This is a genomic window from Pseudomonas sp. TWI923 (assembly GCF_039673365.1).
GTDB lineage: Bacteria > Pseudomonadota > Gammaproteobacteria > Pseudomonadales > Pseudomonadaceae > Aquipseudomonas > Aquipseudomonas sichuanensis.
In genome coordinates, this window is sequence record NZ_JBDJLM010000004.1 from 1 (window position 1) to 55,932 (window position 55,932).

General features: G+C 64.6%; 50 protein-coding genes (1 of these 50 only partly in view). 28 read left to right on the top strand and 22 right to left on the bottom strand.

The window, feature by feature from the left end:
- Positions 1-123: 123 nt before the first annotated feature.
- Both ABE459_RS02845 and ABE459_RS02850 read right to left on the bottom strand, forming a co-directional pair.
- The gene (locus ABE459_RS02845) at positions 124-609 is read right to left on the bottom strand and encodes a twin-arginine translocation pathway signal protein (RefSeq protein ID WP_322359595.1); all 486 of its coding nucleotides are present in this window, start codon (positions 607-609) and stop codon (positions 124-126) included.
- Positions 610-625: 16 nt separating this feature from the next.
- Complete coding sequence (locus tag ABE459_RS02850; protein ID WP_323830797.1) at positions 626-2,056, bottom strand: coniferyl aldehyde dehydrogenase; 1,431 nt, start codon at positions 2,054-2,056, stop codon at positions 626-628.
- A 170-nt stretch (positions 2,057-2,226) separates the two neighbouring features.
- Here ABE459_RS02850 and ABE459_RS02855 point away from each other — a divergent pair, with 170 nt between their 5' ends.
- A complete protein-coding gene (locus ABE459_RS02855) occupies positions 2,227-2,892 on the top strand; it encodes a TetR/AcrR family transcriptional regulator (protein ID WP_110996027.1) in 666 nt (221 codons plus the stop codon).
- Between the two features lie 35 nt (positions 2,893-2,927).
- Positions 2,928-3,782 (top strand): sulfurtransferase, encoded by an 855-nt coding sequence (locus ABE459_RS02860; protein ID WP_323830796.1) that lies wholly within the window; start codon positions 2,928-2,930, stop codon positions 3,780-3,782.
- Between the two features lie 95 nt (positions 3,783-3,877).
- On the opposite strand, the gene ABE459_RS02865 is transcribed toward ABE459_RS02860, so the two are convergent.
- From ABE459_RS02865 to ABE459_RS02885, 5 genes are all read right to left on the bottom strand, one after another.
- Positions 3,878-4,870, bottom strand: coding sequence for a hydrolase (locus ABE459_RS02865; RefSeq protein WP_323830795.1), 993 nt, complete (start codon positions 4,868-4,870; stop codon positions 3,878-3,880).
- A 60-nt stretch (positions 4,871-4,930) separates the two neighbouring features.
- Positions 4,931-7,651, bottom strand: coding sequence for a pitrilysin family protein (locus tag ABE459_RS02870; RefSeq protein ID WP_346647911.1), 2,721 nt, complete (start codon positions 7,649-7,651; stop codon positions 4,931-4,933).
- A 69-nt stretch (positions 7,652-7,720) separates the two neighbouring features.
- Positions 7,721-8,329, bottom strand: coding sequence for a 16S rRNA (guanine(966)-N(2))-methyltransferase RsmD (rsmD, locus tag ABE459_RS02875; RefSeq protein ID WP_323830793.1), 609 nt, complete (start codon positions 8,327-8,329; stop codon positions 7,721-7,723).
- Complete coding sequence (locus ABE459_RS02880) at positions 8,329-9,822, bottom strand: pitrilysin family protein (RefSeq protein ID WP_323830792.1); 1,494 nt, start codon at positions 9,820-9,822, stop codon at positions 8,329-8,331. Before ABE459_RS02880 ends, rsmD begins: the two co-directional genes overlap by 1 nt.
- Positions 9,815-11,170 carry a pitrilysin family protein gene (locus tag ABE459_RS02885; protein ID WP_346647912.1) on the bottom strand — a complete coding sequence of 452 codons (1,356 nt, stop codon included), beginning with the start codon at positions 11,168-11,170 and terminating at the stop codon, positions 9,815-9,817. Before ABE459_RS02885 ends, ABE459_RS02880 begins: the two co-directional genes overlap by 8 nt.
- 234 nt (positions 11,171-11,404) lie before the next feature.
- Between ABE459_RS02885 and ftsY the strand changes: the two genes are divergently transcribed.
- The 4 genes from ftsY (at position 11,405) to rpoH (ending at position 15,576) form a co-directional block, all read left to right on the top strand.
- The gene (gene ftsY, locus ABE459_RS02890; protein ID WP_323830790.1) at positions 11,405-12,919 is read left to right on the top strand and encodes a signal recognition particle-docking protein FtsY; all 1,515 of its coding nucleotides are present in this window, start codon (positions 11,405-11,407) and stop codon (positions 12,917-12,919) included.
- The gene (gene ftsE, locus ABE459_RS02895; protein ID WP_011531723.1) at positions 12,916-13,587 is read left to right on the top strand and encodes a cell division ATP-binding protein FtsE; all 672 of its coding nucleotides are present in this window, start codon (positions 12,916-12,918) and stop codon (positions 13,585-13,587) included. The genes ftsY and ftsE overlap by 4 nt, the downstream gene beginning before the upstream one ends.
- Entirely contained in the window at positions 13,584-14,612 is a 1,029-nt protein-coding gene (gene ftsX / locus ABE459_RS02900; RefSeq protein WP_125465933.1) for a permease-like cell division protein FtsX, read from the top strand. The genes ftsE and ftsX overlap by 4 nt, the downstream gene beginning before the upstream one ends.
- A gap of 109 nt (positions 14,613-14,721) precedes the next feature.
- Positions 14,722-15,576: an RNA polymerase sigma factor RpoH gene (gene rpoH, locus ABE459_RS02905; RefSeq protein ID WP_125465932.1), complete on the top strand. Its 855-nt coding sequence runs from the start codon at positions 14,722-14,724 to the stop codon at positions 15,574-15,576.
- Between the two features lie 191 nt (positions 15,577-15,767).
- Here the strand turns inward: rpoH and mtgA are convergent, their stop codons facing one another.
- Positions 15,768-16,478 (bottom strand): monofunctional biosynthetic peptidoglycan transglycosylase, encoded by a 711-nt coding sequence (gene mtgA / locus ABE459_RS02910; RefSeq protein WP_323830789.1) that lies wholly within the window; start codon positions 16,476-16,478, stop codon positions 15,768-15,770.
- Positions 16,479-16,542: 64 nt separating this feature from the next.
- On the opposite strand from mtgA, the gene ABE459_RS02915 reads away from it, so the two are divergent.
- The 6 genes from ABE459_RS02915 to ABE459_RS02940 all read left to right on the top strand — a co-directional run bounded on the left by ABE459_RS02915 (position 16,543) and on the right by ABE459_RS02940 (position 21,226).
- Positions 16,543-16,914, top strand: coding sequence for a DUF423 domain-containing protein (locus ABE459_RS02915; RefSeq protein ID WP_125465930.1), 372 nt, complete (start codon positions 16,543-16,545; stop codon positions 16,912-16,914).
- Between the two features lie 102 nt (positions 16,915-17,016).
- Positions 17,017-17,217, top strand: a complete 201-nt coding sequence (gene thiS / locus ABE459_RS02920) for a sulfur carrier protein ThiS (RefSeq protein ID WP_110996034.1) — start codon at positions 17,017-17,019, stop codon at positions 17,215-17,217.
- Positions 17,218-17,269: 52 nt separating this feature from the next.
- Positions 17,270-18,082 (top strand): thiazole synthase, encoded by an 813-nt coding sequence (locus ABE459_RS02925; protein WP_110996015.1) that lies wholly within the window; start codon positions 17,270-17,272, stop codon positions 18,080-18,082.
- 9 nt (positions 18,083-18,091) lie between these two features.
- Complete coding sequence (gene trmB, locus ABE459_RS02930; protein ID WP_110996014.1) at positions 18,092-18,814, top strand: tRNA (guanosine(46)-N7)-methyltransferase TrmB; 723 nt, start codon at positions 18,092-18,094, stop codon at positions 18,812-18,814.
- Positions 18,815-18,880: 66 nt separating this feature from the next.
- Positions 18,881-19,681, top strand: a complete 801-nt coding sequence (locus ABE459_RS02935) for a hypothetical protein (RefSeq protein WP_323830788.1) — start codon at positions 18,881-18,883, stop codon at positions 19,679-19,681.
- A 153-nt stretch (positions 19,682-19,834) separates the two neighbouring features.
- Positions 19,835-21,226: a hypothetical protein gene (locus ABE459_RS02940; protein ID WP_323830787.1), complete on the top strand. Its 1,392-nt coding sequence runs from the start codon at positions 19,835-19,837 to the stop codon at positions 21,224-21,226.
- 54 nt (positions 21,227-21,280) lie between these two features.
- Here the strand turns inward: ABE459_RS02940 and ABE459_RS02945 are convergent, their stop codons facing one another.
- The 9 genes from ABE459_RS02945 to ABE459_RS02985 form a co-directional block, all read right to left on the bottom strand.
- On the bottom strand, positions 21,281-21,607 hold the full coding sequence (locus ABE459_RS02945; protein ID WP_011531731.1) for a DUF3392 family protein: 327 nt from the start codon (positions 21,605-21,607) through the stop codon (positions 21,281-21,283).
- Between the two features lie 9 nt (positions 21,608-21,616).
- Positions 21,617-22,786: a radical SAM family heme chaperone HemW gene (gene hemW / locus ABE459_RS02950; RefSeq protein ID WP_323830786.1), complete on the bottom strand. Its 1,170-nt coding sequence runs from the start codon at positions 22,784-22,786 to the stop codon at positions 21,617-21,619.
- A complete protein-coding gene (gene rdgB, locus ABE459_RS02955) occupies positions 22,783-23,379 on the bottom strand; it encodes an RdgB/HAM1 family non-canonical purine NTP pyrophosphatase (RefSeq protein ID WP_110996011.1) in 597 nt (198 codons plus the stop codon). The genes hemW and rdgB overlap by 4 nt, the downstream gene beginning before the upstream one ends.
- On the bottom strand, positions 23,376-23,810 hold the full coding sequence (locus ABE459_RS02960; RefSeq protein ID WP_323830785.1) for a DUF4426 domain-containing protein: 435 nt from the start codon (positions 23,808-23,810) through the stop codon (positions 23,376-23,378). Before ABE459_RS02960 ends, rdgB begins: the two co-directional genes overlap by 4 nt.
- Before the next feature lie 25 nt (positions 23,811-23,835).
- Positions 23,836-24,456 (bottom strand): methionine biosynthesis protein MetW, encoded by a 621-nt coding sequence (gene metW / locus ABE459_RS02965; RefSeq protein WP_125465924.1) that lies wholly within the window; start codon positions 24,454-24,456, stop codon positions 23,836-23,838.
- 7 nt (positions 24,457-24,463) lie between these two features.
- Entirely contained in the window at positions 24,464-25,603 is a 1,140-nt protein-coding gene (locus ABE459_RS02970; RefSeq protein ID WP_110996008.1) for a homoserine O-acetyltransferase, read from the bottom strand.
- An 88-nt stretch (positions 25,604-25,691) separates the two neighbouring features.
- Positions 25,692-26,282, bottom strand: coding sequence for a YggT family protein (locus ABE459_RS02975; protein ID WP_110996007.1), 591 nt, complete (start codon positions 26,280-26,282; stop codon positions 25,692-25,694).
- Between the two features lie 13 nt (positions 26,283-26,295).
- The gene (gene proC, locus ABE459_RS02980; protein WP_125465923.1) at positions 26,296-27,114 is read right to left on the bottom strand and encodes a pyrroline-5-carboxylate reductase; all 819 of its coding nucleotides are present in this window, start codon (positions 27,112-27,114) and stop codon (positions 26,296-26,298) included.
- A gap of 39 nt (positions 27,115-27,153) precedes the next feature.
- Positions 27,154-27,840, bottom strand: a complete 687-nt coding sequence (locus ABE459_RS02985) for a YggS family pyridoxal phosphate-dependent enzyme (protein WP_125860892.1) — start codon at positions 27,838-27,840, stop codon at positions 27,154-27,156.
- Positions 27,841-27,905: 65 nt separating this feature from the next.
- On the opposite strand from ABE459_RS02985, the gene ABE459_RS02990 reads away from it, so the two are divergent.
- Entirely contained in the window at positions 27,906-28,898 is a 993-nt protein-coding gene (locus ABE459_RS02990; protein WP_323830784.1) for a PilT/PilU family type 4a pilus ATPase, read from the top strand.
- 244 nt (positions 28,899-29,142) lie between these two features.
- Here the strand turns inward: ABE459_RS02990 and ABE459_RS02995 are convergent, their stop codons facing one another.
- Positions 29,143-29,784 carry an NlpC/P60 family protein gene (locus ABE459_RS02995; protein WP_322359583.1) on the bottom strand — a complete coding sequence of 214 codons (642 nt, stop codon included), beginning with the start codon at positions 29,782-29,784 and terminating at the stop codon, positions 29,143-29,145.
- Positions 29,785-29,942: 158 nt separating this feature from the next.
- Between ABE459_RS02995 and ABE459_RS03000 the strand changes: the two genes are divergently transcribed.
- Positions 29,943-30,368 carry a TM2 domain-containing protein gene (locus ABE459_RS03000; RefSeq protein ID WP_258705290.1) on the top strand — a complete coding sequence of 142 codons (426 nt, stop codon included), beginning with the start codon at positions 29,943-29,945 and terminating at the stop codon, positions 30,366-30,368.
- A gap of 39 nt (positions 30,369-30,407) precedes the next feature.
- Here the strand turns inward: ABE459_RS03000 and ABE459_RS03005 are convergent, their stop codons facing one another.
- The 3 genes from ABE459_RS03005 to ABE459_RS03015 form a co-directional block, all read right to left on the bottom strand.
- The gene (locus ABE459_RS03005) at positions 30,408-31,103 is read right to left on the bottom strand and encodes an SPOR domain-containing protein (RefSeq protein WP_125465918.1); all 696 of its coding nucleotides are present in this window, start codon (positions 31,101-31,103) and stop codon (positions 30,408-30,410) included.
- A 1-nt stretch (position 31,104) separates the two neighbouring features.
- Entirely contained in the window at positions 31,105-32,841 is a 1,737-nt protein-coding gene (gene argS, locus ABE459_RS03010; RefSeq protein ID WP_323830783.1) for an arginine--tRNA ligase, read from the bottom strand.
- A 192-nt stretch (positions 32,842-33,033) separates the two neighbouring features.
- A complete protein-coding gene (locus ABE459_RS03015; protein WP_323830782.1) occupies positions 33,034-35,253 on the bottom strand; it encodes a primosomal protein N' in 2,220 nt (739 codons plus the stop codon).
- 169 nt (positions 35,254-35,422) lie between these two features.
- Between ABE459_RS03015 and rpmE the strand changes: the two genes are divergently transcribed.
- The 3 genes from rpmE to ABE459_RS03030 all read left to right on the top strand — a co-directional run bounded on the left by rpmE (position 35,423) and on the right by ABE459_RS03030 (position 37,909).
- Positions 35,423-35,638: a 50S ribosomal protein L31 gene (gene rpmE / locus ABE459_RS03020; RefSeq protein ID WP_125465915.1), complete on the top strand. Its 216-nt coding sequence runs from the start codon at positions 35,423-35,425 to the stop codon at positions 35,636-35,638.
- A 1-nt stretch (position 35,639) separates the two neighbouring features.
- Entirely contained in the window at positions 35,640-36,461 is an 822-nt protein-coding gene (locus ABE459_RS03025; RefSeq protein WP_323830781.1) for a thermonuclease family protein, read from the top strand.
- Between the two features lie 179 nt (positions 36,462-36,640).
- On the top strand, positions 36,641-37,909 hold the full coding sequence (locus ABE459_RS03030; RefSeq protein ID WP_110996568.1) for a malic enzyme-like NAD(P)-binding protein: 1,269 nt from the start codon (positions 36,641-36,643) through the stop codon (positions 37,907-37,909).
- A gap of 386 nt (positions 37,910-38,295) precedes the next feature.
- Here ABE459_RS03030 and ABE459_RS03035 read toward each other — a convergent pair whose 3' ends face one another.
- Entirely contained in the window at positions 38,296-40,749 is a 2,454-nt protein-coding gene (locus tag ABE459_RS03035; RefSeq protein WP_323830780.1) for a penicillin-binding protein 1A, read from the bottom strand.
- Between the two features lie 165 nt (positions 40,750-40,914).
- On the opposite strand from ABE459_RS03035, the gene pilM reads away from it, so the two are divergent.
- From pilM to ABE459_RS03090, 11 genes are all read left to right on the top strand, one after another.
- Positions 40,915-41,805, top strand: coding sequence for a pilus assembly protein PilM (gene pilM, locus ABE459_RS03040; RefSeq protein WP_323830779.1), 891 nt, complete (start codon positions 40,915-40,917; stop codon positions 41,803-41,805).
- Positions 41,806-41,822: 17 nt separating this feature from the next.
- A complete protein-coding gene (locus tag ABE459_RS03045; RefSeq protein ID WP_323830800.1) occupies positions 41,823-42,341 on the top strand; it encodes a PilN domain-containing protein in 519 nt (172 codons plus the stop codon).
- Entirely contained in the window at positions 42,338-43,348 is a 1,011-nt protein-coding gene (locus ABE459_RS03050; protein ID WP_323830778.1) for a pilus assembly protein PilP, read from the top strand. Before ABE459_RS03045 ends, ABE459_RS03050 begins: the two co-directional genes overlap by 4 nt.
- Entirely contained in the window at positions 43,278-44,546 is a 1,269-nt protein-coding gene (locus tag ABE459_RS03055) for a secretin N-terminal domain-containing protein (RefSeq protein WP_323830799.1), read from the top strand. Before ABE459_RS03050 ends, ABE459_RS03055 begins: the two co-directional genes overlap by 71 nt.
- Positions 44,547-44,550: 4 nt before the next feature.
- Entirely contained in the window at positions 44,551-45,069 is a 519-nt protein-coding gene (gene aroK / locus ABE459_RS03060) for a shikimate kinase AroK (protein WP_110996384.1), read from the top strand.
- A gap of 98 nt (positions 45,070-45,167) precedes the next feature.
- Positions 45,168-46,265 carry a 3-dehydroquinate synthase gene (aroB, locus tag ABE459_RS03065; RefSeq protein ID WP_323830777.1) on the top strand — a complete coding sequence of 366 codons (1,098 nt, stop codon included), beginning with the start codon at positions 45,168-45,170 and terminating at the stop codon, positions 46,263-46,265.
- 15 nt (positions 46,266-46,280) lie between these two features.
- A complete protein-coding gene (locus ABE459_RS03070) occupies positions 46,281-47,885 on the top strand; it encodes an AAA family ATPase (protein WP_125465908.1) in 1,605 nt (534 codons plus the stop codon).
- Positions 47,886-48,261: 376 nt separating this feature from the next.
- On the top strand, positions 48,262-52,707 hold the full coding sequence (gltB, locus tag ABE459_RS03075) for a glutamate synthase large subunit (RefSeq protein ID WP_125465907.1): 4,446 nt from the start codon (positions 48,262-48,264) through the stop codon (positions 52,705-52,707).
- A 123-nt stretch (positions 52,708-52,830) separates the two neighbouring features.
- Entirely contained in the window at positions 52,831-54,249 is a 1,419-nt protein-coding gene (locus tag ABE459_RS03080) for an FAD-dependent oxidoreductase (protein ID WP_125465906.1), read from the top strand.
- A gap of 179 nt (positions 54,250-54,428) precedes the next feature.
- On the top strand, positions 54,429-55,493 hold the full coding sequence (hemE, locus tag ABE459_RS03085) for a uroporphyrinogen decarboxylase (RefSeq protein WP_110996390.1): 1,065 nt from the start codon (positions 54,429-54,431) through the stop codon (positions 55,491-55,493).
- A 112-nt stretch (positions 55,494-55,605) separates the two neighbouring features.
- Positions 55,606-55,932, top strand: the 5' portion of a protein-coding gene (locus ABE459_RS03090; RefSeq protein WP_125465905.1) for a NirD/YgiW/YdeI family stress tolerance protein. 21 nt of this gene lie beyond the right edge of the window; the window shows 327 of its 348 coding nt (coding positions 1-327); the start codon lies at positions 55,606-55,608; its stop codon lies beyond the right edge, outside the window.

Sequence of the window (55,932 nt, forward strand, 5' to 3'; positions counted from 1 at the left end):
TTTGCGGCCATCACGCCACACACGGCCGCTACTACTGTTTACCGCGTCATTAAGGTCGGCGCGCACTTGGGTCGCGATAGGGCTGCGCAGCAGCCCCGGCAGCCTTGAAAGTATCCCTAAGGTTCAAATCTTCGGTGGCCCCGGATAGCCACACGCGGCCCAGGCTTCCGGCCGCTCATACCAAGCCATCGACAACAGTTGCAGCAACGACGCATGCCCCTGGCGCAGCAGGTTCAGCGAACTACCGCCCCAGCGTGCGAGAAAGGCCTCCACAGCAGTGTTGCTGGCCTCGTTCCAACTGCCCCAGATGCCGGTCAGCGGCCCGCGGGTCAGCGGCAGGCTGAGCACGTCGAACAACTGCCGGGTGAGCTTGAGCATGGCCGGCGACAGCGCCGCCAGCTTGCCGTCGAGGCTGTGCAGCACCAGCGCTTCAGTGGCCTGGGTGCCGGCCAGCACCACGGGGATCAGGGCCCGCAACAGCGGCAGGTCATCATCGCGCAGCACCTGGTAATCCGCTGAAGGCGCTTGTTTCGAGCAGCCGATCAGGCTGGCGGTGCCGAGGAACACGCTGGCGCCCAGGCTGAACCTGAGCAGGTCGCGACGGTGCATGCGCAGCCTTCCTCGCTCAACGGATGAACAGTTTGTAGACCAGGCGCTGCAAGGCCTTGCCATAGGGCGGGTAAATCAACCGGGCAGCGTTCAGGCGCTGCTTGGCCAGCACCCCTTTGGCTTTGCTGAACGTCTGGAAGCCTTCATGGCCGTGGTAGTGCCCCATGCCGGAGGGGCCGACACCGCCGAATGGCAGGTCGTCCTGGGCCACGTGCAGCAGGGTGTCGTTGAGGCACACGCCGCCGGAATGGGTGTCGCGCAGCACCCGGGCTTGCTGGCCACGGTCGTAACCGAAGTAGTACAGCGCCAACGGGCGCGGGCGCTGGTTGATGTAGGCCAACGCCTGGTCCAGGTGGTCGTAAGGCACCAGCGGTAGCAAGGGCCCGAAGATCTCGTCCTGCATCACCTGCATGCTGTCGTTCACCTCCAGCACCAGGTGCGGCGGCAGGCGGCGGCCCTGGCGCGGTTCGTCGGGGTAGAGGTCGCGCACTTGCGCGCCTTGCGCGCGGGCATCGGCCAGCAGGCGCTCCAGACGGTCTAGCTGGCGCGGGTTGATGATCGCGCTGTAGTCGGGGTTGTCGGCGATGCGCGGGTAGAGCCTGTGCACCGCGCGCTGGTAGGCATCGGCAAAGGCATCCAGGCGTTCGCGTGGCACCAGCACGTAGTCGGGGGCGACACAGGTTTGCCCGGCGTTGAGGGTCTTGCCGAAGGCGATGCGCTCGGCGGCGGTATCCAGCGGTACATCCGCCGAGACGATGGCGGGCGATTTACCGCCCAGTTCGAGGGTGACCGGGGTGAGGTTGTGCGCTGCCGCCAGCATCACCTGCCGGCCGATGCTGGTGGCGCCGGTGAACAGCAGGTGGTCGAAGGGCAGGCGGGCGAAGGCCTGGCCGACTTCCACCTCGCCCAGCACCACGCTGACCAGGTCGCTGGGGAACACCCGTTCCAGCAGCGCCTTGAGTAGCAACCCTGTGGCCGGCGTGGCTTCGCTGAGCTTGAGCATCACCCGGTTGCCGGCCGCCAGCGCGCAGGTCAGGGGCCCGATGGCAAGGAACAGCGGGTAGTTCCACGGCACGATGATCCCCACCACGCCCAGCGGCTGGTACTGCACTTTGGCGCTGGCGGGCTGGAAGGCCAGGCCGACGCGCCGGCGCGACGGGCGCATCCAGCGTTGCAGGTGGCGTTCGGCATGGCGCAGGCCTTGCACCGAGGGCATCAGCTCGGCGAGCAGGGTCTCGTCGCGGCTGCGCCCGGCAAAGTCGCTGTCGATGGCCGCGATCAAGGCCTCCTGTTCACGTAGCAGTGCTTCGCGCAGGCTTTTCAGCCACTGCTGGCGCTGTGCCGCCGGTGGCATGGGGTTGCCGGCGAATGCCTGGCGCTGGTCGGCGAACATCGCCTCGAGCGTGCTGTCGCAAGTAACAGGGGGTGAGGTGATGATCGAGGTCATGGCGCAGGCACCCGTGGGAAAGAGTGAGTAGAGCCTATACTCTAATTCCTGCCAGGGTGAGTGATTTATCTGCCAGATCAGCGGACATTTGCGCTGCTGTGCCCTGACGCCACGGGGCGATAGCCCGTAAGATGCCCCATCATTTGAACGCACGGAGACTGGAGCTGAGCATGGCCCCGCGCATGAAGACCCGAGAACGCATCGTGCAGAACAGCCTGGAGCTGTTCAACCAGCAGGGCGAGCGCAGCGTCAGCACCAACCACATTGCCGCGCACATGGAAATATCGCCCGGCAACCTGTATTACCACTTCCCCAACAAGCAGGCGATCATCGCCGTGCTGTTCAGCCAGTACGAAGAGCTGGTCGACAGTTTCCTGCGCCCGCCCCAGGGCCGCGTCGCCACGGTTGAGGACAAACGCTTCTACCTCAAGGCACTGCTGGCGGCGATGTGGAACTACCGCTTCCTGCATCGTGACCTTGAACACCTGCTCGAAAGCGACCCGGAGCTGGCCGCCCGCTACCGGCGCTTTTCGCAGCGCTGCCTGCAGCAGGGCCAGGCGATCTACCGTGGCTTCGTCGAGGCCGGCATCCTGGCCATGGATGCCGCGCAGATCGAATCGCTGACCATCAATGCCTGGATCGTGTTGACCTCGTGGGTGCGTTTTCTCAGCACCACCCGCGAACATTCCGCGCACTTGGGTGAAGAAGCCTTCAAGCGCGGCGTCTATCAGGTGCTGGTGCTGGAGTTGGGCTTCGTCACGCCCGGCTCGCGCGCCGTTGTGGACACCTTGTGCGACGAATTCCATGTACCGTTCAACCAGGCCCTGGAGCACTGAACCAGCGCCTTCGAGCCCTTCATCAGGAGACTGTCATGCCCCTTGCGCAACTGATCACCCCGCAGCAGCTGGCCGAGCAACTGGACGCGCCCGGCCTGGTGATCCTTGACTGCCGCTTTGCCCTGGAAGATGTCGATTACGGCCAACGCAGCTATGCCCAGGGGCATATCGCCGGGGCGCATTTCGCCGACCTTGAGCGTGACCTGAGCGGGCCGGTGGTCAAGGGCCGCACCGGCCGCCACCCGTTGCCGGATCCGCAGCGGCTGGTCGAGCGCCTGCGTGAGTGGGGCGTGGACGATGACAGCCGGGTGGTGCTGTACGACGACGGCCCTGGTGCGTTCGCAGCCCGCGCCTGGTGGTTGCTGGCCTGGCTCGGCAAGCGCGAATCGGTGTACCTGCTCGATGGCGGCCTCAAGGCCTGGCACGCGGCGCATCTGCCGCTGAGCCTGGATCCGCCAGTCAAGCGTGAAGGCCAGTTCAGCGGCGAGCCGGACATGAAGCTGCTGATCGATGCCGGGCATCTGCTCAAGCGTCTGGGCGAGCCTGCGCTCACGCTGATCGATGCGCGCGCCTTGCCGCGTTTTCGCGGCGAAGTGGAGCCGATCGACCCGGTGGCCGGGCATATTCCGGGCGCCCAGTGCGCGGCGTTCACCGACAACCTTGGAGCGGATGGGCGCTTCCTGCCGGCCGAGCAGCTCAAGCAGCGGTTTGCCGAGAAGCTGGATGGGCGCTCGCCGGAGCAACTGGTGGCGTATTGCGGGTCTGGGGTGACGGCCTGCCACAACCTGTTCGCCCTGGCCCTGGCCGGGTACCCGCTGGGGCGCTTGTATGCCGGGTCGTGGAGCGAGTGGATCAATGATCCGCAGCGTGGGGTCGCGACTGGTGATTGATTGACGCAATCATCGCGGGGCAAGCCCGCTCCCACGCCGTTTGGTGCTGGCGTGGGAGCGGCGGTGCGCCGCTGCGACTTGCCCCGCGATGAGGTCTACCTCCCGTCTACCAGCCACTGCGGAATCCGCCGCTCCAGGTAGTACCCCGGGTTGCGCAGGCTGCCGTCGACGAACCCCACATGCCCACCGCGGCTGTGCAGCTCGAAATGCGTCTGCGGCGCCAGCTCGCTGGCGCTCGGTAAGCTGTGGTCGAACACGAACGGGTCGTCGCTGGAGTGGATGATCAGCGTCGGCGTGCGGTTTTCGCCCAGGTAGTAGCGGCTGGAGGCGCGCCGGTAATAGTCGTGGGCATCGTTGAAACCGTTGAGTGGCGCGGTCACCTTGCCGTCGAAATCCCAGAAGGTACGCAGGTTGCGCAGCGAGCCCAGGCGTTCGATCTCGGCCAGGCCTTGATGGTGCCCCTTGTCGCGAAAGTGCCGCTGCTTGTCCTGCACGTAAGCGAGCATCTCGCGCATGAAGTGTGCCTGGTAGACCTTGGAGAACCCCAGGCCGATGCGATCGGCGCACTGGTCCAGGCGAAACGGCACCGATACCGCCACCGCCGCCTCCAGCTGGCTGGCCGAACCGCTTTCTCCCAGATACTTGAGCAGCACATTGCCCCCCAGCGAGTAACCGACCGCATACAGCGGTGCCAGCGGCCTGCGGGCACGCAGGTGGCGGATGGTTTCGGCGAGGTCTTCGCTGGCGCCGGAATGGTAGCTGCGCGCCAGCAGGTTGGGTTCCCCCGAGCAGCCGCGCCAGTTGAGCGCCACGCTGGCCCAGCCGCGCGCTTGCAGCGCCTGCTGCAGGCCCTTGACGTAAGGCGAGTTGGAAGAGCCGGTCAGCCCATGCAGCACCAGTACCAGCGGCGCGCCGGCCTGGTGCGGGCCGTGCCAGTCCAGGTCGAGGAAGTCGCCGTCGGCCAGCCACAGGCGCTCGCGTTCACGGGGGAGTTCGGGGAGCTTGCGCCACAGCGGGCCCCACAGGGTTTGCAGGTGCGGATTGGCCAGGCCGGTGGCCGGGCGGAACGTGGCGGTGAGGCTGGGCATGCTGGGCGACTCGTGATGTGCCCGACTAGAGTGCCATGAAACACCGCCACTGTAATTGCGCTATTGGTCGATTGCGGTCAAGGCTGGCAGGGCTTTCTGCCCGGTGCGTGGGCCGATGCTGAGGCACACGCAGCGCTCGATGGCCAGCAAGCGCCTGGCCGCAGCCTGCACGGCTGCTGGGGTCAGTTGGGCAAGCTGTCGCAGGTAGACGGCATGGTGGTCTGCGGTAACCGTATCGGCGCCAAGGTCGGCCAGTTCCTTTGCCAGCGCCTTGTTGTCGGAAAATGAGCGGAGCAGGCCGCCTCCCAGTTGATTGATGGCAAGTTCCAGCTCGTCCTGACTCGGCCCGTGCTCGATGAAGCACTGGATGACCTGCTTCACCAGCTCCACAGAGGCATCAAGGTAGGCGGGGTCGATGTCCCAACTGATATACAGGAAGGTGGCCGCCCGGTAAGTGCGCAGATGGCTGTCGACACTGTAGGTCAGGTTGCGGCGCTCACGCAGTTCGGCAACCAGGCGCGACTCGTAGCCGGCGCCGAGTAGCTCGTGGGTCACGACCATGGCCGTGTACTCGGCGTCAGAGCGCTTCACGTCGAGGGGCAGGGCCAGGGTCACCTCGCAATTGCTGCCTGTTTGCTCCAGGTGGACGGCGATGGCCTCGTCCAGTGGGATTGCGGGTTGCGGTGGCGGGAGCGCGGGGTGGTTGCCTGGCAGTGCCTGGGTCAGCGTGTCGAGCATTTGCCTGGCCTCTGTGAGGCTCAGGTCTCCCACCAGTGTGATTTCCAGATTTGCGGCGGTATAGGCGCGTTGATGGAATGCCCTGACCTTGTCCACGTCGATACCGGCGACGCTGACGCTGGTGCCTGAGTAGTCGCGGCCATAGGCATGCTGCGGGAACAGGCAGCTGAGCATCTCCACGTCGATGCGTTGCGCGGGGCTGCTTTCGCGCCGCTGCAGGTACCGCAGCGCACGTGCCTGGATGCCGGAATATGCGGCTGCTTCCAGGGCTGGCCGGGCAACCATCGCGGTGAACAGTTCGAGCGCCGCTTCGCGCAACGGCGCCGCGCAGTGAGCGCTCAGGCCAATTCGCGCATGGTCGTGGCTGATGTCTCGTTGCACGCTTGCGCCGATGCCGCTGAGCCTTGCTGCAAAGCCCTGGGCATCCAGGCTTTCGATGCCTTGATCGAGCGCATACAGCGTAAGCGCCGCAAGGCCCGGGGTGTCGCCGTCCTGGCAAGCGCCAGCGTTGAAGCGCAGGCGCAGTTCGAACAGTGGTGAGCCCTGCCTGGCGATGAAGGCCACGCGGCTGCCATTGGCAGTGTTCCAGGTTTGGACTGACTGGGCCGGAGCAAGCAGGTGGCGGGTGTCGATGCTGGCAGCCGACTGCAGCGTGGAGAAATCAGCCGCTGCAAGACGGCCGGCAAGATCCGCGCAGGTCAATGACGGGAGTTCGTTTTCTTCGGTTGCAGTGCCCGGCGGTGCGAGCATGTGGGTAACCGCCATGCGCTCGTCGGCCAGGAACCGCTGTGCGGCCAACTGGATATCTTCAGCCGTGAGTGCGATCAGTGCCTGCAGGACCTGGTCATGCACCTCGGGCTTCAATCCGCTGAGGGCATACGCAGCGATGGATTCGGCCTGTTTGTGCGCTGTATCCCTGGCCTTGAGCTGCTCGGTCAGCAGCCGGAACTTGAGTGCGTCGAGTGTCTGAGCCCTGGGCGGCGTCTGTCGGACTGCATCGAGGATGTGCCGTATCTGCTCGATGGCCTGTTGTGGCGTGCCCTTGTCGGGGTTGCTGTAGGCATACAGCGTCAGCAATGTGTCTGCGCGGGTCAGGTGGTCATAGAAGGCTTCGATGCCTGTGAGCACTTGCCGATCACGGACCAGGCTGGCGTACAGCATCGAATCGGCACCTTTGGCCAACAGTTCCGGCAGCAGCATCAAGGCCGCTGCCGTGGTGGTCGATTCGGCAGTCGCAAGGCTCGGTACATTGAAGGACAGATAAAGGCCATCGCGCAGCCCAGGCTGTGTGATGGCTTGCTCACGTGGCTGGTGGGCTACCGTCAGCTGCGGAACGGGCAATTCAGGCAGAGCTGCCGCACCCCAAGGGCCGAAGTAGCGCTCGACCCAGCCCTGCAAGCGCGCCCGGTCGACGTTGCCAACCACTATCAGCGTCGCATTGTTGGGGTGGTACCAGGTGCGGTACCAGGTGCGTACGGTGTCGGGCTTCATGTAGTGAAGGTCCACGACATCACCGAAACTGGGCACGGCGTAGGGGCTGCTGCCGTGGGCCAGGCGCTTATGGTGTTCGAACGCCTGTTGTTCGGGGTCGTTGTCGAATTTGAGCCGGCGTTCATCGTTGATGGCCTTGACGGCCCGCTCGAAACCGTCCGCTGTGAGGCTGGCGTTGGCCATGGTGTCACCCAGGATCTCCAGTGCGACTTCCAGGCGCGCAGCCGGCAGTGTCACTTCGTAGAGGGTGCCGTCATCCTGGGTCGAGGCATTGGCCACGCCACCCAGTCGGCCGATGACTCGCGAAAACTGCCCGGGTGCGAGCTTGGCGCTACCCTCGAACAGCATGTGTTCGAGCAGGTGGGCCAGGTTGGTATGCCCCAAGGGGTCGTGGCTGGCGCCGACGTGATAGCAGAGTTGGACACAGGCCAGGGGGCTGCGCGGGTCTTCTTGCAGATAAACGTTCAAGCCATTGCCAAGAACGAAATGTTGCAGCGGCGGATTTGCTGCTGGGATCAGCGAAGAAAGGCTGACTGTCGGGGGGAGGGCCATGCTCGAAGTGCTCCGTCACGAGTGATGAGCGGAGCAGCTTCGGGCACTTCTGCCGGTGGGCGGTGTTACTTAAATCTTGCTGCGTTGCCAGAGCGCGTAATGCACCTGGCCAGTCTTTTTCTCGCGGTGCAGGCGCCAGTTGCCGGGCATCGGCAGGCTTGACGGCGCCGCCTCGCTTTCGGTGTAGATCCACGCCTGCTCGCGCAGCCACTGGCCCTGCTCCAGCAGGTTGCAGGTGTTGGCCAGCAGGTCCTGGTGGAAGGGCGGGTCGAGGAACACCAGGTCGAACTGCTGCTTGGCCGGGCCTTGCAGATAGCGCAGGGCGTCGGTTTGCAGGATTTGCCCGCGCGGGCAGCGCAGCAGTTCGAGGTTGTGCTTGAGGTTGGCGATGGCGGCCGGGTTGCTGTCCAGCGCCACGGCGTCTTGCGCACCACGGGACAGGGCTTCGAGCACCAGTGCGCCGCTGCCGGTGAAGGCATCCAGCACGCGGGCGCCCTCGATGTACAGCGCCAGCCAGTTGAACAGGGTTTCGCGCACGCGGTCTGGGGTGGGGCGCAGGCCGTCGCCTTCGGGGACGGCCAGGCGGCGGCTGCGCCACTCGCCGGCAATGATGCGCAACTGGCCGGGGCCTTTGCTGGCGCCAGGGGCGCTGCGCGCGGGGGTGTTGGGGCGTGCCATTAATGCTCCGGTACGCCGAGCGGCCGCTCGGCGGGTTTGTCAGTGGGGGCCGGCAGCGGCTGCTGTGCCACCTTCGGGCCGACGGTGACGATCACCAGCTTGTCCGCCGCCAGGTGCTTGTTCATGGCGGCCTTGACCTGTTCGACGGTCAGCGCCTGGGACTGCTGCATGAAGTCTTCCAGCCAGCTCAGCGGCAGGTTGTAGAAGCCGATTGCGCCCAACTGGCCGACGATACTGGCGTTGCTGGCATTGGACAGCGGGAAGCTGCCGGCCAGTTCGCGCTTGGCGTCGTCCAGTTCCTGTTGCGTCGGGCCGTTCTTGAGGTACTCGGCCAACAGGTCCTGCACCAGCTTGAGCGTGCCTTCGCTGAGCTCGGCACGGGTTTGCAGGTTGATCATGAACGGGCCGCGTACCTGCATCGGGCTGAACACCGAGTACACACCGTAGGTGAGGCCGCGCTTTTCGCGCACTTCGCTCATCAGCCGGGTACCAAAGGCGCCGCCGCCGAGGATCTGGTTGCCCAGCGACAGTGCGGGCCAGTCCGGGTCGTTACGGTCGATGCCAAGTTCGGCCAGCATCAGGTGGGTCTGTTTGGACGCAAAGTCGATGTGGGTCAGGCCTGGCTTGGGTTCAACCGGCTGCTCGGGCTTGGCCAGGGCCGGGCCCTTGGGCAGGCCGGCGGAAACCTGGGCGGCGATGGCTTCGGCTTCGCTGCGGCTGAGGTCGCCGACCAGCGCGATCACCGCGTTACCGGCGGCATAGGCCTTGGCGTGGAAGGCGCGCAGCTGATCGAGGGTGATGGCTGTGACTGTCTGGGCCGTGCCGTCGCTGGGGTGAGCGTAGGGGTGGCTGCCGTACAGGTTGGCGAACAGGGTCTTGCCGGCGATCTTGCCGGGGTTCTGCTTTTCATACTCGAAGCCGGCCAGCATCTGGTTCCTGATGCGCTTGAGGGCGTCATCGGGGAAAGTCGGCTTGCCCACCACCTCGGTGAACAGCTTGAGTGCCGGCTCGCGCTTGTCGGCGGCGCTGAGGCTGCGCAGCGAGGCCACGGCCATGTCGCGGTAGGAGCCGTTGCCGAAGTCTGCGCCCAGGCCCTCGAAGCCTTCGGCGATGGCGGTGACGTCCTTGCCGGCCACACCCTCGTTGAGCATGGCATTGGTCAGCGTGGCCACGCCTGGCGTCGTGCCGTCCTGGCTGCTGCCGGCGGCGAAGGTCAGGCGCAGGTCGAACATCGGCAGCTCGCGGGCTTCGACGAACAATACGCGGGTGCCTTCGGCGGTGGTCCAGTGCTGGATGTTCAACTGGCGGCGGCTGGGGGCCTTGCCGTCCAGTTCGGCCAGCGATTGCAGCGAGTTGGCCGGGCGGGCCGCGCCAACGGGCTGGCTGGCGCTGTCGGACTGGGCCGGGCGGGCCAGCAGCAGGGCGGTGGCCACCACCAGCACGATGATGCCAAGGCCCAACAGGGTGTAGCGGGGTGCGCTGCGGTCACTCATGAGCGGACTCCTCGGGCAGTACATGGGCAACGCTCAGGCGTTCGCGGGTGAAGTAGGTGCGGGCAGCGGCCTGGATGTCTTGCGGGGTCACGCGCTTGAGATCGTCGAGTTCGCTGTCGATCAGTTTCCAGGACAGGCCGACGGTCTCCAGCTGGCCGATGGTGGTGGCCTGGCTGCTGATGGAGTCACGGTCGTAGACCAGGCCGGCGATCACCTGGGCGCGCACGCGCTCGAGCTCTTCGGCGGTGGGTGGGGTGGTCTTGAGTTCGTCGAGCAATTGCCAGACGCCTTGCTCGACCTCGGCCAGGGTCTTTTGCTTCTGCACGTTGGGGGTGGCCGAGATCAGGAACAGGCTGTCGCCCCGGGTGAAGGCGTTGTAGCTGGAAGAGGCACCGGCCACCAGCTCCTGGCCGCGCTCCAGGCGCGCCGGCATGCGGGCGCTGTAGCCGCCGTCGAGCAGGGCGGAAATCAGCCGCAGTGCGTTGACCGTGCGCGGGTCCTTGGCGGTGGCCAGGGCCGGCACGTTGAAGCCGTAGATCAGGCTCGGCAACTGCGTCTGCACGTGCAGGGTCAGCTTGCGCAGGCCGGGTTCGGCCAGCTCCAGCGGCAACTTGCTGGGGGGCACGGCGCGCTTGGGGATGGGGCCGAAGTATTTTTGTGCGAGGGTTTTCACTTCGTCGGGGGTGACGTCGCCGACGACCACCAGGGTGGCGTTGTTCGGTGCGTACCAGGACTCGTACCAGTGGCGCAGCTCTTCGACCTTCATGCGCTCGAGGTCGGCCATCCAGCCGATGGTCGGGGTGTGGTAGCCGCTGGCCGGGTAGGCCATGGCACGGAACAGCTCGAAGGCTTTGGAGTTGGGCTGATCGTCGGTGCGCAGGCGGCGCTCTTCCTTGATCACCTCGATCTCGCGGCTGAACTCGTCGGTCGGCAGGCGCAGGCTGGCCAGGCGGTCGGCTTCCAGTTCGAAGGCCACCGGCAGGCGGTCGCGGGCCAGCACCTGGTAATAGGCGGTGTAGTCGTCGCTGGTGAAGGCGTTCTCTTCGGCGCCCAGGTCACGCAGGATGCGCGATGCTTCGCCAGGGCCGAGCTTGGCGCTGCCCTTGAACATCATGTGCTCCAGGGCGTGGGACAGGCCTGTCTGGCCTGGGGTTTCGTAGCTGGAACCGACTTTGTACCAGATCTGCGAAACCACCACCGGGGCACGGTGGTCCTCGCGTACGACCACTTTCAGGCCGTTGTCGAGGATGAATTCATGGGTGGGTTGCACATCGGCGGCGAAGGCCGCAAGCGGCAGGCACAGCGTGCCGAGCAACAGGCCAGCGGCGCGGCGGGCTAGAGCATTCATACGGTGTTTAACCTGTTCTGCGGCCCGCTTGGGTTTAGCGTCGGCGGGCCAGGAGGTGCTAGGATACTGATCCGGTTGCCTGGCGACCATGCCTGTCGCCGTTCTGGCCCGCAGGCCCTAAAGACAAAACGTTGCGCATGAACCAGTCGGTTACAAAATAGTCTGTTCTGCGTGACTCAAGAATTCCCGATGCGCCACTGCTGGCGCATCGCTACCCTGAGATAGCCGTCTTCCATGTTTGGTTCCAACGACGACAAAAAAGCGCCGGCTGCGGCTGGCGAGAAGAAAGGCCTGTTCAGCTGGTTCCGCAAGAAGCCGGAACAACCTGTCGCCGAACAGCCGCAAACCCCAGAACCGCAGGCCACAGAGCCGGCCGCACTGCAGGTGCCTGCTGCCGAGCCGCTGCCGGCGGCAGTGCCCGAGCCCGTAGTGGTCGAGCCTGTGCCGGAGCCAGTGGTTGAGACACCGCAGCCAGCGTCGGTGCCCGAGCCAGTGGTCGCCACGCCGCAATATGCGCCTGCCGCTGCCCCTGTGGTTGTTCAGCCTGAGCCTGTGGTTGCCGCACCCGTAGAGCCAGCACCGGCCGAAGTGCCTGCGGCCCCGGTCAGCAACCTGGTACTGCCTGTCGCCGAAGAACCGGTGGCACTGGTTGAGGACCTGGAGCCGAAGGCGCCGCCTGCCATTCCCGCTCGCCCGCTCGTCGAGCCGGCTGCCACTGTCGCAGCGGCCCCGGCGCCGGTTGTCGAAGCCCAACCGGTCATCGCGCCGACCCCGGTAGAGCCCGAGCCCGTTGCCGCGGCTGCCGCCGAACCGTCCAAGCCCGGTTTCTTCGCCCGTCTCAAGCAGGGCCTGTCGAAGACCAGCGCCAGCATTGGCGAGGGCATGGCCAGCCTGTTCATGGGCAAGAAGGTCATCGATGACGACCTGCTCGACGAAATCGAAACCCGTCTGCTGACCGCCGACGTCGGCGTCGAGGCCACCTCGGCCATCGTCCAGAACCTCACCCAGAAAGTCGCCCGCAAGCAGCTGGCCGATGCCGACGCGCTGTACAAGTCGCTGCAGGAAGAGCTGGCCGCGCTGCTGCGCCCGGTCGAGCAGCCGCTGAAGGTCGAGGCGCAGAACAAGCCCTACGTGATCCTGGTGGTCGGCGTGAACGGCGCCGGCAAGACCACCACCATCGGCAAGCTGGCGAAAAAGCTGCAGCTCGAAGGCAAGAAGGTCATGCTCGCCGCCGGCGACACCTTCCGTGCCGCCGCCGTGGAGCAGCTGCAGGTATGGGGCGAGCGCAACCAGATCCCGGTGATCGCCCAGCATACCGGCGCCGACTCGGCTTCGGTGATCTTCGACGCCGTGCAGGCCGCCAAGGCGCGCAACGTCGATGTGCTGATCGCCGACACCGCCGGGCGCCTGCACACCAAGGACAACCTGATGGAAGAGCTGAAGAAGGTCCGTCGGGTGATCGGCAAGCTCGACGCCGAGGCGCCCCACGAGGTGCTGCTGGTGCTCGACGCCGGTACCGGGCAGAACGCCATCAGCCAGGCCAAGTACTTCAACCAGAGCGTGGAACTGACCGGCCTGGCCCTGACCAAGCTGGACGGCACCGCCAAGGGCGGGGTGATCTTCGCCCTGGCCAAGCAGTTCAACATTCCGATCCGCTTCATTGGTGTGGGCGAGGGTATCGATGACCTGCGCACCTTCGAGGCTGAACCTTTCGTCAAGGCACTGTTTGCCGAGCGGGAACCTGCATGATCCGATTCGAACAGGTCGCCAAACGCTACCCCAACGGCCACGTCGGCCTGCATGAGCTGAGCTTCCGGGCGCGGCGTGGCGAGTTCCTGTTCGTCACCGGCCACTCCGGCGCCGGCAAGAGCACCTTGTTGCGCCTGTTGTTGGCCATGGAACGCCCGACCAGCGGCAAGCTGCTGCTGGCGGGGCAGGACCTTGGGCAGATCAGCAACGCGCAGATCCCGTTCCTGCGCCGGCAGATCGGCGTGGTGTTCCAGAACCACCAGTTGCTGTTCGACCGCACCGTGTTCAACAACATCGCCCTGCCGCTGCAGATCCTCGGGCTGTCCAAGGCCGAGATCGCCAAGCGCGTCGACTCGGCGCTGGAGCGTGTGTCGTTGAGCGACAAGGGCGAGCTGTTCCCGGCCGACCTGTCCACCGGCCAGCAACAGCGCGTCGGTATCGCCCGGGCGATCGTCCACCAGCCGGCACTGCTGCTGGCGGACGAGCCCACCGGTAACCTCGACCCGCGCCTGGCCGCCGAGATCATGGGCGTGTTCGAAGACATCAACCGCCTGGGCACCACCGTATTGATCGCCAGCCACGACCTGGCGCTGATCGCGCGCATGCGCCACCGCATGCTGACGCTGCAACGCGGCCGCTTGATCGGCGATGGGGAGGCCGGGCAATGAGCACCACACGTACACCAAAGGTTTCCGAGCGGGTCGCACCCAAGCCCGCCGACCCACAACCGGCGAAGAAAAAGCGCGGCGACCACGACGATGATGGCCCGGACTTCAGCACCTTGCTGCACGCCTGGCTGGAAAGCCACCGTGCCAGCCTGGCCGACAGCCTGCGCCGCCTGGCCAAGCAGCCGATCGGCAGCTTCTTCACCTGCTTGGTGATGGCTGTGGCGCTGAGCATGCCCATGGGCCTGTCGCTGCTGCTCAAGAACGTCGAGAAGCTCGGCGGTTCGTGGCAGCGCGCGGCGCAGATTTCCCTGTACCTCAAGCTCGACGCCAGCAGCCGTGATGGCGAAGCATTGCGTGACGAGATCAAGGGCATGCCGGGCGTTGCCGAGGCCCAGTACGTCAGCCGTGAGCAGGCGCTGGAAGAGTTCCAGCAGCAGTCTGGCCTGGGCGAAGCCCTGCGCGAGCTGCCGGACAACCCGCTGCCCGGCGTGGTGGTAGTGACCCCGAGCGAAGTCGACAAACCGGCTCTGGAAGCGCTGCGTCAACGCCTGGCAGAGCTGCCACGGGTGGAAGCGGCACAGCTGGACCTGGTCTGGGTCGAGCGCCTGGCGGCGATCCTCAAGCTGGGTGATCGTTTTGTCTTCGGCCTCGCGGTGATGCTTATTTCCGCGTTGCTGTTAGTAATCGGTAACACAATTCGTCTACATATCGAGAACCGCCGCGTCGAGATCGAAGTGATCAAGCTGGTGGGCGGCACCGACAGCTACGTGCGTCGGCCTTTCCTCTACATGGGGGCGCTGTATGGCCTGGGTGCCGGGGTGCTGGCCTGGGGGATCCTGGCGTTCGGCCTGAACTGGCTCAACGACGCGGTCGTCGGGCTTTCCGGCCTGTATGGCAGCGATTTCGCCCTGGGCGGAGTGCCGGCCGCCGATGGTCTTTCCCTCTTGATCGGCGCGGTGCTGTTGGGGTATATCGGTGCATGGATCGCGGTGGCTCGGCATCTGAACGAGCTGGCACCACGATAATGTTTCATCGCCAGCATTGACTTTTTTTCATCCAGGAACTTGTCTCGCGGTTCCGGGTCTATGCTGGCAGTGCCCACAAGGCACGAGTCTGTAAGTCGGAGGTACTTGAATGACCACATCGTTGCAACCTGCCTATGCCCTGGTACCCGGTGCAAACCTGGAAGCCTACGTGCACACGGTCAACAGCATCCCGCTGCTGACGGTCGAGCAGGAGCGTGATCTGGGCGAGCGTCTCTATTACGAACAGGATGTCGAGGCCGCCCGGCTAATGGTGATGGCCCACCTGCGTTTCGTCGTCCATATCGCCCGTAGCTATGCTGGCTATGGTCTGGCCCAGGCCGACCTGATCCAGGAAGGCAACGTCGGCCTGATGAAGGCGGTAAAACGGTTCAACCCGGAAATGGGCGTACGTCTGGTGTCCTTCGCGGTGCACTGGATCAAGGCCGAGATCCACGAGTTCATCCTGCGCAACTGGCGCATCGTCAAGGTGGCTACCACCAAGGCCCAGCGCAAGCTGTTCTTCAACCTGCGCAGCCAGAAGAAACGCCTGGCCTGGCTGAACAATGACGAAGTGCATCGCGTGGCAGAAAGCCTGGGCGTGGAGCCCCGCGAAGTGCGTGAAATGGAAAGCCGCCTGAGCGGCCAGGACATGGCCTTCGACCCGGCAGCCGAAGCCGATGACGACAGCGCCTTCCAGTCGCCCGCGCATTACCTGGAAGACCACCGCTACGACCCGGCTGTGCAGCTGGAGGACGCTGACTGGAGCGACAATTCCACCAGCAACCTGCATGAAGCCCTGCAGGGCCTGGACGATCGCAGCCGCGACATTCTCTACCAGCGCTGGCTGGCGGAAGAGAAGGCCACGCTGCATGAGCTGGCAGACAAGTACAGCGTTTCGGCCGAGCGTATTCGCCAGCTGGAGAAGAACGCAATGAACAAGGTCAAGGCACTGATCGCGATCTGATCGGCGCCCTGGCTGGATTGAAAAACCGCTGCTCTCGCAAGAGGCAGCGGTTTTTTGTTGAGATGGATCGCAGGGCCCTGTGGGAGCGGCTTTAGCCGCGAACACCAGCGAAGCTGGTGCCATCCACCGCGTTGCCTTTTTCGCGGCTGAAGCCGCTCCCACAGGTTACTTGATGCCCTTGCGAGCGCAGCTTAAAGCCTGCGCGACGCATCCAGCTGCATCAGGTAGCTCGGCCCACCCAACTGGCTCATCTGCCGGCGAATCCACCCCGCGCGGCTGGCTACATAGGTACTTGGCCGGCTGGCGCTCCATTTGATCGGGCTCGGCAGCACGGCAGCGAGCAGTGCGGCCTGTTGTCGCGTCAGGCGGCTGGCATCCACGCCAAAGTGATAGCGTGCCGCCGCCTGGGCGCCGAACACGCCCTTGCCCCACTCGGCGCTGTTCAGATACACCTCGAGAATCCGCTCCTTCGACCAGAACAGCTCGATCAGTGCGGTGAACCAGGCCTCCAGGCCCTTGCGCAGCCAACTGCGCCCGGACCACAGGAACATGTTCTTGGCCACCTGCTGGGTCAGGGTGCTGGCGCCACGGACCTTGCCGCCCCGTTCGTTGTAGGCCAGCGCCGCCTGGATGGCCGGGATGTCGAAGCCCCAGTGGTTGGCGAACTTCTGGTCTTCACCGGCGATGACCGCCACCTTGAGCTCATCCGAGATCTCTTCCCAGGGGGTCCAGTCGCGCTGCAGGTCGATCGGCTCGCCACTGAACCATGACTCCACCTTGCGCTCGACCATCAGCGCCGTGCCGGGCGGCGGTACCCAGCGCAGTACCAGCACCACGGCAATGCTTGCGACAGCGAACCAGAGCAGGCCGCGGGTGAAGTGGCGCAGTAAGGATGACAGCATGGTGATGGCTTGGCCGGACCGTTGGAACGGGCCATTATACAGACCCCTTTCGAGGAGTCGTCCCATGCTTCGCAGCTTCCTGATGCTCGCCGCCTTCTTCGGGTTCACCGGTGTCGCGCTCGGCGCCTTTGCCGCCCATGGCCTGAAGAGCCGCCTCAGTGCCGACTACCTGGCGGTCTTTCACACCGGTGTCACCTACCAGTTGGTGCATGCCCTGGCGATCCTCGCCGTGGCCGTGCTCTCGGTGCACCTGCCCGGGCGCCTGGTGGGCTGGGCGGGCGGTCTGTTCGCGCTGGGTATCGTGTTGTTTTCCGGCAGCCTCTACGTGCTCACGCTGACGGGCCTGGGCAAGCTCGGCATGATCACCCCGCTGGGTGGCCTGTGCTTCCTCGCCGGCTGGTTGTGCCTGGGTCTGGCCGCCTGGCGCCTGGGCTGACCGAGTGGTCCACAATCGCGACTAATGGCGCGCTCCACCCTTGGGTTGCAAGGCTGATCGGGGCTAGAATGCCTGCCCCAACGAACAATGGTGGCCGTGCGCATGCGCATTCAACTGAACGGTGAACCTTACGAACTGCCCGCGAGCGAGAGCGTCGCGGCCCTGCTCGGCCGGCTCGAGCTGGCTGGCCGCCGGGTGGCGGTGGAACTGAACCTGGACATCGTGCCGCGCAGTCAGCACGAGAGCACGCTGCTGAGCGAGGGCGACCAGGTTGAAGTGGTCCACGCCATCGGTGGTGGTTGAGCAAGCCCGGCGTTTCACCCGTAAGCCCCGTAACCTTTCCTGAGGAACATCGATGAGCAACGTTCGCAGCGACAAGCCCTTCATCCTGGCCGGGCGCACCTTCCAGTCGCGCCTGCTGGTCGGTACCGGCAAGTACCGTGACATGGAAGAAACCCGCCTGGCCACCGAGGCCTCGGGTGCCGAAATCGTCACCGTCGCCGTGCGCCGCACCAATCTGGGCCAGAATGCGGGTGAGCCGAACCTGCTCGACGTGCTGTCGCCGGACAAGTACACCATCCTGCCGAACACCGCAGGCTGCTTCGATGCGGTGGAAGCCGTGCGCACCTGCCGCCTGGCCCGTGAGCTGCTCGATGGTCGCAAGGGCCATGAGTCCCGCACGCTGGTCAAGCTGGAAGTGCTGGCTGACCAGAAAACCCTGTTCCCCAACGTCATCGAAACCCTCAAGGCCGCCGAAGTGCTGGTCAAGGAAGATTTCGACGTGATGGTCTACACCAGCGACGACCCGATCATCGCCCGCCAGCTGGCCGAAGCCGGCTGCATCGCGGTGATGCCCCTGGCCGGCCTGATCGGTACGGGCCTTGGCATCTGCAACCCGTACAACCTGCAGATCATCCTCGAGGAATCCAAGGTGCCGGTGCTGGTCGATGCCGGCGTGGGTACCGCCTCCGACGCCACCATCGCCATGGAGATGGGCTGCGAGGCGGTACTGATGAACTCGGCCATCGCCCACGCCCAACAGCCGGTGCTGATGGCCGAAGCCATGAAGCACGGCATCCTGGCTGGGCGCATGGCCTACCTGGCCGGCCGCATGCCCAAGAAACTCTACGCCAGCGCCTCTTCGCCGCTGGATGGTCTGATCAAGTAAGAGCCCCAGATGACTGAATCGCAAGAAACGCCGATCACCGCCGACGGCGAAGATCGTCCGCACCGTCGCATCAAGAGCTTCGTGATGCGCGCCGGGCGCATGACCGAAGGCCAGCAACGTGGCCTGGAGCAGGGCGGCCCGCTGTTCGTCCTGCCGCTGGCCGACAGCCCGGTGGACTACGACCAGGTGTTCGGCCGTTCGGCGCCGCGCACACTGGAGATCGGCTTTGGCATGGGCCATTCGCTGCTGGAGATGGCTGCGGCCTCGCCCGAGCTGGACTTTATCGGTGTCGAAGTGCACCGCCCGGGTGTCGGCGCTTTGCTGAACGGCGTGCTCACCCAAGGCCTGAAGAACCTGCGGGTGTACGACTGCGACGCCATCGAAGTGCTCAACCGCTGCGTGGCCGACAACAGCCTCGACCGCTTGATGCTGTTCTTCCCCGACCCGTGGCACAAGGCACGTCACCACAAGCGCCGTATCGTCCAGCTGGAGTTCGCCGAGCTGGTGCGTCGCAAGTTGAAACCCGGTGGCGTGTTCCACATGGCGACCGACTGGGAGCCCTATGCCGAATACATGCTGGAAGTGATGAGCGCAGCACCGGGCTATCGCAACCAGGCGGCTGATGGCGCCTACGTGCCACGCCCCGAAGAGCGCCCGATCACCAAGTTCGAGCGCCGCGGCGAGCGCCTTGGGCACGGCGTGTGGGACCTGAAGTTCGAAAAACTGGCTTGACCCTCCCCCTGCCAGAGGCGCCGGTGCGCCTCTGGCCCCTCATCACATCGCGTAAAGGATTGCGCCTTGAAGCCTCGGGTTCTGTTACCGCTGATAGGCCTGGTCGTTGCCGTCTGCCTTGTGCTCGTCGTGTTACTGCGTGAACCTCTTTCGCCCTCTGAGCAACACCTCGAGCGTGCCGTGGCCTTGGTACAACAGGCCAACGTGAATTTGCAGGCGCTTGCCGAAATCGAGGCCGGCGGCGAAGCCATCAGTACTGAACAGTTGATGCCGATGAGCGAATTGATGGATGAAGCGCGCGCGCACATCGAGCTGGCAGCGCAGGCGGGCAACACCTTGGCGCTGTTCTGGCAGTCCAACATGCAAACCTCTGCGGACCGGCGCGACATGGCACGCAGGCAGGCCTCCTGTGCGCGTTTGCATCAGGCTGTAGAGCAAGGGTTTCTGGCGGCAGCGGTCGCCTATTACTACCGTTGCGCGCCAACCTCCGACAGCTTTGACTTCATGGGCGCAGAGCAAGTCGCCTTGCTTGAGGTGTTGAAAGCGGCGTTGCAACGGGATGATCCGTTCCAATCGCTCTATCCGCAGCTTTTGCGTGAGGTGCATTGTTTCAGACCGGCTACCGACATTGCTTCGGCCCTGCCCTCGGTGTCACTTACAGTGGGCGAGATGCTGGAGAAGTCCAGACAAGTGTTTTCATACGACCAGTTCAAAGCCGAGGCGCTTTATTTGTTGGCCACTCATCCCGCCATCTGGCAGCAGACACCAATGACCGAGCGGCTGGCGATGTTGCGCGAGGCTGAGTCTTTGGGGTGCGGGCGTGCATCTGGCTGGAGGCAAAGGCTGGAAGCTCGCACCGGCTCTTGATCCTGTTCAAGGCCACGAGGGGCGGCCTTTTAGTCAGCCGCTTCGACCAGCGCCGCAAGGGCGCAAATAGCAAATGTTATGACCTGCTGGCAGGGTCGAAATGTGAGCCTCCTGTTCCTGGGCATTACGCTCGGACAAATCAGGAGACCTTTCATGATCGCTACACGCCTGTTGCGCGTTGCATTGACCTTCACCACTGCCGCTGCCTGCTTGAGCGTCACTGCCCAGGCATCTTCCCCTGCCACGGAGCAAAGCCTCGATCGCTCCGCCATCGCCCGGTACGAGCGGACCTTGAATACAGCATCGTTACTCTACGGGCCGGCAGTAACCCAGCAGAGCACGGCTTTTCTGATCGACAACGGTAACGATGCCGCGCCTGCGCTCCTCGTGGGCAGTGGTCATGCGGTATTTAAACGGCCCCAGATTGCCGGCGGACAGCTTGCGGGGCTGGGGCGCGTCACTTTCGAGAGCGTCGCCGGGGCGGCATTCGATGTCGTGCATACTCGCTACGCCTCGCGACGCGGCCTGGATTTTGCCGTGTTCGAGTTGCAGCAGACCCAGGGGGCACTCAAGGCACTCGGTATCATGCCCATGGTGCTGGCCGGACGCCAAGCCACCGAGGGCGAGACGATAACCGTGGGCGCCAGGGTGAGCGGGGTCACTTCGGGTAGCGCCAGATGGCCGACGCAGGAACTGGTGCGGATCGACTTGAAGACCGGGCGGGGCTTTCTGCAACGGCATCTGTTGTTGATGGAGGACGCCTGGTTGCAGCCCGGCGACTCTGGCAGCCCTGTCGTAGAACAGGCAGCGGGTGCGGTTCTCGCTGTTGCTCACAGCAGCAACCCTCTGGGGAGCGAAGCGTCGGACTTGAGTTTCTTGCCAGCCTGCCTGAACAACGGGGCGTTCGACGTCAATGCTGCCGGCTGCGGCTTGAGCAACCAGTTCGATGTTGCGTTGGAAGAGGGGGACGAACGCATGATCTACAAGGTCGGCAGCAGCGCCAGGGTGATCAGCCAGGTTTTATACGCGACCACGACGTTGTACCAGGCCAAGCTCGCCCAATGGCCGGACCAATGCGAGCAGGGCGAAGGCTATGGCCCGGTGCAACAATCAGGAAGTCCAATCAATGTCCCTATCGAGGGCTTCACCCTGGCGCCCGAGAATCCGACAGTGCTGGCGTTATGTGTCTGGGGGCGCGAAGCAGCCGGGCCGGAGCCGGCGAACCGCAATGCCCTGGCGTTGCCTGTGGTGGTGCACCCTGCAGGCCCGGCCAGCCAACCCGAGTTGGAAATCGACCCGCCATATAAGGATAGGAAGGGCCGCAATGCCTACCTTGTGTCTGTCGAGCCTGAGCAGATCCTGCTCCGGCGGGTCGAGCTCAAGAGTGGCCCCTGGGATACCACTGACTGTGCCGATGAGTCGGGTTACCGAGCATTGGCTGGCACACGAAAGGAGGCGGTGACGGAAGATACCCGCCTATGCGCGGTCGGCGTCGATTACGCGGGGCAGCGTTCGCAACCGCTGGAAACTAAATTGTTGCCGTGACGCAAATCTGCAACGAATCAAAACCGCCCTGCCAAAGGCGGTTTTGATTTGGCGTCACCCGCGCCGGTCAGCCACCACGCCAATCAATACCAGCACCACCAGCAACACCGGTGCCAGCGCATAGTTGTTGAACTGCCCCAGCCCTTTGACGATCCACGGTGTGGCATAGATCAGCGCCGCGCCGCTGCCGATCATTACCAGCAGCGCCATGAACGGCACGCGCAGGGCGCCGGCCAGGCCGCCCAGGCGCCCCTCGACCCAGCCCTTGATATCGGTGCCGAACAGCACCAGCAGGCAGCCCACCAGGGCCAGCGAGATCTCCGACAGGTTGCTGCGGCTCCAGCGGGAGACGGTCGAGAGCAGGTCAAGTACCAGGTCCATGGGTCATCCTTAATTCAAGAAGTACTGCAGCAGGTCATTGAGGAACAGCTGGCCGCGCGGCGTGGCCGCCAGTCGATCCGCTTCGACCTGCAAAAGGCCCTTTTGTTCGGCGGCGCGGCGGGCTTGCGCGAGTTGCGCCAAGGGAAGCCCCGTGCGTTGCGTGAACAGCTCGGCTTCCACCCCCTGGGTCAGGCGCAGCGCGTTCATCAGGAACTCGAAGGGTAGCTCATCGACCGGCAGCAACTTCTCGCCTGCCTTGAAGGGCTTGGCCGGGTTCAGGTAGTCCTTGGGCAGGCGGGTCTTCCAGGTGCGCAGGATGCGCCCATCGGGGAACGACAGCTTGCCGTGGGCACCGGCACCGATGCCGATGAAGTCGCCAAAGCGCCAGTAATTGAGGTTGTGCCGTGCGGCGCGCCCTGGCTGGGCGTAGGCCGACACTTCGTATTGCTGGTATCCGTGCTCGGCCATCAGCGCCTGGCCGGCTTCCTGGATATCCCAGAGGATGTCGTCCTCGGGCAGCTCGGGTGGCTGGTTCCAGAACACGGTGTTGGGCTCGACCGTCAGCTGATACCAGGACAGATGCGTCGGCGCCAGTTCGATGGCCTGGCGCAGGTCGCCAAGCGCGTCGTCCAGTGACTGGTCAGGCAGGCCGTGCATCAGGTCCATGTTGAAGTTGTCGAAGCCGGCCGCGCGAGCCATGTCGGCGGCGCGCACCGCTTCAGCGCCGTTGTGGATGCGCCCGAGCTTCTCAAGCTTGGCTGGCTGGAAGCTCTGTACGCCGATGGACAGCCGGTTGATGCCGGTCTGCCGATAGGCCTTGAACTTTTCCTGTTCGAACGTGCCCGGGTTGGCTTCGAGGGTGATCTCGATGTCCGCGGCAAACGGGATGCGCTGCTCGACACCCCGCAACAGGCGGCCAAGCGCAGCCGCGCTGAACAGGCTGGGGGTGCCACCGCCGAAGAAGATGGTGCTGATCGGCCGACCCTGAACGGCATGCATCTCCTGGTCGAGGTCGGCCAGCAGGGCATCGATATATTCGTCTTCGGGCAATGTGGGCCCTGCCTGGTGCGAGTTGAAGTCGCAATAAGGGCATTTGCGCACGCACCAGGGGATGTGGATGTACAGCGACAGCGGGGGGAGGATCAGGCCCGCCGGCTGTACCAACAGCTTTTCACTCATGCCAGGCCCAGACGCTGACGCAGCAAGGCCATGGCGCGGGCGCGGTGGCTGAGCTGGTTCTTGTCGACGGGTGCCAGGTCGGCACTGGAGCACTTGCGCTCCGGGACCCAGAACAGCGGGTCGTAGCCGAAACCATGCTCACCGCTGGCCTCGAACAGGATGCTGCCATGCCACAGGCCTTCGCAGAGAATAGGCAGCGGGTCGTCGGCATGGCGCACCAGCGCCAGTACGCAGACGAACTGCGCGCCGCGCTGTTCCTTGGGCACATCCTTCAGCGCTTCAAGCAGCTTGGCGTTGTTGGCCGCGTCGCCCTTGCCATCGGCGTAGCGTGCCGAATAGATGCCCGGCGCGCCGCCGAGGAAGTCCACCGCCAGGCCCGAGTCGTCGGCCAGGGCCGGCAGGCCGGAAATACGTGCGGCGTTGCGCGCCTTGAGGATGGCGTTCTCGACGAACGACAGGCCGGTTTCTTCCGGCTCTACCTGGCTGAATTCACCGATCGAACGCAGATGCACGGAGTCGCCGAGCATGGCCTGCAGTTCCTTGAGCTTGCCGGCGTTATGGCTGGCCAATACGAGTTGCTGGAAATTCATCATTCGCCTGGGAACACTTCCTGGTTGAAGCTGAGTTGATTGCTGACGCCACCGGTTTCGACATTCAGGTCGAAGGTCAGGGTTTCAGCCTGGTCGATCTTGAACTGGGCGATGTAGTACACCGCGCCCTGGTCGGTGATCAGCTTGAACGACAGCGGGCTGCTGCGCCCCGTTAGGTCCTTGACCGTGCCGCTGACCACCGAGGTGGCCGGCTTGCCGCCCTTGAGCACGGCGATATTGAGCACGCCCTGGTTCTTGCTGCGGGTTAGGCCGGTGGCGGCAGCGATGTCCGGCTGCAGCATGCTCGAGGTGAAGGCGCTGTAATGGACCGTCACGTCGCCGAACACTTCCTTGCGATCGGGCTTGGCGGCATCGGCAGCCAGCACCGGCAGGGCCAGGCACAGGCTGATCAGAAACAGTGCTAGTCGACGCATGATCCCATTCCTCCGTTCGCGAGCGTCAGACTGCGAGCTGGTGCTCCTGCAGGCCCGGGCTGCTGACGCGATAAATACCGATTTCACCTAGAAGATTAGGCCAAAGCCGGCCGCCCAACCCATTACGGTGCAAGTGGTCGACCGCCAGGCGGTCGAGTACCTTGGCGTGGCGTTCGCGGCACAGGTTCTCGAAGTCTTCGAACGTGCAGAAGTGAATGTTCGGCGTGTTGTACCAGGTGTACGGCATGAAGTCCGACACCGGCATGCGGCCTTTGGTCGCCAGGTACCAGCGGCAACGCCAGTGGCCGAAGTTGGGGAAGGTGATGATGCACTGGCGGCCCACCCGCAGCATTTCGTCGAGAATCCGGTCGGGGTACTCCACGGCCTGCAGGGCCTGGGTCATGACCACCACGTCGAAGCTGTTGCTGGCGAAGTTGCCCAGGCCCTTGTCCAGGTCCTGCTCGATCACGTTGACGCCCTTGGCCACGCACTCGGCGATGTTGTCGGCGTCGATCTCCAGGCCGTAGCCGGTGACGTTCTTGCGCTCGCGCAGCGAGGCCAGCAGCTCGCCGTTGCCGCAGCCCAGGTCGAGTACCCGGCTGCCGGCGGGGATCCAGTCTTGGATGATTTCCAGGTCGGCTCTCATGGGGTCCTCACAGGGCGATGCGGTTCATGTAGTTGGCGAAACCCTGCATGTAGCGAGGTGTGGGGATCAGGAAGGCGTCGTGGCCGTAGGGCGAGTCGATATCCAGGTAGCAGACGTTCTTGCGTGCGGCCATCAGGGCATCGACGATCTCCCGCGAACGGGCCGGCGAGAAGCGCCAGTCGGTGGTGAACGACATGATGCAGAAGTCAGCCGTGACATGCGCCAGGGTCGCCGCCAGGTCGCCGTCGTGGGCCGCCGCCGGGTCGTAGTAGTCCAGCGCCTTGGTCATCAGCAGGTAGGTGTTGGCGTCGAAACGCCCGGAGAACTCCTCGCCCTGGTAGCGCAGGTAGCTCTCGACCTGGAATTCGACGCTGTGGAAGTCGTAGTTGAGCTTGTCGCTCTTGAGCTCGCGGCCGAATTTTTCGCCCATCGAGTCGTCGGACAGGTAGGTGATATGGCCGACCATCCGCGCCAGCATCAGGCCGCGCTTGGGGATCACGCCCTGGTCCTGGAACGAACCGCCGTGGAATTCGGGGTCGGTGAGGATGGCCTGGCGCGCCACTTCGTTGAAGGCGATGTTCTGCGCCGACAGCTTGGGTGCCGAGGCGATGTCCACGCAATGGCGTACCCGGTCCGGGTAGGTGATGGTCCACTGCAGCGCCTGCATGCCGCCGAGGCTGCCGCCGACGATGGCGGCCCAGGTGTGGATGCCGAGGCGATCGGCCAGGCGCGCCTGGCTGTGCACCCAGTCTTCCACCGTCAGCACCGGGAAATCGGCGCCGTAGGGCTTGCCGGTGGCCGGGTTGAGGCTGCTGGGGCCGGTGCTGCCGTTGCAACCGCCGAGGTTGTTCAGGCTGACCACGAAGAAGCGGTTGGTGTCGATCGGCTTGCCGGGGCCGATGCAGCTGTCCCACCAGCCCGGCTTGCGGTCGGTGGCGGCGTGGTAGCCGGCGGCATGGTGGTGGCCGGACAACGCGTGGCAGATGAGCACGGCGTTGCTGGCGTTGCTGTTGAGCTCGCCATAGGTTTCGTAGATGAGTTCGTACGAGGCCAGGGCGCGGCCACAGGCCAGGGCCAACGGTTCATCGAACCGGGCGATCTGCGGTGTTACCAGACCGACGGAATCTTCGGGAAAGACAGTGGACATCGACCCTGCTCACGCTTGACGGAGGCGTAAGTCTAAAGAGCGCTACCCCCAGCGGCAAGCAATGGCTTGCCGCTGGAGACATCGTGGGTCAGATCATCCGCCACAGCTCTTGTGGCATGCCGGCGTAGGCCGCCAGCTGGGGCATGAGGAACGACTGGATCACCTGGATGGCGATGAAGGCGAAGATCGGCGAGATGTCCATGCCGCCCAGGTTCGGCACCAGGCGACGGAACGGCGCCAGCACCGGCTCGCTGATCTGGTAGGCCAGCTCGGCAGCAGGGTTGTGGCTGTTGGGCGCGACCCACGAGACGATCACCATGACGATCATCGCCACCCAGAAAATCTTCAGGAACAGCGAGGTGATGCCGATGATCGCCCACATCAGCAGGTGCAGGACGTCGCCGAAGGTACCGTAGGTGACCATCAGCACGAAGGCCATCAACAGCGCCTGGATCAGCACCGACAGCAGCAGCGACGATGTATCCAGGCCGGCAATGCTCGGGATTACCCGGCGCAGCGGCTTGAGCAGCGGCTGAGTGGCGCGCACGGCGAACTGGCTGAGCGGGTTGTAGAAGTCGGCCTTGACCAGTTGCAGCACGAAGCGCAGCAGGACGATCGCCAGGTACAGGCTGACCAGGGTTTGCACCACGAAGATCGCGGCGCCGGACAGTGCATTCATTGAAAAAGGCTCCTTATTTGCCCAGTTGTTCGGCCAGTTCCGCGGAGCGCTTGGCCGCGGCTTCCAGTGCCTGCTCGACGATGGCCTCGAAGCCATTGGCCTGGAACGACTTGATCGCCGCTTCCGTGGTGCCGGCAGGCGAGGTGACCCGGCGGCGCAGCTCGGCGGCATCGACGTCGCTGGCCACGGCCATGCGTGCGGCGCCCAGGGCGGTTTGCAGGGTCAGTTGCGAGGCGGTTTCACGCGGCAGGCCGAGCTTCTCGCCAGCGGCGGTCATGGCTTCGATCAGCAGGAAGAAGTAGGCCGGGCCGCTGCCGGAAACAGCGGTGACGGCATCCAGTTGCTGTTCCTGGTCCAGCCACAGGGCGGTGCCGACGGCGGACAGCAACTGCTCGGCCTGCTCGCGCTGCTCGGCTGACACTTGCTCGGTGGCGTACAGGCCACTGACGCCCTGGCGCAGCAGTGCCGGGGTGTTGGGCATGCAGCGCACCACCGGGATCGCGCCCAGCCAGGCCTGCAGGCTGGCACAGGTGATGCCGGCGGCGATGGAGACGACCAACTGGCCAGGCTTGAGGTTCGGCTTAAGGGTTTCGCAGACGGCTTTCATCACCTGCGGCTTGACCGCCAGGACGATCACATCCACACCGTCGATGGCCTGGGCGTTGTCGGCGAATGCTTCGATGCCGTGCTCGGCCTGGATGCGCGCGCGGGTGTCGGCACCCGGGTCGCTGGCGCGGATCTGCGAGGCGTCCAGGCCCTGGGCGCGCAGGCCGCCGATCAGGCTGGCGGCCATGTTGCCGGCGCCGATAAAGGCAATACGAGTCTTGCTCATGTCAGGTCCTTGAGGGAAAGAGTGAGTTTAAGCATGGATTCAGGGCTGGCCGTAGTCGCGCGCACCGAACAGGGCGGTGCCGATACGGACCCAGGTCGCACCTTGGGCGATCGCGGCTTCAAGGTCATGGCTCATGCCCATCGACAGGGTGTCCAGGCCCAGGCCGAGTTGCGCTTGCAGCTGGCGCAGGGTGGCGAAGGCGGCCTCTTGTTGGGCACGGTCTTCGGTCGGCTCCGGGATCGCCATCAGCCCGCGCAGGCGCAGGCCGGGGAGGGCGCTGACGGCCTGGGCCAGCGCCGGCAGGTCGGCGGGCGCGCAGCCGGACTTGCTGTCTTCACCGCTGACGTTCACCTGCAGGCAGATGTTCAGCGGCGGCAGATGGCCCGGGCGTTGCTCGGACAGGCGTTGGGCGATCTTCAGGCGGTCCACGGAATGTACCCAGTCGAAGTGCTCGGCGATGGCTTTGGTCTTGTTCGACTGAATGGGGCCGATGAAGTGCCAGATCAAGGGCAGGTCGGAAAGCGCCTGTTGTTTTGTCAGGGCTTCCTGAAGGTAGTTTTCGCCCACATCGCGCAGCCCGGCCGCAAAGGCCTCGCGCACGGCGCTGGCGGGCTTGGTCTTGCTGACCGCCAGCAACTGGACGCTGGCCGGGTCGCGTCCGGCGGCCCTGGCCGCGCTGTCGATACGGCTGGCAATGGCGGAAATGTTGTCTGCTAGGGTGGACATGGATCGTCGCCGGCGGCTGTGAGGTCTGCGGCATTCTACCTGCTTGATGGCCGTTGGGGAGTCTCATGGATGTGACCGACCTGCTGGCCCGGGCTGTGGCTGCGGGCGCCAGTGACCTGCACCTAGCCGCGGGCGAGCCACCGCTGTTGCGCCTGGATGGCGAGTTGCAGCGCATGGCGCTGCCGGTGCTGACGTGCACGGCGCTGGAACAGGGAATGGCCGGCCTGCTCGATGAAGGGCAGCGGCGGCAATGGCTGTGCGGTGATGAACTGGACCTGGCGCTGAGCCTGCCCGGCGTGGGGCGCCTGCGCTTGAACCTGTTCCGTCAGCGCAATGGCTTGGGCGTAAGCGTGCGGCTGATTCCGGCGCGGGTCCCCAGCCTCGACGAACTTGACCTGAACGATGTGTATCAAGCCGTTGCGCAATGCCGGGATGGCCTGGTGCTGGTGGGTGGGCCGACGGGTAGCGGCAAGTCCAGCACCCTGGCGGCGCTGCTTGATCAGCTCAATCGTGAACGCGCGCTGCAGGTCATCACCCTTGAAGACCCCATCGAATTTATCCACAGCGGGCAGGGCTGCCTGGTCAATCAGCGAGAGATCGGTGTGCACAGCCGTGACTTCGCCCAGGGGCTGCGCAGTGCCTTGCGTCAGGACCCGGATGTGATCATGGTCGGCGAACTGCGCGATCTGGAGAGTATCCGCCTGGCGTTGCGCGCTGCGGAAACCGGGCATCTGGTGCTGGCAACGGTGCACACCCGCTCGGCGGTGAACAGCATCGACCGGCTGGTGGAGGTGTTCGCTGCCGAGGAGAAGCCGCTGGTGCGCATGATGCTGGCCGAATCGCTGCGCCTGGTGGTGGCTCAGGTGCTGGTCAGGCGGAAAGGTGGCGGCAGGGTGGCGGCCAGGGAGGTGCTCGTGGCGACGCCAGCGGTGCGCAACTTGATTCGCGAGGGCCGCATGGTGCAGGTGCAGTCGGCGATGCAGGCGGGGGCGGCGTTGGGGATGCGCACGATGGAGGGGGCGTTGCAGGCGCTCAAGCACAAAGGGCTGGTTAACTAGCGCTGTTGCCTGCTCGAGCTAAATCGCGGGGGTAGTGCATTCCCTAGGATTGCACAGTACCTGTGGGAGCGGGTTTACCCGCGAAGATGGCACCTCGGTGCCTGGCACGGGCTATGCCCGTGTTCGCGGGTGAACCCGCTCCCACAGGCAGAGTGCAACTGTTTGAATGGCGAGCAAGACAGTCACTCCCACGCCAGGTTTGCTGTTGGTCGTGGGAGCGGCGGCTTGCCGCGCGATTGTCGGCTTAGCGCTTGGCCAGGGCCAGCGCTTGCTGGTCCTTGGGCAAAACGCGCTTGGCCACGACGTAATGCTTCTGCCAGTAAGGTTTCTCCAGGCTGTCGATGCTCACCCGTTTGCCGGTGCGCGGCGCGTGGATGAAGCGGTCGTTACCCAGGTAGATGGCCACATGATTGACCCGGCGGCTCTTGATGTTGAAGAAAATCAGGTCGCCCGGCTTGAGGTCACTCTTGGCCACCTTCACACCCTGGCCCTGGGCCATGGCATTGGAGGTGCGCGGCAGGTCGACGTCAGCCACGTCGTTGAAGGCGTACTTGACCAGGCCGCTGCAGTCGAAACCCTTCTTCGGGCTGCTGCCGCCCCAGCGGTACGGCGTGCCGAGCACGTTCACGGCGCGGCTGAGCACTTCGCTGCTCTGCTTGGGCGACATGGCCACGGCCTGCAGTGCCTGGCGCTGGGTGGCGTTGCTCGGGCGGGCGGCGCTGAGGGTGGCCTTGCGGTACTGCACAGGGGCGCGTTTCACCGAGCTGTCGGCATTGCTCGTGTAACCGGTGAAACCGCTTGGAAGACGTTGCTCACGATTGGTGGCGTGGGCGGCCAGGGGTAATAAAAGGCAGAGGGTCAGCCATGTCTTGATGAAAGGCGGCATAGTTGATGCTCTTATAGGGTGTTGGCGCGCAACTTTATAACAGCTTTTTGATCAAATTCTGATCCGTTGGTCGATTGGCCACGTACCATATGTCGGGTCAACACGGAAAAGTCACATTTTCCGTTAGAAAATTTTCGGCTAACCCACGAGGGCTTCGAATGAATGGTTATCAACAGAGTGCGCCCGCGCACGACACCCACAGCAAGGTCCTCGGCTACCTGTTGTGGATTTTCGGCTTCACCGGCGCGCACCGTTTCTACTACGGCAAGCCGATTACCGGGACCATCTGGTTCTTCACCCTGGGGCTTCTGGGAATTGGCTGGCTGATCGACCTGTTCCTGATCCCGTCGATGGACCGCGAGGCGGATCTGCGGTTCGAGTCCGGCGGCGTGGACTACAACCTGGCGTGGATCTTCCTGACCTTCCTCGGGGTGTTCGGTGTGCACCGTCTGTATCAGGGCAAGTGGATCAGTGCACTGATCTACCTGTTTACCGGCGGCCTGTTCCTGCTGGGTGTGCTGTACGACTTCTGGACACTCAACAGCCAGGTTTCCCAGGTCAACGCCGAGCGTCGCCGGGTATGAAAAAAGGCCTTGTCGCGCAGCGCGGCAAGGCCTTATTCGTTACTGGCGGCGTTGCTGCAACAGCAGGTTGCTGAAGCCTGCCCCGGCCAGTTGCTTCTGCGCCACGGTGAGCTGTTCGCGGTTGCTGAACGGCCCGACCATCACGCGGTACCAGGTTTCTTCTTTCACCGTCCCCGATTCCACTTTCACCGCCTGGCCCAGCAGGATGATCTGCGCGCGAACCTTGTCGGCATCCGCCTGCTTGCGGAACGAGCCGGCCTGCAGGAAGAACTGGGTGGTCGGTGCCGGCTTGATCACCGGTGGTGCCGGCGGTGGCGTTTGCCCCAGCAGTGCGGCCTGGGCACGGGCGGTGTCGATCTTGGCCGCTTCCGCCGGGGTGACCGGCGTGGTTGGCACGGCCGGCACCGGCGGAGTCTTCTCGGGCACCGCTTCCGGCGGCACGATCACTTCCGACTCTGGCAGCAGGGTGTAGAAGTCGTACTTCGGTTTCACCGGTTGCTGCGGCGTAGGTGTGGTGGCCTTGCTCGCCTCGGCGACCTTCTCCGGCTTCTGCTGTTCGGGTTTGGTGCGCTTGATGTCGCCGCCACCCGGTTCGAGTTTCATCAGGAAGACGATGAAGGCGCCGACGGTCAGGCCGACCGCCAGCCACACCCAGCCCGGGATCGGCTGCTTGGCGGCGGGCTGGTGGCGGCTGGCGCCGCGCTTGGGCGCGGGCTTTTTCTTTGCTGCAGCCAAGTTACATACGCTCCAGGGTTTCCAGGCCGAGCAGCTCCAGGCCCTGTTTGAGGGTACGGCCGGTCAGGGCTGCCAGGCGCAGACGGCTCTGCTGCTGCTCCGGGGTCTCGGCGCTGAGGATCGGGCAGTTCTCGTAGAAGCTGGAGAACAGGCCGGCGAGGTCGTACAGGTAGCTGCACAGGACGTGCGGGGTGCCTTTGTCGGCGACATTGTTGAGAATTTCGCCGAACTGCGCCAGGCGCGCGGCCAGGTCCTGCTCGTGGGCAGCCTGCAGCACGATCTTGCCGTCCACCTCGTCGAAGCCCTTGCCGAGCTTGCGGAACACGCCGGCCACACGGGTGTAGGCGTAGAGCAGGTAGGGCGCGGTGTTGCCTTCGAAGTTGAGCATCAGCTCGAAGTTGAAGCTGTAGTCGCTGGTGCGGTGCTTGGACAGGTCGGCGTATTTCACCGCACCGATGCCCACCACTTCACCGATCTTGCGCAGCTCGTCCTCGGCCAGGCCCGGGTTCTTTTCCTTGACCAGCGCATAGGCGCGCTCCTTGGCCTCGTTGAGCAGGTCGATCAGCTTGACGGTGCCGCCATCGCGGGTCTTGAACGGGCGGCCGTCGGCGCCGTTCATGGTGCCGAAGCCCATGTGCTCCATCTGCATCGGGTGGCCGACGAAGCCGGCGCGGCGGGCCACTTCGAACACCTGGTTGAAGTGCAGGGCCTGGCGCTGGTCGACGAAGTACAGGGCGCGATCAGCCTGAAGCTTGTTGCTGCGGTAGCGCACGGCGGCCAGGTCGGTGGTGGCGTACAGGTAGCCGCCGTCGGCCTTCTGCACGATCACTGGCAGCGGGTCGCCCTCGGCGTTCTTGAATTCGTCGAGGAACACGCACTGGGCGCCCTGGTTCTCCACCAGCAGGCCCTTGGCCTTGAGGTCGGCAACCACATTCGCCAGGTCGTCGTTGTAGGCGCTCTCGCCCATCACGTCGGCCATGGTCAGCTTGACGTTGAGCAGTTCGTAGGTCTTCTGGCAGTGGGACAGCGAGATGTCCTTGAAGCGCGTCCACAGCGCCAGGCACTCGGGGTCGCCGGCCTGCAGCTTGACCACCAGGCCACGGGCGCGGGTGGCGAACTCTTCGGACTCGTCGAAGCGCTTCTTCGCCGCGCGGTAGAAGTTCTCCAGGTCCGACAGCTCGTCGCTGGTGATCGGGTTTTCCTGCAGGTAGGCCATCAGCATGCCGAACTGGGTGCCCCAGTCGCCGACGTGGTTCTGGCGGATGACGTTATCGCCGAGGAACTCCAGCACGCGGGCGACGCTGTCGCCGATGATGGTCGAGCGCAGGTGGCCGACGTGCATCTCCTTGGCCAGGTTCGGCGCCGACATGTCGATCACGACTTTCTCGAGCGGGCCGGCCTTGCGCACGCCCAGGCGGTCGTCGGCCAGGGCGGCGTCGAGGCGGCTGGCCAGGGCGTCGGTGTTCTGGAAGAAGTTCAGGAAGCCGGGGCCGGCAATCTCGGCCTTGCTGATGTCGGCGCTGGCCGGCAGGGCTGCAATGATTTTCTCAGCCAGGTCGCGCGGCTTCATGCCGGCCGGCTTGGCCAGCATCATGGCGATGTTGCTGGCGAAGTCGCCGTGGGTCTTGTCCCGGGCGTTTTCCACCTGGATCGCCGGCGTCAGCCCTTCAGGCAGCACACCGTCGGTGACGAGTTGGGTGAGGGCTTGCTGGATCAGCTGGCGAATGGTGTCTTTCATGGGGATCTCTTTTCGACCGCAAGCGCGGTGGGGCGCTTCGATGCGCAGGTGGAAAAACTGGGCATTATCCGTTGCCGGGGGCGGGTTGCCAACCTTTCAGCGGCGAGCTGCAAGTTTCAAGCGGCAAGCTGCAAGTAGAGGCCCCAGCGCAAGGCAGCTGTTTCTTGCAGCTTGAGGCTTGCAGCTTGTCGCTCAATAAAGGTCGACCGGGTCGACATCCAGCGACCAGCGCACTTGCCGCCCGGACGGCATCTGCTCCAACACTAGCAACCAGGCGCTGATCAGTCGATGCAACTGAGCCCGGGCATTGGCCTGGAGCAACAGTTGCGCACGGAATCGCCCCGCCCGTCGCTCCATGGGCGCCGGCACCGGGCCCAGCAGCTCGATGCCATGCAGGCCCTGTTCGGCCAGCACGCGCTCGGCGGCGGCGCAGGCTTCGTCGAGGAAACCTTCGGCCTGGCCGGGCTTGTGCGCATCGGCGCGCAGCAGGGCCAGGTGGGCGAACGGCGGCAGGCCGGCGGCGCGGCGTTCGCTCAGGGCCTGTTCGGCAAAGGCGAAGTAGCCCTGTTCGGTCAGTTGCACCAGCAACGGATGGTCGGCCAGGTGGGTCTGCACGATGACCTTGCCCGGTTCTTCGGCGCGCCCGGCGCGGCCCGCCACCTGTACGATCAGCTGGGCCATGCGCTCGCTGGCGCGGAAATCGCCGGAGAACAGCCCGCCGTCGGCATCGAGGATCGCCACCAGGGTCACCCGCGGGAAGTGGTGCCCCTTGGCCAGCATCTGGGTGCCGACCAGGATGCTCGGCTGGCCGCGCTGGATGGTGGTGAACAGGTTATGCATGGCGTCCTTGCGCGAGGTGCTGTCGCGGTCCACGCGCAGGATCGGGTAGTCGGGGAACAGCACCTTCAGGCGTTCTTCGGCACGTTCGGTGCCGGCACCTACGGGGCGCAGGTCGACGTGGGCGCATTGCGGGCACTGCAGCGGCAGGCGCTCGTCGTAACCGCAGTGGTGGCAGCGCAGCACGGCCGAGCGCTGGTGCACGGTCATGCGCGCGTCGCACCGTGGGCATTCCGAAAGCCAGCCGCAGTCGTGGCACAGCAGGGTTGGGGCGAAGCCGCGGCGGTTGAGGAACACCAGCACCTGTTGGCCGGCTTCCAGGGTCTGGCGGATCGCTTGCTGCAGTGGGCCGCTGATGCCGCTGTCCAGTGGCAGGCTGCGCACGTCCAGGCGCAGGAAGCGCGGTGCGCGGGCACCGCCGGCGCGCTGGTTCATGCGCAGCAGGCCGTAGCGGCCACTGTGGGCGTTGTGCAGGCTCTCCAGCGACGGGGTGGCCGAGCCCAGCAGGATCGGGATGTTCTCCTGATGCGCGCGCACCACAGCCAGGTCGCGGGCGTGGTAGCGCAGGCCTTCCTGCTGTTTATAGGAGCCGTCGTGCTCCTCGTCGATGATGATCAGCCCCGGGTTCTTCATCGGCGTGAACAGCGCCGAACGGGTGCCGATGATGATGTCCGCCTCGCCGTCGCGCGCCGCCAGCCAGGCGTCCAGGCGCTCGCGGTCGCCCACGGCCGAGTGCAGCAGGGCGATGCGTGCATTGAAGCGTTGCTCGAAGCGCTGCAAGGTCTGCGGGCCGAGGTTGATCTCGGGGATCAGGATCAACGCCTGTTTGCCGGCCTCCAGGGTTTCGCGGATCAGTTGCAGGTAGACCTCGGTCTTGCCGCTGCCGGTGACGCCCGCCAGCAGGAACGCGTGGAAGGCGCCGAAGCCTGAGCGCACGGCCTCGAAGGCGGCGCGCTGTTCTTCGTTGAGCGGCAGCTCCGGCTGGGCCAGCCAGTGCTCGTGACGGGCGGCTGGCAGGTGGCGGCGGGTCTCCACCTCGACCAGGTCCTTGGCCAGCAGCAGGTCGAGGCTGTCCTTGTTCAGGCCGAGCTTGCTCAGCAGGCTGTGGGCCACGCCGTGCGGGTGCTGCGAAAGCGTCTTCAGGGCTTCGCGCTGGCGCGGCGCGCGGGCAATGCGCGGGTCTTCCAGGCGCGCCCCGGCGGCGACATGCCAGAAGCGCTCCTGCCGCACTTCGGCCGGCTCGCCCTGGCGCAACAGGGTGGGCAGCGCCCAGTTCAGGGTGTCGCCCAGGCTGTGCTGGTAGTACTGCGCCGTCCACAGGCACAGCTTGAACAGCGCCGGAGGCAGTGGCGAGACCGGGTCGAGCAAGGCACTGGCGGGCTTGAGCTTGTCCGCCGACACTTCACTTTGGTCGGCCACCTCCACCAGCACGCCGATCATTTCCCGGCGGCCGAACGGCACGCGAAAGCGCATGCCGGGGGTCAGGGCCTGGCGCGCCATGCTTGCGGTGGCCCGGTAGTCGAACAGGCGACGCAGGGGCGAGGGCAGGGCAAGGCGCAGGATAACGTCGGACACGCGGAAGGTCTCTGGAGGGCGTTTCACAAATCAGGCGAGCCTAGCAGACGACGGTCGGTGCAAGCGACAACTTGCGCTGGCGTCGCGCTCTGGTATTATTCGCCGCCTAATTACGTGCGGTATTCAACAATAGGTGTTGGGTGGCGGCACGCAGCTCGAGGAAGTGACCATGAAAGCAGATATTCATCCGAACTACGAAGTAGTTGCAGTCACCTGCAGCTGCGGCAACAAATTCGAAACTCGTTCGACCCTGGCCAAGCCGCTGGCGATCGACGTGTGCTCCCAGTGCCACCCGTTCTACACTGGCAAGCAGAAAGTCCTGGACACCGGTGGTCGCGTACAGAAGTTCGCCGATCGCTTCGGCATGTTCGGTGCCAAGAAGTAAGATGCGCATGGCGAAGCCTTCGGGGTTCGCACTGTTGCAGAAGAAGGCGTCCCTTGTGGGCGCCTTTTTTGTGGGCGCGATTTGGCATTTCCCGGCCCTGGCCTTCTGCCCGTTGCCTGACCGGCCGCAGCAGGTTGCGGTGCGCTACGTGGTCGATGGCGATACCGTTCGCCTGGTTGATGGCCGCAGTGTTCGCCTGATTGGCATCAATGCTCCGGAAGTCGCAGGTAAAGGGCGGCCCAGCGAGCCCTATGCCGAAGCGGCCAAGCGCCGCCTGCAGGCGTTGATCAAGGCCAGCGATGGCCGGGTCGGGCTGGTGCCTGGGGTTGAAAGCAAAGACAAGTACGGGCGCACCCTGGCGCATATCTACAGCCGTAATGGCCACAATCTGGAAGCACAACTGCTCAGCGAAGGCTTGGCCTACCGCATCGCATTTGCGCCCAACACACGCCTTACCGGGTGTCAGCAGCAAGCTGAACAGGTCGCGCGCAAGGCGCGACTAGGGCTCTGGCGGCAATCGCCGGTGCTGCGTGCGCGGGATGTACGGCAATCTGGTTTTGCACTGATCAGCGGCAAAATCAATGGCATCGAGCGCAATCGCGGCGGTGTCTGGCTGGAGTTGGACAATAACCTGGTGGTGCGGATTCCCGCTCGTCTGCAGCGCAACTTCCCCGCCAGCTTCTTCGCTAACCTCAAAGGACGCCAGGTCGAGGTGCGGGGCTGGGTGCTGGACCGTTCCCGCAAGGGAGCGCTCAAGCCCGGGCAGCGACGCTGGGTGGTGCCATTGACCGATCCGAGTATGTTGCAGCCTGCTTCTGGCTAAATAGTTGTAGACAGTTTGCTATTGGATTGTACACACTAGGCTTTCGCAAGCCCCGTGGGTTATAGCGTAAAGTCGTAGGCCAAAGGCCTTGACACTAGTGACCGGGCAGTCTTGTCGCCCCCCGGCACTTTGCGTATCCTCGGCGGTCCGTCAGAACAGTAAATAGCGGAATGCCCATCATGTCAGACCTGAAAACCGCCGCTCTCGAATACCACGCCCAGCCCCGTCCGGGGAAACTGAGCGTCGAGCTCTCCAAGCCTACCGCCACTGCCCGTGACCTCGCCCTGGCCTACAGCCCAGGCGTCGCCGAACCGGTGCGCGAGATTGGTCGTGATCCAGAGCTGGCCTACAAATACACCGGCAAGGGCAACCTGGTTGCGGTGATTTCCGACGGTACCGCGATCCTCGGTCTGGGTGACCTGGGCCCGCTGGCCTCGAAGCCGGTCATGGAAGGCAAGGGTGTTCTGTTCAAGCGTTTCGCCGGTATCGACGTGTTCGACATCGAAGTCGAATCGGAAAGCCCACAGGCCTTCATCGACACCGTACGCCGCATCTCCATCACCTTCGGTGGCATCAACCTCGAAGACATCAAGGCACCTGAGTGCTTCGAGATCGAACGCACCCTGATCGAACAGTGCGACATCCCGGTGTTCCACGATGACCAGCACGGCACCGCGATCGTTACCGCGGCCGGCATGATCAACGCCCTGGAAATCGCCGGCAAGAAGCTCGAAGACGCCAAGATCGTCTGCCTGGGCGCCGGCGCTGCCGCCATCTCCTGCATGAAACTGCTGGTGAGCATGGGCGCCAAGGTCGAGAACATCTTCATGATCGACCGCAGCGGTGTGATCCACGCCGGCCGTGACGATCTGAACCAGTACAAGGCGCAGTTCGCCCACGCCACCGACAAGCGCACCCTGGCTGACGCGCTGGACGGTGCCGACGTGTTCGTTGGCCTGTCCGGCCCGAACCTGCTGAGCGCAGAAGGCCTGAAGTCGATGGCTGCCAACCCGATCGTGTTCGCCTGCTCGAACCCCGATCCAGAGATCTCCCCGGAGCTGGCTCACGCCACCCGCAGCGACGTGATCATGGCCACCGGTCGTTCCGACTACCCGAACCAGGTCAACAACGTACTGGGCTTCCCGTTCATCTTCCGCGGTGCCCTGGACGTTCGCGCCAAGCGCATCAACGAAGAAATGAAGATCGCTGCCGCCGTCGCCCTGAAGGACCTGGCCAAGCTGCCGGTGCCGAAGGAAGTCTGCGACGCCTACGGCGTTCAGGCACTGGAGTTCGGTCGTGAGTACATCATCCCGAAACCACTGGATGCACGCCTGATCACCGTCGTTTCCGATGCCGTGGCCAAGGCCGCCATCGAGTCCGGCGTGGCGACCCTGCCGTATCCGAAGCACTACCCGCTGAAAAGTGTGGATGACGTGTTCAACGGCTGATACAGCCGTAGCGTCATGAAAAAGCCCCGGCTCGTGAGAGTCGGGGCTTTTTTGTTTGACGTTGTCCGGCTGGCACGGCCCCGTGTAGGAGCGGCCCTGGGCCTAATGCCAGTCAGTTAGTGCTTCATCGCCACTAATGGGGCTGCCTTGCAGCCCTTCGCGGGTAAACCCGCTCCCACAGGTACAGCGCTAGCTTGAGATTTTGCGCAATCATGTGGGAGCGGGTTTACCCGCGAAGGGTCGCGGAGCGACCCCAATTGGCTTAACTGACTGGCATCACCCCAGGGCCTGTGTTGTGCATCAGTAGGTACTGCTGGGGCCGCTTGGCGGCCCTTTCCGGCCGGTCCGGCGCCCCGGCAAGGCCGCTCCTACACTGGCGCTGTCTGTTAGAACAGATCCATCGGCGCCGCTTCATCCGCTGGCAGCGGGCTGCCAGGCGCTGCACCGTTGCCCAGCTCATCCACCGATGGCGGCGAGTCCTCTGCCTTGAACAGCTCGAAGTAGGCGTTCGGCGTGCTCGGGGTGGCGGCGCGGCCGCTGATCGGGTCGACCCTCAGGCTGAGAATGCCTTCCGGCTCGGCCGGGGTGTGTTCGGGCTTGCCCTTGAGGGCCGGGCCCATGAAGCCCATCCAGATCGGCAAGGCCACGGTGCCGCCGTACTCACGGCGGCCCAGGGTTTCCGGTTGGTCGAAGCCTACCCACACGGTGGTGACGTAGTCGCCGTTGTAACCCGAGAACCAGGCGTCCTTGGATTCGTTGGTGGTGCCGGTCTTGCCCGCCAGATCATTGCGGCCCAGGGCCAGGGCGCGGCGGCCGGTACCCCGCTTGATCACGTCCTGCAGCATGCTGGTGAGGATGTAGGTGGTGCGGCCATCGATGATGCGCTCGGCGACTGCCGGGGTTTGCGGTGCCGGCGCTACCTGGCCAAAGGCGGAAGGGGCCTCGCCCGGCATGGCGGTCACGCTGATCGGCTGTTCGGGTGCGGCGAGGCCAGCCTGGTCTTCGTTGCCTTGCGGCACGCGCGGCGGGTTGGCGGTGAACAGCGTTTCGCCGCTGCGGCTGTCGATGCGCTCGATCAGGTACGGGCTGATCTTGTAGCCGCCGTTGGCGAAGGTGCTCCAGCCGGTGGCGATCTCCATCGGGGTCAGGGTGGCGGTGCCCAGCGCCAGCGACAGGTTGCGCGGCAGGTCCTGCTTGTTGAAGCCGAACTTGGCGATGTAGTCGATGGTGCGGTCCACGCCCATGGCCTGCAGCAGGCGGATCGATACCAGGTTGCGCGACTTGTACAGTGCCTCGCGCATGCGGATCGGGCCGAGGAAGGTGTTGGTGTCGTTCTTCGGTCGCCAGACCTTGTCCAGGTATTCGTCGACGAACACGATAGGCGCGTCGTTGACCAGGCTGGCGGCGGTGTAGCCACTGTCCAGCGCGGCGCTGTAAACGAACGGCTTGAAGCTCGAGCCCGGCTGGCGCTTGGCCTGCATGGCGCGGTTGTAGTTGCTCTGCTCGAAGGAGAAGCCGCCGACCAGGGCACGGATCGCGCCGTTATAGGGGTCGAGGGTCACCAGTGCGCTCTGGGCGCCAGGCACCTGGCTGAACTTGAGCTTGCCGTGTTCCAGGCGCTGCAGGCGCACCAGGTCGCCCACCTGCGCCACATCCGCCGGCGATTGCGGCGTGCGGCCCTGGGCGTTGCTGTTGAGGTACGGGCGGGCCCACTTCATGGTGTCCCAGGCAACGTCCTCTTCCAGGCCGCTGCGGGTCATCACCTTCAGGCCGCTCTTCTCGACCTGGGTGACGATGGCCGGCTCCAGGCCACCAAGCGTGCGCTGTTTGCCGAGCTCCTGCAGCCAGGCGGCGCGGGTCTTGCCCGGGAAACGCGCTTCGGGGCCGCGATAGCCGTGGCGTTCGTCGTACTCGGAGAGGCCGTTGAGCACAGCGCTGTTGGCCATCTGCTGCATGTCGCTGGGAACGGTGGTGTAGACGCGGAAGCCTTCCGTGTAGGCATCGCTGCCGTAGCGGCCAACCATTTCGGCGCGGGCCATTTCGGCGACGTACGGGGCATTCACCTCCGGCGTCGGCACGTGGTAGCTGGCGTTCAACGGCTCGGCCAGGGCGGCCTGGTAGCTGGCGTCGTCGATCTTGCCAAGCTTGTACATGCGCCCGAGGATCCAGTCGCGGCGTTCCTTGGCGCGCACCGGGTTGGCCAGCGGGTTGAAGCGTGACGGTGCCTTGGGCAGGCCGGCGATCATGGCCATCTGCGCCAGGCTGACGTCGCGGATCGACTTGCCGTAGTACACCTGCGCGGCGGCATCGATGCCGTAGGCGCGGTTACCCAGGTAGATCTTGTTGACGTACAGCTCGAGGATTTCGTCCTTGGTCAACTCGCGTTCGATCTGCAGGGCCAGCAGGATTTCGTTGGTCTTGCGCGAGAAGCTGCGTTCGCTGCTGAGGAAGAAGTTCTTCGCCACCTGCATGGTGATGGTGCTGCCACCACTCTGGATGTGCCCGGATTTGACCAACTGCGTGGCCGCGCGCATCAGGCTGCTGGGGTCGACGCCGTAGTGGTTGAGGAAATTATCGTCCTCGGCCGACAGCAATGCCTGAATGAACTGTGGGGGAATTTCCTGGAACTTGATTGGCGAGCGGCGCATCTCGCCGAACTCGGCAATCAGCTTTTCATCGCTGCTGTACACCCTCAGGGGGATTTGCAACTGGACGCTTCGCAGCGAATCGACCGACGGCAGGCTGGGGCTAAGATACAGAAACGCACCGCTCACACCGAGCACGAGCGCGCAGATGACTGCGACGAAAGACCACCAGAAGAACTTCAGCAGGCGTATCAAGGCTTTTGGGTGTCCAGGTTGAGGAGTGGAGGGCGCGGGGCCGGCGGACAGGAAAAACGCTGGGCATTATAAGCATTTTTCGCCCCTTCGGGTGACCGGCCGGGGTACTGCGATGACCGCCTGCGCTGCAATGGCGCAGGCTTTGATGACAGGGAAGGAACAGCCATGCTTGGACGCTTTGGCAAGGGCGCAGGTTCACTGCTGGGGGTGGAGATCGCCACCGATTCCATACGAATGCTGCAAGTACGCCGTCATCGGGGCCGTTGCCAGGTGGTGGGCTGGGTGCGGGAGACCATCGTCCCTCCGTTGCGTGGCCCTCACCTGCTCGATGAAAGCGAGCGTTTGCTGAATGCCTTGCGCCAGGCCCATGGCCGCTGTGCCACACGCCAGCGCCAGGTTGCGCTGGCGTTGCCGGCCTCGCAGGTGATCTGCAAGGTCCTTCGCTTGCCGGTTGGCGTATCTGACCCCGATGCCGAGGCGCAATTGCTTGACCAGGCCGATCAGCTTTTCCCCTTCCCGCTGGATGACCTGGCTCTGGACTTTCAGGTGCTGGGGCTGTCCGCCGAGCACCCAGGGCACGCGGATGTGCTGGTCGCCGCTTGCAGGCAAAGCCAGATCGACCCCCTTGAACAACTGTTCGGCCAGGCCGGGCTGCAGGTGCAGGCCATGGAAGTCGACAGCATCGCCCTGCGCCGGGCCATGCCATCGTTGCCGGTGCGCACGACCGCCTTGTTGCAACTGGAGAGGAACGAAGCGGTGCTGCATCGGCTGCAGGACGCAGTTCTCCCACACCGCCAGCAGGTCGTGCTGGCATCACCTGACGGGTGGCTCGAACCTGTCGAGCGCCTTTGCACGCAAGGCGGTGTCGGTGAGGTGGTGTTGGTAGGCGGGGCAGCCGATGACCAGCGGGCTTCAGCACTGGCTGAGCGCCTGAAGGTGGCATGCAGAATGGCCGTCGGCTCGGACTTTTCGGGCTTGGCCATGGGGCGTGAGGCCAAGGCGCTCGACGCTTCGATGGCCCTGGCGTGTGGGCTGGCGCTCGGTGGGTTGCATTGATGTTGCGCTTGAACCTGATGCCGTGGCGTGAGCGGCGCAGGGCACGGGATGCGCATTGCTTTCGGGTGTTGGTGATCGCCGGCCTGGTGCTGGCTTTGCTGGGTGTGATGCTGCTCGATCAGTTGGCGCGGTCACGCCTGGCACGGCAGATCGAGGCCGTCACGGTGCAACAGGCCGAAGTGCAGCGTATTGATGCCATCGTGGCGCAGGTCGAGCAGTTGCGTGAGGCGCGCGCCGCCCTGTCGGCGGAGCAGATGGAGTTGGTCGGGTTGCGGGCTCGCCAGGCGTCACTGCCCGGCTTCTTTCTCGATTTGGAGCGTGCCCTGCCAGAGGGCGCCAGGCTTACTGAGCTCAAAGCGCTGGACGGGCAGTTGCGGTTGACCGGGCAGGCTGCCTCGCCTGCAGTCGTCGCCCGGTTCATGCGTGATCTGCAAGCAGCGCAGGGGCTACAGGACCTGCAACTGGTTCATCTGCGCAATCTCGAAACGGGCGATGAGTTTGTTTTGACGGGGCGCCTGGCGGTGCACGGCTCATGAGACGCGCTGCTCTCGCTGACTGGCAGGCGAAGCTGCAGCGCTCGGCAGCGCTCAGGGCTGTGCTGGTTTTTGCACTGGCGGCGACAGTGGTGGCCGTGGGTTATCAGGTGCGCCTGCGCGAGCTGTATGAACATCATCAGGCGTACACCCTGCTTGGGCAGGAGCTCCAGGCGACGATTGGGGCGAGGGAAGGGCAGGCTGGCGAGCTTGATCCGGAGCGCCAGGCGCTCCACGACGACCAGCAGCGCTTGTTCCGGGAGCGCTGGCGGCTGGCGGCAGGAGAGGGGGTGAGCGAGTTGCTCGACCAGTTGGCGGTTTCAGGGCACCAGTACGGCTTGCTGGTCGAGCGCCTCGATGTGCTGGAAGGGCGTCAGCAAACCGGGTATCGCGTGATGCCCTTGGACATCAGCGTGGTGGGCCGTTACCCGGCGTTGCGAGCGTGGCTGGAGCAGTGGCTGCAGCAGGTGCGCTTGTTGAATGTGGCTCGGCTGGAGCTGCTCGCGGTGGATGAGCGTTCCGGGTTGGTCAGGGCGAAGCTGCAAGCGCATGCGTACGCCGCCGCGCAGAGCCTGGTGGTGCCGATTTCGCTGGCAGATGAGCCCGCCCGGCAGGCGGTATCCACCCGCCCCTTCGATCCGTTCCTGGTGTGGTCATCCCGGGGGGTGCTCCGAGGGATCGGCCGCGTGCCGCTGGAGCAACTCGAGATGGTCGGCAGCCTTTCACGGGCGGGGCAGCGCCAGGCGCTGTTGCGTTCGGCAGGTCATCTGTACCGGGTGGCAGTGGGGGATCGGCTGGGGCGTGATGATGGGGTCGTGGTGCGGATCGATGCGCATCAGGTCGAGGTGCACGAACGGTTGTACATTGCCGGTGGCTGGCAGGAGCGCTCCCGGTTTCTGGCACTCGGGAAGGGTGCCCATGGAGAGGTCAGGGATGAAGATGAAAAGGTGGTCGAGCGGGGTTCTGATGCTCCTGCTGGGCTTGAGGGCGACGCTGGCGACGGCGTTTGAGAAAGAGCCCATATCGCTGAACTTCCAGGACGTGGAAGTGCGCGCGGTGCTGCAGGTCATGGCTGACTACGTGGGGATCAACCTGGTGGCCAGCGATACGGTCCAGGGCCGCATCAGCCTGCGCCTTGACGATGTGCCGTGGCAGCAGGCGCTGGATCTGGTGCTGCGCAGCAAAGGGCTGGGGCGGCGCCAGGAGGGTAATGTGCTGCTGGTCGCGCCGGTTGCCGAACTTGCCGAGCAGTCGCGCGATGCCCACCTGGAGCAGGCGCTGGAGGCGCAACTGGAACCCTTGCAGCGCGAGCTGATTCCGGTCCATCACGCCCGGGCTGCGGAACTGGCCGAGTTGCTGCTGGCCAGCCTTGCCGATGACGGCATCCTGGCCGGGCGCGGCAGCCTCAGCGTGGATGCACGGACCAATACCCTGGTGGTGGCCCAGCCGCCAGAGCGGATCGCCGAGCTGCGCAAGCTGGTGGCGCAGCTCGATGTACCCGTACGCCAGGTGATGATCGAGGCGCGCATCGTCGAGGCCGGCGTCGATTACGAAAAGGTACTGGGCGTGCGTTGGGGAGGCCCTTTGTATGGGCAGAACAGCCGGTTGGGCAGCGAGCTGTTCGTCGACCTGGGGGTGGAGCGGGGCTCGTCGGGGCTGGGTGTGGGCCTGCTGCGCAGCGACATACTGCTGGACCTGGAGCTCAGTGCCATGGAAAAGAGCGGCAACGGCGAGATCATCTCGCAGCCCAAGGTGGTCACTGCCGACAAAGAGACCGCGCGCATCATCAAGGGTACCGAGGTGCCTTACCAGGAGACGACCAAGAGTGGTGCCACCTCCATCTCGTTCCGCGAGGCCTCGCTGTCGCTGGAAGTAACGCCGCAGATCACCCCGGATGGCCAGGTGGTGATGGAGGTGCGGGTGACCAAGGATGAGCCGGATTTCGTCAACGCCCTGAACAATGTGCCGCCGATCCGCAAGAACGAGGTCAATGCCAAGGTGCGGGTGGCCGATGGCCAGACCATTGTGATTGGCGGCGTCTACTCGACGTCGCAGAACAATGTGGTCGACAAGGTGCCATTTTTGGGCGATCTGCCGTATGTTGGGCGGCTGTTTCGACGCGATGCATTACAAGAGAAAAAATCCGAGCTGCTGGTCTTCCTGACTCCGCGTATCATGAGTGACCAGGCGATTGCTGTGAGTCGTTGATTCTGTGCGAAATTTGATACTTGTAGGGCCCATGGGCGCTGGAAAGAGCACCATCGGGCGCCTGTTGGCCAAAGAGCTGCGCCTGCTGTTCAAGGATTCCGACAAGGAAATCGAACTGCGAACCGGCGCCAATATCCCGTGGATCTTCGACAAAGAAGGCGAGCCGGGCTTTCGTGATCGTGAGCAGGCGATGATCGCCGAGCTCTGCGAGCTCGATGGCGTGGTTCTGGCCACCGGTGGTGGCGCGGTGATGCGCGATGCCAACCGCGCCGCGCTGCACGCCGGAGGCCGGGTGATCTACCTGCATGCCTCGGTGGAGCAGCAGGTCGGACGTACCGCCCGTGACCGCAACCGGCCGCTGTTGCGCACTGCCAACCCGGAAGCCACGCTGCGCGCCCTGCTGGAGGCGCGCGACCCGCTCTATCGCGAGATCGCCGACATCGTGGTGGAAACCGACGAACGGCCACCGCGCATGGTGGTGCTCGATATTCTCGAGCGTTTGCATCAGTTGCCGCCCCGATAAGTCAGGACTATCCTCGGCCACCAACGCCGAGGCGGGGTTGAACGTCATCGCGCGGAGCCGCACAGCCGTCACCGCGCCCAAGCACATTGTGGGGATACATGCAGACACTTAAGGTCGACCTGGGCGAACGTAGCTACCCGATCTACATTGGCGAGGGCCTGCTGGACCAGCCCGAACTGCTGGCGCCGCACATTGCCGGGCGCCAGGTGGCCATCGTTTCCAACGAGACCGTCGCGCCCCTGTACCTCGAACGCCTGAGCAAGACCCTGGGTGCCTACAAGGTGCTGCCAGTGGTGTTGCCCGATGGCGAGGCCCACAAGAACTGGGAAACCCTGCAACTGATCTTCGATGCGCTGCTGACTGCCCGTCATGACCGTCGCACCACCGTGGTCGCCCTCGGTGGCGGCGTGATCGGCGACATGGCCGGCTTCGCCGCAGCCTGCTACCAGCGTGGTGTCGACTTCATTCAGGTGCCTACCACCCTGCTGTCGCAGGTGGATTCTTCGGTCGGCGGCAAGACCGGCATCAACCACCCGCTGGGCAAGAACATGGTGGGTGCGTTCTATCAGCCCAACGCGGTGCTGATCGACACTACCAGCCTCAAGACCTTGCCTGCGCGCGAACTGTCCGCCGGGCTTGCCGAAGTCATCAAGTACGGCCTGATCTGCGATGAACCATTCCTGGGTTGGCTCGAACAGAACATCAAGGCCCTGCGCGCCCTGGACTCCAAGGCCCTGACCGAAGCCATCGCCCGCTCCTGCGCCGCCAAGGCCGCCGTGGTCGGCGCCGATGAGCGCGAATCGGGCGTGCGCGCCACGCTCAACCTTGGCCACACCTTCGGCCATGCCATCGAGACCCACATGGGCTACGGCGTCTGGCTGCATGGCGAGGCCGTGGCGGCGGGTACGGTGATGGCCCTGGAGATGTCCATGCGCCTTGGCTGGATCGACCAGTCGGCGCGAGATCGCGGTATTCGCCTGCTGCAGGACGCAGGATTGCCGGTGGTGCCACCACAGGAAATGACCCCGGCGCATTTCATGGAGCACATGGCGGTCGACAAGAAAGTGCTCGACGGGCGCCTGCGCCTGGTGCTGCTGCGCCAGATGGGCGAGGCCGTCGTCACCGACGACTATCCGACAGAGATTCTTCAGGCCACGCTGGCGGCGGATTACCGCGCGATCGTGGCCCAGCTTTGAGGTTGTGACAACGCAATGACCAGTCTGCATGCCGATGAGGCGTTCCTCGATCATTACCAGTTGAGCCACGATCCGTTCGCACCCCGTGTGCCCGGTTTCAAGTTCTTCCCCGCCCAGCGCAAACCGGTGCTGGGCCAACTGCACCATCTGGCGCGTTACAGCCAGCTGATGCTGGTAGTCACAGGCCCCGTGGGCAGCGGCAAGACCCTGCTGCGTCAGGCGCTGGTGGCCAGCACCAACAAACAGTCGGTGCAAAGCGTGGTGGTGTCCGCCCGCGGTGCCTCCGACGCCGCCAGCGTGCTCGGCCAGGTGGCCCAGTCGCTCAACGTGGCGCAGCCTGAAGTGCAGGCGATCCTGTCGCAGGTGGTGCAACTGGCGCTGACCGGCCAGGAAGTCTATCTGCTGGTGGACGATGCGGAACAACTCGACGAGTCGGCACTCCAAGCCTTGCTGGAGTTGGCGGCAGGTGTTGCCGAAGGGCGTCCGCATGTATTCCTGTTCGGCGAACCGTCGCTGATTGCCGGGCTGGATGAGCTCAGTATCGATGAGGAGCGTTTCCACATCATCGAGCTGGCACCCTACAGCGAGGAAGAAACCCGCGAATACCTGGAGCAGCGCCTGGACGGTGCTGGGCGGGGTATCGACGTGTTCACCCGCGAGCAGATCGCCGACATCCACGAAAATGCCGATGGGTGGCCTGGGACCATCAACCAGGTTGCCCGCGATACCTTGATCGAAGCCATGATCGCCAGCCGTACCACGGTGAAGCGACCAACCATGGGGTTCAAAATGCCTAAGAAACACGTGCTTGCGCTGTCCGCTGTGGTCGTGGTCGCCGTTGGTGCGGCGGTCCTGATGCCGAAGAAGAGCGACAAGGCCCCGACCGAGGCGCCGAGTGCCCAGGCTCAGTTGCCGCTGGGACAAGGCGGCAATGGCGCGCCGGCCATCGAATTCGCCGGCTCCTCGCAGCCAATGCCGCTGCCGCTGGTCGGCCAGTCGCAGCCGGTCATGCGCGAGCCATTGGCCCAGGCCGCCGGCATGGGTGACGGCGAAGAAGCCGGGCCTGCCGGCAACACCGCGCTGCAGCCTGCCGCGCCTTCCGCAGCGGTGCCGCCGACTGTCACCACCATTGCCCCGCCGCAAGGCGCTACTGCCGGGCCGGCACCTGCACCTGCGCAACCGGTCCAGCCGGTTGCTCCTGCGCAGAAACCTGTCGCAACCCAGGCGCCAAAACCGGTTGCACCTGCCAAGCCCGTGCCGGCGCCAACCCAGGTCGCCAGCGCCAAGCCTGCAGCCAAGCCCGTCGAGAAACCGGCAGCCGGTGGCGCCGGTGGCAGCAGCTGGTATGCCGGCCAGAAAGCCGGCAACTATGTGGTGCAGATCTTCGGCACCAGCTCCGAGGCGTCGGCCCAGTCGTTCGTCAAAGAGCAGGGTGGCGACTATCGCTACTTCAAGAAAAACCTGCAGGGCAAACCCCTGTACGTGGTCACCTACGGCAACTTCGCCAGCCGTGACGCCGCCGCTGCGGCAATCAAGAACTTGCCAGCCAAGGTCCAGGCTGGTAAACCTTGGCCACGTACCGTCGGCAGCGTCCAACAAGAGCTGGCCACGGCCCGCTGACACCTTCCGGGCGGCATCACCCCCGCCGCCCAGTTGCTGAGCGACTTCTAGCTTTCGACTAGCCTGCTGCACTTCAAGTGCGGCAGGCTTTTCTGTCCCAGACTGCCGGCCACAAGCCCCGTGTTGCAGTCATGGCTGAAACGCTTCAGACTCGAGCCAAGCCGCTATCACGGCGCATGGCGCAAAAACATTCAAAATTGCGACATAAATTTTCAATGGTGAGACATGAAAATTTGTGAGCATCGCTGTCGCTGTGCAACAATGGTTTTCCATGACCACCGCAAAAAAGCTGGCGTTTGATCGGCGTGGATGGTAAGTGGTTGTTAAAAAAGAGATTTGCCTCCGGTTGAGAGGTGAACCTGGTGAGAAAGTGTCTATGAAAACAGGTCTGTACCATCCCGAAGAATTCAAGGACAACTGTGGTTTTGGCCTGATCGCCCATATGACGGGCGAACCCAGCCACCACCTTCTGCAAACCGCCATGCAGGCATTGACCTGCATGACCCACCGCGGTGGCATCAACGCCGACGGCAAGACCGGTGACGGTTGCGGTCTGCTCATGCAGAAGCCCGATCGATTCCTGCGCGCCAAGGCCCAGGAACACTTCGCCACCGAGCTGCCCAAGCAGTACGCCGTCGGCATGGTGTTCTTCAACCAGGACCCGGTCAAAGCCCAAGCCGCGCGCGCCAACATGGACCGCGAAATCGTCAATGCCGGCCTCACCCTGGTCGGCTGGCGCAAAGTGCCGATCGACACCAGCGTGCTCGGCCGCCTGGCCCTGGAGCGCCTGCCGCAAATCGAACAGGTGTTCATCGGCGGTGAAGGCCTGAGCGATCAGGAATTCGCCATCAAGCTGTTCAGTGCCCGTCGCCGTTCGTCCGTGGCCAACGCCCACGACGCCGACCACTACATCTGCAGCTTTTCGCACAAGACCATCATTTACAAAGGCCTGATGATGCCGCGCGATCTCGCGGCGTTCTATCCAGACCTGGGTGACGAGCGCCTGCAAACCGCGATCTGCGTGTTCCACCAGCGCTTCTCCACCAACACCCTGCCGAAGTGGCCGCTGGCGCAGCCCTTCCGCTTCCTCGCCCACAACGGCGAGATCAACACCATCACCGGCAACCGCAACTGGGCCATGGCCCGTCGCACCAAGTTCGCCAACGACCTGATCCCCGACCTCGAAGAGCTCGGCCCGCTGGTCAACCGCGTCGGTTCCGACTCTTCGAGCATGGACAACATGCTCGAGCTGATGGTCACCGGCGGCATCGACCTGTTCCGCGGCGTGCGCATGCTGGTACCGCCAGCCTGGCAGAACGTCGAGACCATGGACGCCGACCTGCGCGCCTTCTACGAATACAACTCCATGCACATGGAGCCGTGGGATGGCCCGGCCGGTATCGTCATGACCGAAGGCCGCCACGCGGTGTGCCTGCTCGACCGCAACGGCCTGCGCCCGGCGCGCTGGGTGACCACCACCAATGGCTACATCACCATCGCCTCGGAAATCGGCGTATGGGGCTACCAGCCTGAGGAAGTCCTGGCCAAGGGCCGTGTCGGCCCGGGCCAGATCCTGGCCGTCGACACCGAAACCGGCCAGATCCTCGACACCGACGCCATCGACAACCGCCTGAAGTCGCGCCACCCGTACAAGCGCTGGCTGCGTCAGCACGCCACGCGCATCCAGGCGACGCTGACCGACGACCAGGGCGCGGCCAGCTACGACGCTGACCAGCTCAAGCAATACATGAAGATGTTCCAGGTCACCTTCGAGGAGCGTGACCAGGTGCTGCGCCCGCTCGGCGAGCAGGGCCAGGAAGCGGTCGGCTCGATGGGCGACGACACGCCGATGGCCGTGCTGTCCCAGCGCGTGCGTTCGCCGTACGACTTCTTCCGCCAGCAGTTCGCCCAGGTGACCAACCCGCCGATCGACCCGCTGCGCGAAGCGATCGTCATGTCCCTGGAAATCTGCCTGGGTGCCGAGCGCAACATCTTCCAGGAGTCCCCCGAGCACGCCTCGCGGGTGATCCTCAGTTCGCCGGTCATCTCGCCCGCCAAGTGGCGCTCGCTGATGAACCTGGAGCGCGAAGGTTTCGACCGCCAGCTGATCGACCTCAACTATGCCGAGAGCGTCGGCCTGGAAGCGGCCATCCGCAACATCGCCGACCAGGCCGAGGAAGCGGTGCGCAGCGGCAAGACTCAGCTGGTGCTCAGCGACCGCTACATCGCCCCGGGCAAGTTGCCGGTGCACGCCTCGCTGGCCGTCGGTGCGGTGCACCACCGCCTGACCGAACAGGGCCTGCGTTGCGACAGCAACATCCTGGTCGAGACCGCCACCGCCCGCGACCCGCACCACTTCGCCGTGCTGCTGGGCTTCGGCGCCTCGGCCGTGTACCCGTACCTGGCCTACGAAGTGCTGGCCGACCTGATCCGCACCGGCGAAGTGCTGGGCGATCTGGACGAAGTGTTCAAGTACTACCGCAAAGGCATCTCCAAGGGCCTGCTGAAGATCCTGTCGAAGATGGGTATCTCGACCATCACCTCGTACCGTGGCGCCCAGCTGTTCGAAGCCATCGGCCTGTCCGAGGAAGTGGTCGGCCTGAGCTTCAAGGGTGTGTCGAGCCGCATCAAGGGTGCGCGTTTCGAAGACCTGGAGAGCGACCAGAAGCTGCTCGCCGCCGAAGCCTGGAGCGCGCGCAAGCCGATCCAGCAAGGTGGCCTGCTGAAGTTCGTCCACGGTGGCGAGTACCACGCCTACAACCCGGACGTGGTCAACACCCTGCAAGCCGCCGTGCAACAGGGCGACTATGCCAAGTTCAAGGAATACACCACGCTGGTCGACCAGCGCCCGGTGTCGATGATCCGCGACCTGCTGAAAGTGAAGGTGGCCGACCAGGCCCTGGCACTGGATGAAGTCGAGCCGCTGGAGGCCATCCTCAAGCGCTTCGACTCCGCCGGCATCTCCCTGGGCGCGCTGTCGCCAGAGGCTCACGAAGCCCTGGCCGAGGCCATGAACCGCCTGGGCGCGCGCTCCAACTCCGGTGAGGGCGGCGAAGACCCGGCCCGCTACGGCACCATCAAGAGCTCGAAGATCAAGCAGGTGGCCACCGGCCGCTTTGGCGTGACCCCGGAATACCTGGTCAACGCCGAAGTGCTGCAGATCAAGGTGGCCCAGGGCGCCAAGCCTGGCGAGGGCGGCCAGCTGCCCGGCGGCAAGGTCAACGGCCTGATCGCCAAGCTGCGCTATGCGGTCCCGGGCGTGACTTTGATCTCGCCGCCACCGCACCACGATATCTACTCGATCGAAGACTTGGCCCAGCTGATCTACGACCTCAAGCAGGTCAACCCGCAGGCCCTGGTCTCGGTCAAGCTGGTTGCCGAAGCCGGTGTGGGCACCATCGCCGCCGGCGTGGCCAAGGCCTATGCCGACCTGATCACCATCTCCGGCTACGACGGTGGCACCGGTGCTTCGCCGCTGACCTCGATCAAGTACGCCGGCGCCCCATGGGAGCTGGGCCTGGCCGAAACCCACCAGACCCTGCGCGGCAACGACCTGCGCGGCAAGGTGCGGGTACAGACCGACGGCGGCCTGAAAACCGGCCTGGACGTGATCAAGGCCGCGATCCTCGGCGCCGAGAGCTTCGGCTTCGGCACCGCGCCGATGATCGCCCTGGGCTGCAAGTACCTGCGCATCTGCCACCTGAACAACTGCGCCACCGGCGTGGCTACCCAGAACGACAAGCTGCGCAAGGACCACTACATCGGCACCGTCGACATGGTGATCAACTTCTTCACCTTCGTCGCCGAAGAGACCCGCGAGTGGCTGGCCAAGCTGGGCGTGCGCAGCCTGGGCGAGCTGATCGGCCGTACCGACCTGCTCGACGTGCTGCCGGGCGACACCGAGCGCCAGGGCCACCTCGACCTGACGCCGCTGCTGGGCAGCTCGCACATCCCGGCCGACAAGCCGCAGTTCTGCGAAGTCGACAAGAACCCGCCGTTCGACCAGGGCGAGCTGGCCGAGAAGATGGTGGCCATGGCCTTGCCGGCGATTCGCGACCTGGCCGGTGGCGAGTTCAGCCTCGACATCTGCAACTGCGACCGCTCCATCGGTGCGCGCATCTCCGGCGAAATCGCCAAGCTGCACGGCAACCAGGGCATGGCTGGCGCGCCGATCACCTTCCGCTTCAAGGGCACTGCGGGCCAGAGCTTCGGTGTGTGGAACGCCGGTGGCCTTAACCTGCACCTGGAAGGCGACGCCAACGATTACGTCGGCAAGGGCATGACCGGCGGCAAGGTGACCATCGTGCCACCGGCCGGCAGCCCGTTCGAAACCCAGCACAGCGCCATTGTCGGCAACACCTGCCTGTACGGCGCCACGGGCGGCAAGCTGTTCGCCGCCGGCACCGCGGGCGAGCGCTTCGCTGTGCGTAACTCCGGCGCCCACGCTGTGGTCGAGGGCACCGGCGATCACTGCTGTGAATACATGACCGGCGGCTTTGTCTGCGTCCTGGGCAAGACCGGTTACAACTTCGGCTCTGGCATGACCGGCGGCTTCGCCTACGTGCTCGACATGGACAACACCTTCGTCGACAAACTCAACCACGAGCTGGTGGAAATCCAGCGCATCAGTGGTGAGGCGATGGAGGCCTACCGCAGCCACCTGGCGCGGGTCCTGGGCGAGTACGTGGAAGAGACCGGCAGCGAGTGGGGGCGTGAGCTCTCGGAGAACCTGGACGACTACGTGCGTCGCTTCTGGCTGGTCAAGCCGAAGGCGGCCACGCTCAAGCAACTGCTGTCCAGCACCCGCGCCAACCCGCAGTAAAAGCAGCTGCAAGTGGCAAGCCTCAAGTTGCAAGTAAAGGCAGCTAGAGGTTTGCCCGGCTTAAGTGATCGTCTTGCGGCTTGCAGCTTGTAGCTTGCAGCTGCTGTTAAGAGGTTTTGAAAAATGGCTGAACGTCTGAACAACGACTTCCAGTTCATCGAAGTGGGCCGCAAGGACCCGAAGAAGAAACTGCTGCGCCAGCGCAAGAAGGAGTTCGTCGAAATCTACGAACCCTTCAAGCCCGCGCAGTCCGTGGAACAGGCACACCGCTGCCTGGGTTGCGGCAACCCGTATTGCGAGTGGAAGTGCCCGGTCCACAACTTCATCCCCAACTGGTTGAAGCTGGTCGCCGAAGGCAACATCCTCGCCGCCGCTGAACTGTCTCACCAGACCAACACCCTGCCGGAAGTGTGCGGTCGCGTGTGCCCGCAGGACCGTCTGTGCGAAGGTGCCTGCACCCTCAACGACGGCTTCGGCGCGGTGACCATCGGCTCGGTGGAGAAGTACATCACCGACACCGCCTTCGCCATGGGCTGGCGCCCGGACATGTCCAAGGTCAAACCCACCGGCAAGCGCGTCGCCATCATCGGTGCCGGCCCCGCTGGCCTGGGCTGTGCCGACGTGCTGGTGCGCGCTGGCGTGACCCCGGTGGTGTTCGACAAGAACCCCGAGATCGGTGGCCTGCTGACCTTCGGCATCCCCGAGTTCAAGCTGGAAAAGACCGTGCTGAGCAATCGCCGCGAAGTCTTCACCGGCATGGGCATCGAGTTCCGCCTGAACACCGAGGTGGGCAAGGACGTCACCATGGAGCAGTTGCTCGCCGAATACGACGCCGTATTCATGGGCATGGGCACCTACACCTACATGAAGGGCGGCTTCCCCGGCGAAGACCTGCCAGGCGTGCATGACGCCCTGGACTTCCTGATCGCCAACGTCAACCGCAACCTGGGCTTTGAAAAGTCGCCGGAAGATTTCGTCGACATGCAGGGCAAGAAGGTCGTGGTGCTGGGTGGTGGCGACACCGCGATGGACTGCAACCGCACCTCGATCCGCCAGGGCGCCAAGGCAGTGACCTGCGCTTATCGCCGTGACGAAGCCAACATGCCGGGCTCGCGCAAAGAGGTGAAGAACGCCAAGGAAGAAGGCGTGAAGTTCCTCTACAACCGTCAGCCCATCGCCATCGTCGGCGAAGACAAGGTCGAAGGTGTGAAGGTGGTCGAGACCCGTCTCGGCGAGCCGGACGCCCGTGGCCGCCGCAGCCCCGAGCCGATCCCCGGCTCCGAGGAGATCCTCCCGGCCGACGCCGTGGTGATCGCCTTCGGCTTCCGCCCGAGCCCGGCGCCGTGGTTCGAGGAGCATGGCATCCAGATGGACAGCCAGGGCCGCGTGGTGGCACCGGAGAAGGGCAAGTTCAAGCACCAGACCAGCAACCCGAAAGTGTTCGCCGGTGGCGACATGGTGCGCGGTTCGGACCTGGTGGTGACGGCGATCTTCGAAGGCCGCACGGCTGCTGAAGGGATCCTGGACTACCTCGAAGTCTGATCCGGCCCATTCGCGGGGCAAGTCGGATCGCCGCACCGCCGCTCCGACTTGTCCCGCGATGCTTTTTGTATACAAAAATGCTTGATCCATGGCACCCAATAGACAAAACGCATGGCCATGCCCGTGCCTTTTGCGCCCGCGTCTGAGAAAATGCCCGCACTTTTTTTCCGGATGCCGACATGACTGCCCTGAAGAACGATCGTTTCCTGCGTGCACTGCTCAAGCAACCCGTAGACGTCACCCCGGTGTGGATGATGCGCCAGGCCGGCCGTTACCTGCCGGAGTACCGCGCCAGCCGCGCCAAGGCCGGCGACTTCATGAGCCTGTGCATGAACCCGCAGTTCGCCTGCGAGGTCACCCTGCAGCCGCTGGACCGCTACCCGCTGGACGCGGCGATCCTGTTCTCGGACATCCTCACCATCCCCGATGCCATGGGCCTGGGCCTGTACTTCGAAACCGGCGAAGGCCCGCGTTTCAAGAAGGTCATCAGCACCCCGGCCGATATCGAGGCGCTGCCGATCCCCGACCCGCAGAAAGACCTGGGCTACGTGATGGACGCGGTCAGCACCATCCGCCGCGAACTCAATGGCCGTGTGCCGCTGATCGGCTTCTCCGGCAGCCCCTGGACCCTGGCCACCTACATGGTCGAAGGCGGCTCGTCGAAAGACTTCCGCAAGACCAAGGCCATGGCCTATGACAACCCGCAAGCCCTGCACCTGCTGCTGGACAAGCTGGCCCAGTCGGTCACCAGCTACCTCAACGGCCAGATCCTCGCCGGTGCCCAGGCCGTGCAGATCTTCGACACCTGGGGCGGCAACCTGTCGGCGGCGGCCTACCAGGAGTTCTCCCTGGCCTATATGCGCAAGATCGTCAGCGGCCTGATCCGTGAGCACGAAGGGCGCAAGGTGCCGGTGATTCTCTTCACCAAGAACGGCGGCCTGTGGCTGGAAAGCATCGCCGAGGCCGGTGCCGACGCACTGGGCCTGGACTGGACCTGCGAGATCGGCGACGCCCGCCGCCGCGTCGGTGACAAGGTGGCCCTGCAGGGCAACATGGACCCGACCGTGCTGTACGCCAAGCCCGAAGCCATCCGCAACGAAGTGGCGCGCATCCTCGCCAGCTACGGCAAGGGCACTGGCCACGTGTTCAACCTGGGCCACGGCATCACCCCGGAAGTGGACCCGGAGCACGCCGGCGTGTTCATCAACGCCGTGCACGAGCTGTCGGCGCAGTACCACCAGTAATCGGTGGCGCATGAAAAGCCCGGCCAAGTGCCGGGCTTTTTTTGCATTAAGTTTCAATTCAGCGATCGTCGGTAATCTGGTGCCATCAAAACGCAAACAGGACCCGATCATCATGAAAGCCCGCTACCTGCCCCTGATCCTTGCCCCGCTGTTCAGCACTGCTGCCCTGGCTGCCGGCTACACCGGCCCCGGCGCCCAGGCCGTGACTACTGTCGCCGCCGCCAAAGAAGCCGCCGACGACACTCCGGTAGTGCTGCAAGGCTTCGTGACCAAGAAGATCAACAACGACGACCGCTACGAATTCAAGGACAACACCGGCACCATCACCGTCGAGATCGACGACGAAGACCTGCCGCCGACGCCGTTCAACGACAAGACCAAGGTCAAGCTGACCGGCGAGGTGGAGAAGCACCTGATGAGCCGTGAAGTGGATGTGGAT

What these genes read in the sequence shown, in the direction of transcription:
- rpmE (WP_125465915.1), top strand. Translation starts at nt 35,423, where the DNA reads ATGAAAGCAGATATTCATCCGAACTACGAAGTAGTTGCAGTCACCTGC.
- ftsE (WP_011531723.1), top strand. Translation starts at nt 12,916, where the DNA reads ATGATCCGATTCGAACAGGTCGCCAAACGCTACCCCAACGGCCACGTC.
- ABE459_RS02945 (WP_011531731.1), bottom strand. Translation starts at nt 21,607, where the DNA reads ATGGACCTGGTACTTGACCTGCTCTCGACCGTCTCCCGCTGGAGCCGC.
- ABE459_RS02960 (WP_323830785.1), bottom strand. Translation starts at nt 23,810, where the DNA reads ATGCGTCGACTAGCACTGTTTCTGATCAGCCTGTGCCTGGCCCTGCCG.
- ABE459_RS02860 (WP_323830796.1), top strand. Translation starts at nt 2,928, where the DNA reads ATGCCCCTTGCGCAACTGATCACCCCGCAGCAGCTGGCCGAGCAACTG.
- ABE459_RS03000 (WP_258705290.1), top strand. Translation starts at nt 29,943, where the DNA reads ATGAATGGTTATCAACAGAGTGCGCCCGCGCACGACACCCACAGCAAG.
- pilM (WP_323830779.1), top strand. Translation starts at nt 40,915, where the DNA reads ATGCTTGGACGCTTTGGCAAGGGCGCAGGTTCACTGCTGGGGGTGGAG.
- hemW (WP_323830786.1), bottom strand. Translation starts at nt 22,786, where the DNA reads ATGAGTGAAAAGCTGTTGGTACAGCCGGCGGGCCTGATCCTCCCCCCG.
- rsmD (WP_323830793.1), bottom strand. Translation starts at nt 8,329, where the DNA reads ATGGCACGCCCCAACACCCCCGCGCGCAGCGCCCCTGGCGCCAGCAAA.
- ABE459_RS02975 (WP_110996007.1), bottom strand. Translation starts at nt 26,282, where the DNA reads ATGAATGCACTGTCCGGCGCCGCGATCTTCGTGGTGCAAACCCTGGTC.
- ABE459_RS02970 (WP_110996008.1), bottom strand. Translation starts at nt 25,603, where the DNA reads ATGTCCACTGTCTTTCCCGAAGATTCCGTCGGTCTGGTAACACCGCAG.
- ftsX (WP_125465933.1), top strand. Translation starts at nt 13,584, where the DNA reads ATGAGCACCACACGTACACCAAAGGTTTCCGAGCGGGTCGCACCCAAG.
- ABE459_RS03055 (WP_323830799.1), top strand. Translation starts at nt 43,278, where the DNA reads ATGAAAAGGTGGTCGAGCGGGGTTCTGATGCTCCTGCTGGGCTTGAGG.
- ABE459_RS02845 (WP_322359595.1), bottom strand. Translation starts at nt 609, where the DNA reads ATGCACCGTCGCGACCTGCTCAGGTTCAGCCTGGGCGCCAGCGTGTTC.
- ABE459_RS02885 (WP_346647912.1), bottom strand. Translation starts at nt 11,170, where the DNA reads ATGAATGCTCTAGCCCGCCGCGCCGCTGGCCTGTTGCTCGGCACGCTG.
- ABE459_RS02995 (WP_322359583.1), bottom strand. Translation starts at nt 29,784, where the DNA reads ATGCCGCCTTTCATCAAGACATGGCTGACCCTCTGCCTTTTATTACCC.
- ftsY (WP_323830790.1), top strand. Translation starts at nt 11,405, where the DNA reads ATGTTTGGTTCCAACGACGACAAAAAAGCGCCGGCTGCGGCTGGCGAG.
- ABE459_RS03070 (WP_125465908.1), top strand. Translation starts at nt 46,281, where the DNA reads ATGACCAGTCTGCATGCCGATGAGGCGTTCCTCGATCATTACCAGTTG.
- proC (WP_125465923.1), bottom strand. Translation starts at nt 27,114, where the DNA reads ATGAGCAAGACTCGTATTGCCTTTATCGGCGCCGGCAACATGGCCGCC.
- ABE459_RS03050 (WP_323830778.1), top strand. Translation starts at nt 42,338, where the DNA reads ATGAGACGCGCTGCTCTCGCTGACTGGCAGGCGAAGCTGCAGCGCTCG.
- ABE459_RS02855 (WP_110996027.1), top strand. Translation starts at nt 2,227, where the DNA reads ATGGCCCCGCGCATGAAGACCCGAGAACGCATCGTGCAGAACAGCCTG.
- metW (WP_125465924.1), bottom strand. Translation starts at nt 24,456, where the DNA reads ATGAGAGCCGACCTGGAAATCATCCAAGACTGGATCCCCGCCGGCAGC.
- argS (WP_323830783.1), bottom strand. Translation starts at nt 32,841, where the DNA reads ATGAAAGACACCATTCGCCAGCTGATCCAGCAAGCCCTCACCCAACTC.
- ABE459_RS02865 (WP_323830795.1), bottom strand. Translation starts at nt 4,870, where the DNA reads ATGCCCAGCCTCACCGCCACGTTCCGCCCGGCCACCGGCCTGGCCAAT.
- rdgB (WP_110996011.1), bottom strand. Translation starts at nt 23,379, where the DNA reads ATGATGAATTTCCAGCAACTCGTATTGGCCAGCCATAACGCCGGCAAG.
- ABE459_RS03025 (WP_323830781.1), top strand. Translation starts at nt 35,640, where the DNA reads ATGCGCATGGCGAAGCCTTCGGGGTTCGCACTGTTGCAGAAGAAGGCG.
- ABE459_RS02940 (WP_323830787.1), top strand. Translation starts at nt 19,835, where the DNA reads ATGATCGCTACACGCCTGTTGCGCGTTGCATTGACCTTCACCACTGCC.
- thiS (WP_110996034.1), top strand. Translation starts at nt 17,017, where the DNA reads ATGCGCATTCAACTGAACGGTGAACCTTACGAACTGCCCGCGAGCGAG.
- ABE459_RS02990 (WP_323830784.1), top strand. Translation starts at nt 27,906, where the DNA reads ATGGATGTGACCGACCTGCTGGCCCGGGCTGTGGCTGCGGGCGCCAGT.
- ABE459_RS02915 (WP_125465930.1), top strand. Translation starts at nt 16,543, where the DNA reads ATGCTTCGCAGCTTCCTGATGCTCGCCGCCTTCTTCGGGTTCACCGGT.
- aroB (WP_323830777.1), top strand. Translation starts at nt 45,168, where the DNA reads ATGCAGACACTTAAGGTCGACCTGGGCGAACGTAGCTACCCGATCTAC.
- ABE459_RS03080 (WP_125465906.1), top strand. Translation starts at nt 52,831, where the DNA reads ATGGCTGAACGTCTGAACAACGACTTCCAGTTCATCGAAGTGGGCCGC.
- ABE459_RS03045 (WP_323830800.1), top strand. Translation starts at nt 41,823, where the DNA reads ATGCCGTGGCGTGAGCGGCGCAGGGCACGGGATGCGCATTGCTTTCGG.
- trmB (WP_110996014.1), top strand. Translation starts at nt 18,092, where the DNA reads ATGACTGAATCGCAAGAAACGCCGATCACCGCCGACGGCGAAGATCGT.
- rpoH (WP_125465932.1), top strand. Translation starts at nt 14,722, where the DNA reads ATGACCACATCGTTGCAACCTGCCTATGCCCTGGTACCCGGTGCAAAC.
- ABE459_RS02880 (WP_323830792.1), bottom strand. Translation starts at nt 9,822, where the DNA reads ATGAGTGACCGCAGCGCACCCCGCTACACCCTGTTGGGCCTTGGCATC.
- ABE459_RS02850 (WP_323830797.1), bottom strand. Translation starts at nt 2,056, where the DNA reads ATGACCTCGATCATCACCTCACCCCCTGTTACTTGCGACAGCACGCTC.
- hemE (WP_110996390.1), top strand. Translation starts at nt 54,429, where the DNA reads ATGACTGCCCTGAAGAACGATCGTTTCCTGCGTGCACTGCTCAAGCAA.
- ABE459_RS03030 (WP_110996568.1), top strand. Translation starts at nt 36,641, where the DNA reads ATGTCAGACCTGAAAACCGCCGCTCTCGAATACCACGCCCAGCCCCGT.
- gltB (WP_125465907.1), top strand. Translation starts at nt 48,262, where the DNA reads ATGAAAACAGGTCTGTACCATCCCGAAGAATTCAAGGACAACTGTGGT.
- ABE459_RS02985 (WP_125860892.1), bottom strand. Translation starts at nt 27,840, where the DNA reads ATGTCCACCCTAGCAGACAACATTTCCGCCATTGCCAGCCGTATCGAC.
- ABE459_RS02925 (WP_110996015.1), top strand. Translation starts at nt 17,270, where the DNA reads ATGAGCAACGTTCGCAGCGACAAGCCCTTCATCCTGGCCGGGCGCACC.
- ABE459_RS02870 (WP_346647911.1), bottom strand. Translation starts at nt 7,651, where the DNA reads ATGGCCCTCCCCCCGACAGTCAGCCTTTCTTCGCTGATCCCAGCAGCA.
- mtgA (WP_323830789.1), bottom strand. Translation starts at nt 16,478, where the DNA reads ATGCTGTCATCCTTACTGCGCCACTTCACCCGCGGCCTGCTCTGGTTC.